Origin of the sequence: Occallatibacter sp. (assembly GCF_036502485.1) — a bacterium.
Lineage (GTDB): Bacteria > Acidobacteriota > Terriglobia > Terriglobales > Acidobacteriaceae > Telmatobacter.
Map to the genome: position 1 here is coordinate 1 of NZ_DASXYM010000012.1, position 56,648 is coordinate 56,648.

Sequence of the window (56,648 nt, forward strand, 5' to 3'; positions counted from 1 at the left end):
CGCCGTGCTGGCCCAGGTCCAGAGCCGCCCCATCGAGTACCAGGACATCCACATCGGCCTCATGGACGAATACCGCAAGCTAGGCCGCCAAACCCCGCCCGACCTGGCGCGGAGCTGACTCGTTCATGGCCTCCCTCACCCTCCTCGGGAGAAGAAAGTGGGCTGCGTCCCAGTCGCGTCGCGAGTCGCAGGATGAAGCACAGAAGCCCTCCGCCACCGCCGCGCTTGCCTGCGCAGCCGGTAAAGGCTGGCGCGGCGACGTCATCAACGTCTTCAATGACCCTGGGCCCGGCATCATCACCCCAACCTTCTGGGAAATGTACATGAACAACTCCGAATGGGTCGTAGACATCTTCGTCAATCGCCTTGTCGCTGAAGTCAGCAGGGAATGAGGCGAGCCGGCGTCGCGGCGTTACTCGGCGCCGCCATCGTGCTTTCCATCGCAGCCTGCGTGGGTTTCCATATGCACTCTCTGGGATCGCTTGGCCAGTCCGAAGATTTTCCCTCGCAAGCCGACATTCAAAGGCTCGCAGGCCTTCCTGTTCCCCGGGATGCCCTGAACGTGCGCGCCCGCATTGACCTCGTCATCACCAAGCGCACTCTCTATCTCCGCTTCTCGCTCTCGCCTGAAGACACTCAAGCCTTTCTGGACGGATTGCAAGCGGATTCCCTGACGTCCACATCCATTTCGCGTGACCTCCTCTCATCCGAACGCCCGCGGTGGTTCGCCCCGGAAACCGCCACGCGCTATCGCGCGGCCGAGCTACCGCGGCGCGCCATCCTGGTGGATGAAACCGACCCCGCCCTCTACACCGTGTACCTCAAAGCCCGCGGATAAGAAAATCACACAAGACACTCCGCACTGAGGAATCGACGAAGACATGGCAGCCTCCGCAATCGCCGAGCCCAAGGCCAAAAAAAAGGCCGAAGTGTCTCCCGAGCCGCTGTCCCCTCTCTCGGAGCTCTGCGCCGCAGCCACACCCGGCGCCCCCGCCGGCATGCCCTTATATCTCGGGTCAAACCTGCAGCGCAAACTTGCCCTCGGCTCTGTAGACGACCCCCTGGAAACCGAAGCGGATCGCATGGCCGAGCAGGTCATGCAACCCACTGCTGCTCCATCGGTCCAGAACTTCTCACCGCTGCAGGGTTCGCCTGGTCGCCAGTCGGCCCTCAGGCGCAAGTGCGCGTGCGGAGGCAAGGCATTTGGAGAATGTGAAGAATGTAAGGAGCGAGAAGAAGAACTCGCGGGCAGTCCTCTGGTTCGTCGCCGGGCCAGTCCCGGCATGCAGACCGGCGGCCGGAGTCCCGGAGAAGCCCCGCCCATCGTCCATCAGGCTCTCCGCCGTCCCGGCCGCCCCCTTGATCCCTCCGTGCGCTCCTTCATGGAGAGAGGCGTCGGGCGCGACCTTAGCCAGGTCCGCGTCCACACTGACTCTCTTGCTGGCCAGTCCGCGGCGGCGGTGAACGCCTTGGCGTACACCACTGGAAATGATGTAGTGTTCGCCGCAGGGAAATATGCGCCTGGCTCCCTGGACGGCGGGCGATTGTTAGCACACGAACTCGCGCACGTGCTGCAGCAGCGCGATGCCCAGAACGGCGTGGTACGTCGGCAACCCAAGTCCGACCAGGGCAGCGCAGTTGTGGATGGAAACCCCGAGCCGAAGATTGAAGATGTCTTCGCCGCCAAGCAATATGACATGAAGTCCAAAGAGGGAGCGCTGGCGTACGCTCAGGATTGGCACACACAGTACCTGCGCAACTACCAGCCGTACATGACGGCCGCCTACGACCAGGCGCCCGGCGACGTTGGCATTAGCTTCGCCAGGCAGCAGGTAGCCGGCAGAGCGTTCTTCATCTACACCGAGTTCTACTGGCCGCAGATTCAGAAGCTCGCGGAAACAGTGTCGCCCTTCACGTTGTTTCACGTAATCAATGATGACGTAAACGCAACCGACGAAGAAGCTCAAGACGAAGAGCAGTCCGCTAAACGCATCAACCCACGAGACTATCGCACCCTCTTCCCCGAAACCGCCGCACGCGAATACGATCGGGAGGCAAAGAACGCGCGTGCAGAGGCAATCAAGGAAACAGAGTCCGTTGAGGGATTGAAAGTCGCCGCCGCCGCGAGGCGCGACAAATCAACCTTCGTCTTGTTTGGCGACGCCGAATATCGCCCGCGCTTCTACGCTGAGCTTCTTGAAGAGGAGGCGGCGCGCATCCGCAAGGGCCAATGGTCGGTCCTGCCATTCTCCGACAAAAAACTCTTTTTCTGGATTGATGCGGACACAAAAGGGGAGAGTGTAGCCGCCTCGGAGTATGACGCCTACATCGAACGGGCCGACAATCCAGACAAAGCCTGGAGCGAGGCACTCGGCAATAAACAACAGTGGGCTGGCGACCTCGACAAGGAAAACAAGACAGACAAAGACCTGTCAGGCACAGAAAAGGACCTTGTACAACTCACCATTGTGTCCAGTTCCATGCGCAACAAAGCAGGCAGGGACGTACTTCAGCCGGAAGTTATCGACGCCTGGAACACAGCCGATCGGGCGATGATCTCCGTTGCGCCCGCGGTAGCGAAGGATGAGTTGTCCGACGACCTGAAGGAGAAAACCAGGCTGCCGGTGGAACTCTTCTTCGAGACGTTTTGGGACCGGGTAGTGGCTCCGGATGGGCCGGTGAGGGACGAAGACCTCGACAGCTTGATCCTCGACGCCAGGTCAGACCTGTCCCACGCGACGAACAAGGACGGATGGAAGGTTGTCTTCGCCGATTACAACGACGTCGTAGATGCAATGGACAACTACATCGCCGGCGAACTCAGGAAAAAAGGCCGGGATGCCGAGGCCCAGCAACTCCAGGTCATGGGCGGCCGTGTTCACGCATTGACTGATCTGCTTCAGGAACACCGCAATGCAACCAAAGTCCGGGCCGTCTACTATCCCGAAGACAAGCTGGAGAACGCCGGAACTCCCGGTCTGCCCGATTTTGCCGCCGAAGGCATACAGCTCTTCTTCTACATGTACCGTGACGATGGGAAATGGAACCTCGTCGATGTGACGACCCCACAGCAGGTAAAGGTCACCAGCGGTTCCGGAGGCAACGCGGATACGCCCGATATGGGCATCTTCCAGGACCTGAATTCGAAGCTGCGCTTCCCCAAAGGGCGCATCTACTTTTCTCTCCCCGATGGAACCAACTGGGTGCAGGCTTGTACCGAACCCCGGCGCCTATCGGAATTTCTCACCTGGATTGGCCTCGGAGTCGCAGCCGTGGGGTTGGCCATTGTTACCGCGGGAGCCTCCATTCCCGCGGAACTACTCATCCTTGGCGCCGCAGTGGGCGTCGGCGCGGGAGTTGCCGACCTGATCGAGAAAAAGAGCGCCGGCGTGCTCACGCGCAAAGACATAGCCGTCGATGGATTGCAGATCGCCGCCAGTCTCCTCACTGCCGGTTCCGCGAAACTCGGGCAGGTGGTGATTTCCGAAGCTGCCGCAGCCGGAATCAGTGTGGCGGAAGTCGGCACCCTGGCCGGGAAACTGCTGATCCCCGTAACTCTGGCGGCTGCGGGAGCAGATGTCGCCAGCTTCGCCGTCCTTGCAGCAGACTCCATTGAAGCCCTCCGGAACATTGACAGCCTGCCGGGCACCGATGAAGACAGAAAGATGGCCAAGCTCCGCATCCTCGCCCAGTTGATCGGGATGGGAGCCCTCACGTTCTTCGGCGTCAAAAGCAATCTCAAGGGATTGGCGGCTGGGGAAAACATCAAAATCGATGCGGAGCCGGGCGGCCAGCTCTCGGCTTCCGCACTATCGAAAGACGCGGAGTTGCTGAAGCTGGGGAGCGCCGCCGCGGATGAAGCCGCTGCCGTCGAAAACACAGGAACTAAAGGCTTGGAGGCCGGGGCGTCCTCAATGGATGAGGCCGCTCTCAAAAAATCTAACCTCGGCGATGCAGACTTACACGGGCCGGACGAGGGCCATAAAATCTTCACCAACTCCAGGGGAGCCTTCCGGTGCTCCGAACCGAAGTGCCCCAATATCCTGGTCCTGTTCAGCGACGTGCTCGAGAACCAGCCCGCTCTGCGAGAAGAAATCATCGCTGCGCGGAAGCTTGGACAGGCAGGAGCGGAGCAGATTGCGCGGCTCACTGAACGCATGCGGGCCATTCGCGGCATCGCGTCCATGAGCGACGCAGAACTGGAGCGTGCCATACAATCCACGGCCAAGCTGGATGCTCCCGGCGGGACGCTCTTCGGCGACGACTTGCGTTTTGCTAAGTATCGTCGTGGCGGTGGAGTGATCGAGTCTTTCGACAGATGGCAAAGCGCCAACCGTTCGGGAAGTGGCAGCACGATCTCCAATCTCGCGGAGCAAGCCGCACTCGCACTGCAACAGGAGAAGGCGTTGCCCGCGATTATCCAGAAGCTCCGCGAACAGCGTATCCCCGGAAAGCGAACCATCAATACGGATGCTCTGAAGCCCGACGAACGGGAGGTCCTGGAGCAAATCTTCGCTAAAGACAAGCGAGAGATAGAAGGACTCACGCTCGCGGAGGTGCAAGCCGCCCGCGGCCGCTCTGGAGCAGAAGCCAATCTGCTCGCCCGGCAACTGACCCAGGCCGAAGATGCTCTGGCGGAAAGTTACAACCTGAGACGTCCCAGCTTGAGGAAAGATACAAAGCAGACAATTCAGAATGCGACCAGGAAGACCCCTGACGGCAGATACATCGACCCCGACGGCGTGGTCCGGCAGCCCCCTTATCAGTACGGCCACATCTATGGGCGGGAAAATCGTCGTCTCATTGTGGAGGCCGGCGAGCATGGTATGAGTCAGGCAGAATTCAACGATTGGGTCAACAGCCACCCCGAGTGGTTCGAAATGCAGAGCGAAGAATACAACTTGAGCCACATTGGAGAAAGACCCGGTAACAACTGAAAGGAGGCAGATGCCCAGTTTCAACCAGATCCTCGGCGCCGTCTATCGGAAGGACCACGCTTTACTCAACCATCTCACGAAGGCCGAGGTGAATCTGAGCGATGGCGATGGCCGCAACCCACTGATGCACGCCATCCTTGCTGACGGTGCCGACCCTTCCGTCATCCGCCTGCTGCTCGAGCTTGGGACTGATGTTCAGGCTGCCGATCGCGGACAGCTCTGGACCGCGCTGCATTTTGCCTCAAGAGACGGAAATCTCGAAATCGTCCGTACGCTGCTGGATGCAGGTGCGGAGATAGACCCGGTCAATATCTTCGGAAACACACCCCTCTTTGAAAACATCCGGGGCCAGAAGACAAATGCTGCGGTGATCGAAGAGCTTCTGAGACATGGCGCCAACCCGCGTAAAGCAAACAACAATGGAATTTCCCCGCTCGGCTTGGCGCGCACCATCGGACGTCAAGACCTCGTCTCTCTTTTGGAGGGAAATGGCACTTCCAGGATGTGATTTAATTCCACACATTGGCTGTTCCCTGCCCAGGTGACCTGCTGTTGCAGATCGAGATCCTCTGAAACATCAGCGCCGTAGGACCACTCAACCTGATACGGAGAAGGCTTCCCTCCATGTCGACTCACCGCGATGGCGAATCCCGCAAAGCCCTCTGCATCGGCATGGCCACCTACGACGACTACGACGGCGTCTACTTCACCGTGCAGGCCCTCCGCCTCTTTCACCCTGAGATCACCGACGAATCCGAAATCATCGTCGTCGACAATCACCCCAACGGACCCTGCGCAGCCGATCTGAAAGCCCTCGGCAACTGGGTTAAAAACTATCGCTACATCCCCTTCGATCGCATCCAGGGCACCGCCGTGCGCGACGTGATCTTCCGCGAAGCCAACGCCGACTTCGTGCTCTGCGTCGATTGCCACGTCCTGTTCGCTCCCGGCTCCCTCCGCCAACTCCTCGACTACTTCAGCGCTCACCCTGACACGCGCGATCTCCTGCAGGGCCCGCTCGTCTACGACGACCTCACCTCCTTCTCCACGCACATGGACCTCACCTGGTCCACCGGCATGTACGGCGTCTGGGGCAGCGACGCCCGCGCCGCCGACTCCGCCGCGCCCCCGTTCGAGATCAACATGCAGGGTCTCGGCGCCTTCGCCTGCCGCAAGTCCGCGTGGCTCGGCCTCAATCCCCGCCTGCGCGGCTTCGGAGGAGAAGAAGGCTACCTCCAGGAGAAGTTCCGGCGCGCTGGCGGCCGCACCCTCTGCCTGCCGTTCCTTCGCTGGATTCATCGCTTCGGCCGCCCCCTGGGCGTCCCCTACCAGAACACCTGGGAAGACCGCATTCGCAATTACATGATCATCGCCGACGAATTAGGCCATGACCCCGCTCCCGTCCTGCAGCACTTTCGCACCCACCTCGGCAGCGACAATGCCAATCGCATCATCGCCGATGTGAACGCAGAACTGCAAAACCCTTTCCACTTCTTTGACGCGATCTATTGCCTCAATCTCCCTGAAGAAACCGCCCGCTGGCGCGACGCCTCGGCCCGCTTCTCGCAGCTGGGCATCGCCTCCAGAATCCGGCGCTTCGACGCCATCCGTTCTCAACCCAATCATCACGTGGGCTGCGCGCTCTCGCACCGCGCCATCCTCGCTGAAGCCCGCGCGCAGGGACTCGAAAACGTGCTCGTCTTTGAAGACGACGTGCTGTTCACCTCCGATGCCATCGCCGGCCTGCAAACTGCCCTCCATGAGGTCCGCGGCCTCGATTGGACAATGCTTTACCTGGGCGCCTGCCGCTGGCGCCAGGACTTTCCCCCTCTCCCCAATTGCCGCCGCCTCGCCCCGGCCGGCGCCGTCACCTGCACCCATGCCGTTGCCTACCACAAATCCATCTACGACCGCATCCTGACCGACGCCCCCGCCGACCCCGCTTCCATGGCAGCCTGGCTCCAGATCCACCACGGCATCGATCAGTACTTCGCCTTCACCCTTACTGACCGGAAGTATCTGCTGACACCCGTCATCGCCACCCAGCCCAACATCCTGCCCATGGAAAGCCCCGAGGTCCAGAATCTGCTGATGGAGAGTACCGCCACACCCCTCACCGCCTGAACCGCAACCCGGCGCGCCGCTATCATTTGAACTGTGATCCCGCGCAACTTCTCACGCTTCAAGACTTCATGGCGCAGACCCTCCCTTCGCTCCCTCGCTCTGGGTCTCCTCCTTGCTGTCGCGTCCGCGTGGCTCCTCCTCGTGCTCCTGCTCGTTGCCCTCCGCTGGATCGATCCACCCACCACCGCCGTGCACCTGCAGCGCCACCTGCAAGCCGCATTCCGCGGCACGCCCTATCGCGAACGCTACCGCTTCCTTCCGCTTGCGCAAATCGCGCCCAGCCTTCAGCACGCCGTGGTCGCCGCGGAAGACGGGCGCTTCTATCAGCATCACGGCTTCGACTGGCAGCAGATGCAAATCGCCGCCGATGACGCCATGGAAGGCGGCCGCACCCGCGGAGCCTCCACCATCACGCAGCAGCTCGTCAAAAATCTCTTCTTTGGAACCGGCCGCTCCGTCCTCCGCAAAGGCGCGGAGTTCACCCTCGTGCCCATTGCCGAGCTGGTGCTCGGCAAGCAGCGCATCCTCGAGCTCTATCTCAACATTGTCGAGTGGGGCCCTGCCGTCTATGGCGCGGATGCCGCCTGTCATCTCTGGTACGGAATTCCCGCGCGCAGCATCGATTCGCAGCGCGCGGCCCGCCTCGCCGCCATCCTGCCCGCGCCGCTCAAGCGCCATCCCGAGCGCATGAACAACTACAGCGCTCTCATCCTCACGCGCATGCGCCAGATGGGCTGGTAATCCTCACACCCCGGCTCCCCGCCCCGTTGGCGTGAGGTCCAAATCGGTCCGCTCACTTGTGACCGCCGGCACAGCCTCACTAACTTCCTCCAGCGCATAATCGATTGCTCGAACCCATGGGTGTGCTTTGTCCAATTCGCTCCTCAGCTCAACACCCGCGCTCGTCGTCGCACGGTGTTAACCAGAAAACTAATAGGGTTTCACCCCCATTCGCTGCAAGTTCCGCACCGCATAGTAAGAGACAAAGTTCTTATTTTAAACCGTTTGACTTCAGTTTATCTGTTACATGGCTTTTCGCCCTGAACCCGAATGAATTGCGAAAGTCCGGCGAAGAAATGCCCCGGCGCAACAGCCGTAAAACGCAAGATTGTTTATCGAATAGTAAATAGTCCCGGGGCAGCCTGCGCAAGACCTGCGGAGGTTTTCTAGTTCGCCTCCGTCGCGGCCCTCGAACCAATCCCCCGCTCCAGCTTCTTCGAAAGCACGATGCTCGACAAGCAAAACCCCAGGAACAGATAAAACCCCGGCAGAATCCTCGACGCATTCGTCGGAATCGTCACCTGCTGAATATTCGGCATCTCCCGCAAGCCGTCCCACGCGCTCCCGATCACGCCGTTGAATGCCACAAACGACATGAAGATCGCCAGCACCATCACGTCGGCCATCGACCACTTCGAAAGCTCGAACGCCAACACCTTCACCACCCGGCTGCTGCGCAGCAGCGCCGGCCGGATCACGCACGCTCCCAGCGCCAGCATCTTCAGCAACGGAAAAATTACGCTGAACAAAATCACCAGCACGCCCACCAGCGTCATCTCCGGCCGCCCCATCTCGATCAACGTTCTGCAAACCTCCAGAACCGTCTTGCTGCGGTAGTATAGCGACTGCTCCTGAAACTCCACCCGCGTGCCCAGCAGCGTCGCATCCAGTTTCGAAATCCGTACCTCGACCTCCAGCATCGGGCTCAGCACGCCGCCCGCCAGCAGCGCAATGCAGAACAGCATCAGCACCACGACGTCGCCCCGCGAGAGCTTTGCCTTTCCCACCATCAGCACCAGAAACCCCAGCGCCGCCGAGCCGAGCACCGTGAGATAAAAGCCCTTCAGCTCGCGGTCCGACTCTTCAATCCTCTTTCCAAGACTCTCCTCGCACCATGCGCCGCTCGAGCATCCGTTTCGCTTGAGGATCGAGTTATACGTGGTCATGTCCGTCGCACTGAATGTGTTCTTCACTGCATCCGCCAGCACGCTGCGAATCGAATCCTTGAAGCTCTTCTGCACATCGGGCTTGGTCAACTGCGCCATCACCACGCTGGTGTACTCCGGCACGTGCGGGCGCAGCCCCGCAACAATCATGTTCACCAGCATCGGGTTCGCGCCGCCCGGCTTGCCCGGCGTCTTCGACGCCGGAGCCGTCATCTGCGTCTTGATGTTGTCCAGCAGCGTATACAGGGATCGCTCCACCATCGGCCGCAGATTCTTGCTCTGCCCCTTGAGATCGAGCTTGTCCACCTGCGCATCCAGCATCGGGCCTATGATCTCGCGCCACCGATCGGCGCTCAGAATCCCGTAGCGCGCGTGCGTAATCTCCGCCAGGTCGGTACGCATCCCGCGGCGCGCGGCCAGCCCATCCATCGTCTTCCAGCTGAACCACACAGCCGGAAAAAGCAGAATGATGCCCACCGCCAGGCGGAGATAAGACCAGCGCGAACTGCCGGTCACAGAAGGGTTCGGTGCTGTACTCACGTGCTCCACGATCGTACCCACGAGTATAGAACCGGCTCCCACCGTAACTCGACGCGCAGCGCCGATGTCCTCTTGCCTCAAAGAGCAAAAGGAGTCGCCCTCAACGCCTTCAAAGAGGTGCTCGAGCGCTGAAACGGATGCGTAGAGCCGCGCTAGTTCATCATCGGCAGGCAGTGCGCACAGGCGGCGGGTTGGGCCGCGGCACAGATCGGGCAGCCCGCCGACTCTGAGAACTTGAATTCCAGGGGCTTGGTCTCGTGAGCCATAAGTTCCGCGATGCGCTGTTCCCTGAACTGCCACTGGGCGGGCAAGGTCTCCACAAAGTGGCGTCCGCTGCCGTCCTGAACTTCGTATTGCTCGTAGAGCGCCGGGTCTCCGAGCTGCTCCACCGCGGCGTGCAGCTTGGCCGCAATCTCTTCGGCCTTAGCCAGGTACAAACGCGGCATGCACTTGAGGTCGGGCGTCTCGAACTGCACCAGGCAGAAGGTCACCTGCTGGCCCTGCGTCTCAAGCCAGCCATCGATAGCGCGATGGTAGTCGGCGCGGGTCAGGCTCTCGGTCGTGTGGCCCACAAATGGATCGACCAGGTTCCAGAATCCGCGGAAGCTCCCGCACACCGTCACCGTCATCGCTCCGCTGGCGTTCGCCACCCCCAGATCGCAGACGTCCCGCGCCCGGAGTCCCTGCTCCAGCACGTCAAAACCGTACATTGCGAACTGCGTTGCGACGATGTTCTCGGCAGCTGCTGAAAGTTGCCGCGACGAAGGCTTCTTCTGAGGAGTAGGAGTCAATATACGCATATCGTTTCCTTTGGGGAGAAGGGCAACGAACGTCAGTTGGCTTGTAAGCCGGCTGAAACTTGCAATCGTCCGAACCCGGATTCGCTTTCGGATAGGTCGTTTATAGGCCCGATCTGTGACGGAGTATGTGAGACAAATCACTTCATTTCCATCCCCCGTCCGGGGAAGGCGCCTGAATCGTCGGTGTAAGCCCCCGTGTTACTGCCCGCACCCTGTCCGGCCGCGCGCGGCGAGGAGCGGCTTTTAAGGCGCCCAATCGCCACTCGATACGCGAAATACGCGGCGGCCCGGGATCTCGCGTAAGTGACACAAATCACGGCGCCTTAGATCGGCAGAATCGACCCATCCGTCAGCCCCGAATGCAAGTCCGAGCATTAAAAAGGTCACATTTGAGAACCAAAAGCGTAAAATGGCAGGATGGAAATTCGACGAAGGTCAGGCGCAAGTTGCCTGATTACTCCGCTCCGAATTTGGCTGTTAGCTGGTCTGACATCTCTTGTACTAGCCGTGGTGATCATCACCCTGGCCACTCGAACCGTACAAGCCGATGTCCGGGTTCCCCAGCTGATCGCTGCTGTGCCACCTTCGGTTCCGGCTACTCCCAATGCTGCGCCGGACTCGCTGACTCCTCAGGGAACTGCCGTTACCCGGCGCAAAGGCCTTCTGAAAGGCCTGGCAAGCTGGTATGGCGGGATATTTCATGGCCAGAAAACGGCCAATGGCGAAACGTTCGATGAAAATGCCATGACAGCATGTCATCCAACGCTGCCTTTCGGATCCCTGGTGAGGGTGGTGAATACAACGAACGGGCGCTCGGTGATTGTTCGCATTACCGATCGCGGTGAACTGGCGAAGGGACGCATCATCGACCTTTCCAAGGCCGCCGCCGAGAAGCTCGCGATGACCCGATCGGGACTCGCTCCAGTGGTGCTGGACGTGCTCTCCCGGGGGGACAAACCGAACGAAGGGAAACACTAAACCAGAGAGAACAAACGCGAAAGCACAACGGCCGGCTCATCTCCTGAGTCGGCCGTTGTGCTTTCGCCACGACAGGGCTAAGACCAGTGCCAGGGCCTGTGAGCAGTGCGCGGCCTCGCGGCGCCGGGAGGAGTCCGTCCAGGCCCGCCATTGCCGTCACAACAGGCAGGATTCACGAGCGGTCGGGAAAGCGTGAAAAAATCAGATGGGGCGGCAGATGAAATTCCCTTGAACGTGGATGACATACGGTGCTTCGGATATCCGTCATCCGCCCATTTTGGGGCACCCACACTGGATTCGTGCCGGAGAACGACAAATGCAGAAAGGCTTTACCAGAAGACCACGACCGGACGAGCCCGCGGCGCAAGTCAAGAACTACATAACGCCCAGCGGCTTGCAGCGCCTCAAAGAGGAGCACCAGTTTCTGCTCACCAAGGACCGCCCCGCCGTGGCGGAGGTGGTGGCGTGGGCGGCCGGCAATGGCGATCGCAGTGAAAACGCCGACTACCAGTACGGCAAGCGGCGACTACGGCAAATTGATGGGCGGATTCGCTTCCTCAGCAAACGCATCGAAGCCGCGGAAGTGGTGGATCCCGAGGCTCCGAGATCGGGGCAGAGGGAGGCGAAGGCATATTTCGGAGCGACGGTCCGCTATGCCAACGCCGCGGGAGAGGAACGAGTGGTGAGCATCGTAGGCACCGACGAGGTTGATCTCACCCGCAACCACATCAGTTGGGTGTCACCTCTGGGTCGCGCGCTGATGAAGTCGGCTGAGGGTGATACGGTGGTTCTCCACGCACCCGGCGGCACAGAAGAGCTCACGGTGCTGGAAGTGTTCTACCAGAGGATTGCTGTCGAGCCGTTCCGCGAGCCACCTGGATCGTAGCGCTCGGCCAAAGTGACTCCGAAGCCCGGCAGAAAAACTGAAGGAAGCGAGAGCGCAGAGTTCCTCAACATACGTAAATAAAAACTTAACGGCTGACGTTATGACGGATGTCATTGATGCAGCTTCCGCTCTAAATCCGGCACAAACAGCGGCTGGGCGTCGGCCTCCAGTCGATGCGCCGCCGCCAGCGCCAATTCATAGGTGGCCTGTGCACTATTGCTGTCGCCTAATGCCGTCTGGGCATCTCCCAGGGCCATCTGCGCCAGCAAATTCTGCGGCTGCAAAGAGACGGCCTTCTTTGCCGCAACCAAAGCCTCTGCGGGCCTGTTCTCTCTCAGCAGGACTGTCGACTTCTCGACTGCACCCAACGCCGCCGCTTCAGGCACATGGAAATCGCCATGGTACACAAACACACCGTGATCGATCTGCTCCGCCATCGGCATCCACCGAAATCGCTCGAAGATATTCAACTGGTCGCTGGGCCAGTCACAGGCCTCCAGATCGTCTGCGCTTAACAGGAGGTAGCCGTGGATGGTTTCTGGCACCTCGACCGGCAGGATCTCGTATGCGGTATGGGCCGTGGGCAACGGGTGGCAGGGAATGCCGTAGGCTTGCGGACGAAGAACCGGATAAGCGGAATAGGCGAACCAGCACTCTTCGCCAGGATGGGCGTCAACCCATTGCTTCACGTGTGGCAGTTGCTGCGCCCAATCCACACTGGAATCGCTCAGGTATTTGTGTGTGTTGGCCGCTCCTCCCCAAGCTTCGTTGGCGTACGCCATCTCCGCCGGAAATACAGCCAGGGCAGAAACGACATGACACGCCACCAATCCTCCGCCGATCCAGATCCAGCGTCGGCTATGCTGCGCGAGCGCTGTGAGACCCGAGGCTGCCAGTAACGCGGCCAGCGGATACAGGAACAGAACATGACGAGTGCCGATATTCATACCGCTGAGGATCGCCGCCGCCAGATAGATAGCTCCAGGCACCACCAGGTACGCTAATTCTCTTCTCTGCCTGAGCCGTCCGCTGAACAAAGCAATACCGGACAAAACCACCAGACCGATCAAGCCCAGAGAGGTCTTGATGGACAGCGCGACGGGAAAGTACCACCAAACGCCGTGAGCATAGTCGTGCCCCAGCAGGAAGATGGGATACTGCTGCGCTGCATAGTGGATGTCAGTCATGCCGATCAGCCAGGATTCCGGAAGCAAACGCCAGTCGGCGAGATGTCCTATGACCCAGCTGTTCATCCCCTTGAGCGGTGCAGCATATTCGCTCAGCGTCGGGTTCATCACCAGCCCTGCCGGTCTGGCCGCATAACGAAAACCGTAGAAAGCCCAGAGCACCACAACCGCGAGAAGCACGATGGCGGCCAGTCCCCCTAACAGCGTCCCAGTCATCCGCCTGCGCTGTCCCCGCTCAGTACAGGCGATCTCTACCAGCGTCAATCCAAGCAGCATAGGAGCCAGTAAAATCCCGCTGTGCTTGGCCGACAGCGTGAGTCCCGCGGCCAAGCCGGTCAGCAACAGACGAATCACAGATGGCTGCCTCGCGCAGCGGTAGAAACAATAGATTGTGGCCAGCAAGAAGCAAGCGACTCCCATATCGGTCGTGACCAGATCACTGTTGGCCAGCACGTTGGGCTCGAAGACGACCAACAGCAAAGCGAGCAATCCAGCCGACTCGCCAAAGAACTCGCTCCCCATCAGAAAGACCGTCACCGAGAGGCCCACCGCAAAGACACCCGCTGCCAGGCGCATGCGGAAGAGCAGGGCGTGCTCTGGGCCATCATTGCGTTCCATAAAATTACGGCCATCCAGGTACGCTTCTGCCTTGAACATTCGCTGCTTCAGCGGAGGCACCCAAAGCCTCTCCTGCAGCAGAGGCAGTGTCGCCACCAGCTTCACCAGCGGCGGATGCTCGGGATTCAGACCGTAGTCGCCGCTATGCCACATCATGTAGCCGGCGAAAATATGGTCGCCCTCATCGAAGGTGAGCGACTCGCCATGAACGATGATCGCAACCAGAATCATCTGCAAAATGATCAGTCCGCCTGCAATACACCAGACGGGCATCTTCAATCTATTCATCCACCCTCCACCCACGCATTTACGGGTGTAATCAGTAGCTGATCAAAACGTCATGCGCAATCATTCGCGCCTCCATTAATAAGGAGTTGTTCCACGAAGGACTTTTTTTTGGACGGTTTCCTGCGCACCGGGCCGCGTAGCGTGCCGGCCGTCGACATTCCCCTGGCTTGATTGTCGCGCACGATTGAAGAAACAAAAGCGCGCTTCACTTCACCGATTCTCACTCTGGACGAATGATAAATCGCCAAGTCGTAAACCGACCTGCAGCTGGGCGACCCTCCCGCTGGATGAGCGATAAGGCCACTGAAGGCACCAATTCAGCAAACATGTTGACCTTAGTTTCCATGGAAAGCATAATGACTTCCATGGAACCTGAATCCAGGTGGCCCCCCATCGCCGAGCTTGAAAGCCACCTGGGGTATTGGCTTCGTCGAGTTTCGAATTCTGTCTCAGGGGAATTTGCTCAATCGCTCCAGACGAAGCAAACATCCGTCGCCGAGTGGGTCCTGCTGCGTCATCTCTGGGACGTGACTCAGTCTACGCCGGGAGAGATGGCCAACGCACTACGGATGACCCGGGGCGCGGTCTCGAAGATCATCGACAAACTCGAGTCGAAGGGCTGGGTCAGGAGCCGGAGTAACCCCGAAGACAATCGAGGTCAACTGCTCTCGTTGACCGGTGCGGGGCGCCGCGTTGTTCCTGAACTGGCGGACATTGCCGATCATAACGATCGGAAGTTCTTCTCATGTCTCCATTCGGAGGAGAGAACTGCCCTCCATCGGCTGCTCGGCAAGCTCGCAGCACATCATCGAATGCAAGATGTTCCCCTGGAATGAACGCATCGATATCCATTCACATCATCACAAAGGAAGATCTTATGAGCACCGCAATCGACAATCTGAACGCCGCAATGAAGAGAGCAGCAGCTATCCGGCCGAAGGTGGGCGGATTTCCTTACCTCGCCGAGAGCCTTCGAAAGGCCGGGGTTACTCGCAACATTTGGTCTCTTCCAGCCTGTCAGAGCTTGTTCCTGACCGAGTACGGGCCGGTCATGATGCAGGGTACACCTCTCGTATCGGGAACTGCGGACGTACCGGCCTTTCATCGGGAAGCCCTGATTCGAGCCCTTCGAGTTGATCAAGCCGGTGAAAGCACGTTTCCAGAGTTCCTGGAGGCTAGCTGGCGCGCAGGAGTTATACGCTACGACGTAGATTTTGTTACTCGCAAGATTACGTACCAGGGCTCGAATGACGAGGAGTACATCGAAGCATATCCGTCGGTCGACCTTGATTAGGCGGCGGCAACACATTAGGCAATTGCACTCGCGAATTCTCAATCAGCCGTTTTTGCGAGCGCATCATGGCCAAATCGTTTATCGAGGTCGGATCGAATCGCGCTCAAGATACAACAACCGAACCGATTAAGGAGGCGAGATCTGAGTTGTTGGGCCACGTTCTGTGTGTAGCCAAAGGCATCCAGGTCGGAACCATGGCTTTGAACGGGCAGCGTAGCTCCCCGCATCGCTCCGCGAACCGATATGATGTCGGCATGACGAGGAAAGTGCGCTGGGGAGTTTTGAGCACCGCCGCAATCGGCGTGAAGAAAGTCATCCCGGGGATGCAACGGGGGCAGTACTCGGAGGTCGCGGCGATCGCCTCGCGCGATCTTGCCAAGGCCAAAGCGGCCGCCGGCGAACTCGGGATCGAGAAAGCCTACGGCTCCTACGAGGAGCTGCTCGCCGACCCCGAAATCGACGCCATCTACAATCCCCTGCCCAACCAGCTTCACGTCCCCTGGACCGCCAAGGCCGCCGAGGCCGGCAAGCACGTCCTCTGCGAGAAGCCGCTAAGCATGACGGTGGTGGAAGCCGAGTCGCTGCTCCAGGTGCGCAAGCGCACCGGGGTCAAGATCGGTGAAGCCTTCATGATCCGCAGCTTCACCCAGTGGCTGCGCCTGCAAGAGCTGCTGCGCGAGGGCCGCATCGGCGAGCTGCGCGCCGTCAGCGCCTTCTTCAGCTACTTCAACGTGGACCCGACGAACATTCGGAATAAGGTCGAAACCGGCGGCGGCGCTCTTTACGACATCGGCTGCTACTGCATTCAATCGGCGCGGACCGGCTTCGGCACTCAACCCACACGCGTTGCCGGGCTCATCGAGCGCGACCCTGCGCTGGGCACGGACCGCCTCACCTCCGCGCTCATGGAATTCCCCGCCGGTCACGCCACCTTCACCTGCAGCACGCAAACCATTCCCTACCAGCGCGTGCACTTCGTCGGCACCAAAGGCCGCATCGAAATCGAAATCCCCTTCAACGCACCCAAAGACCGCCCCACCCGCCTCTTCATCGATGAGACCGGCGACATCTTCGGCGGCGGGATTGTGACCGAGGAGTTCCCCACAGCGGATCAGTACACCATGCAGGGCGATGCGTTCTCGAAGGCGATTCTCGAAGGCGGAGAGGTGCCGGTGCCGCTCGAAGAGGGGATCGCCAACATGGCTGTGATTGAGGCGATCTTCCGGGCGGCCGAAGCGGGCGGGTGGGTTGACGTAAGCGCATGATGTGCAGTCGCGTGACGGACGAACGAATCGGGTCCTCAGTTCCAGGAGGCGCGGTTTGCCTTTTTGCCTGCCTTCGAGACATTCTCGATGGGGAGACGAAGCCTTCGGTCGCGGCTATGGTCGTGGCGGCAGTATTTCCCATCAGGTAGTCTGAAACACGCCCCGAATCACTGCGCCCACACTCTGCATCAGGGGCGGCGGCTTTTTCTTCTTTCCATCAAGATCCGCGCCAGCAGGTAGACCACGACGGCGATATTGATCAGCAGGATGACGATGCGCAGCGCGGTGGTGCGATGCGCGATCTCGTACACCTCGATGGGCAGTAGCGAACTGGTGATGATCACCGTGAACCACTCGGCCCAGTGCTTCAGCATCCAAAGGCCAATGCCCTCGGTGGCGAACAGCCCCGCATAGATGAAGCTTACGATTCCGAGATCCTTGATCTTTTCGGGAGGCAGCGCCGTCGCTCGTCCAATGGCCTCGCCCACCCATCGCCCGCCCGGATCGAAACCCACCATCGCCACCCAATGTTGCAGCGTGGCAGCCACATCCTTGTGCAACAGCCTTAGGATGCCGATGCCGGTGGCGACCAGTACGGCCGTCTTCAGCAGCTTGAACACGGCCACGGTTCGAAGGATCGTGCTATGCGAGAGCTGCATGTGTTCCCGTCATTCCCCGATCGAATGTGATGACCGTCATGGCCTGTATAGGCTGCGCCAGGCCTGCAAGGTCTTACGTTGAGATGCGGCGTCGCGTGGTTGCGGTCTGTCGCGTTGAACCGACTTTCAACCGGCGCCCATTCCAATTCTTTGCCTTGTGGGCTGGATCACAGGAAAGCAGTTGCCGCGGCACTTAGACTGAGCATTTAATGTTGCTGACCAACTTTATGCCTGCCCAAACGGAAATTTCAGGATTGAGTTACGCGCGTGGCCCGGCGCGGCCGCTGCTTGAACTCACCATTGGCGACCTGCTGAGACGCACGGCAGACCGCCATCCCGACCGACTGGCCGTAGCCTCGCGGCACCAGGGAAAACGCCTGACCTGGGCAGAGCTGAGCGATGCCGCGGACCGCGTGGCGCGCGGGTTGTGGGCCTTGGGTATCCGCAGGGGCGACCGCGTCGGACTCTGGTCGACCAACTGCATCGAGTGGATCATGATGCACATGGGCTGTGCGCGCGCCGGCGCCGCCCTCGTCAATGTGAATCCCGCTTACCGCTCCCATGAGCTCGCATACACGCTTACCCGGTCGCGCATGAAGGCGCTGTTCTTGTGGCAAAAAGACAAGCGCGCCGATTACAGGGAGATACTGGAACGGGCGCGGCACGCGCTCGACATCGAATTGCGCCACACCATCTTCTTCGACGGCCCGGATTGGCTTCCCTTACTCGATGCGGAGGGCAGCCTGCCGGATCACGTCGCCGTCGACGATGTCGCCAACGTCCAGTACACCAGCGGCACCACGGGAAATCCCAAAGGCGTGATGCTGACGCATCACAATGTGGTCAACAACGGGCAGTTCCTGGCGCAGGGCTTCCATTACACCGAGAGCGACAGCATTGTGGTGCCTGTGCCCCTGTTTCACTGCTACGGCTGCGTCATCGGAACCATGAGCGCGGTGAACTCGGGCGCCGCCCTGATACTGCCCAACTGGACGTTCGATGCCCGAGCCGTGCTTGAGGCGGTGCACCAGGAGCGCGCCACCAGCGTGTACGGTGTGCCGGCCATGTATGTGGCGGAGTTTGCTCTGCCGGATTTCGAGAGCTTCGACCTGTCCAGTCTGCGCACGGGGATGATGAGCGGAGCGCCTTGTCCCATCGAGCTGATGAAGCGCGTACTGAAGGAGATGCACATCGGGGAACTGGTGATCGCCTACGGGCAGACCGAGACCTCACCCGTGGTGACGATGAGCGATGCCGGCGATTCGCTCGAGATCCGCGTAAACACGGTGGGACGCGCCATGCCGCAGACGGAGATCAAGGTGATGTCTGCCGAGACCGGCGAGACGCTCAGCCGCGGCCAGCAGGGCGAGATCTGCGTGCGCGGATACGCGCTGATGAAGGGCTACGACGGCGATCCCGAGGGAACCGCAACCGTGATCCAGCCGGATGGGTGGCTGCGCACAGGAGACCTGGGCGTGATGCGCGAAGATGGTCCTCTGCGCATCACAGGCCGCTCGCGGGACGTGATCATCCGCGGTGGCGAGAACATCTATCCGCGCGAGGTTGAGGAGTTCCTGTACACCCATCCCCGCGTCGCCGAGGTGCAGGTGATCGGTATCCCGCACGCGCGGTTGGGCGAGATCGTGGTGGCGTGGATCCGGCTGCGCCCCGGTCTGCAGGCTACGGAAGAAGAGATTCGCGTCTGGTGCCAGGGACAGATTGCCTATTACAAGATTCCCGAGCACATCCGGTTTGTGGATCAGTTCCCCGCGACCCTGTCAGGGAAGATCCAGAAGTACAAGATGCGCGAGTTTGAGATCGAAGCGCGCAACTTGGAGGACGTAGCCAGAACCGCCACTGCGTGAGCCCGCCATACGGGGCCGGCTCTGGTTTATAGTTCAGTCTCGATGAAGAATCTGAGCCGCGTAGTCATTCTGTTCCTGGCGTGGGCCGGCATGGCTATCGCCTCTGCCGGGGCCTCGCCGCAGCGCAATGTGCGCCTCGCAATCTGCGAGATACTGGCAATCGACAGTGATCGCGAGGGGAACTTCCGGCGCATCGAATACGCACTGGACGACGCCGAGGCGAAGCACGCCGACATTGCCATCTTTCCCGAGTCCTCGATTCTCGGCTGGGAAAATCCCGACGCCCATCGCATCGCCGAGCCGATTCCCGGCAAGGACAGCAACCGCATCGCGGCGCTGGCGCAGAAACATCACCTGATGATTGCCATCGGCCTCGACGAGAAAGACGGCGACAAGCTCTACGACTCGGCCATCCTCGTCGACAAGACCGGCAAGCTCCTCTGGAAGCATCGCAAAATCAACGTACTCCCGGAGTTGATGACCCCACCGTACTCGCAAGGGAAGCGGGAAGACATAGGCATAGTGGATACGGAGTTCGGGCGCATCGCCGTGCTCATCTGTGCGGACACCTTCAGCGACGCGTTTGTAAATCGCATGAAGGAGCTGAAGCCCGATCTCATGCTGGTTCCCTACGGCTGGGCCGCGCCCAACGATCAGTGGCCGCAGCACTCCAAGGTGCTCGAAGACCTGGTCAAGCGCCGCGCCGCCATGGTGCGCTGTCCCATGGCAGGCGTTGACCTGGTGGGGGAAATGACCCACGGCCCCTGGGCCGGGCAGACCTACGGAGGCTCCAGCTTTGTAGCCGATGGCACCGGAAAAATCCTGCTCACCCTGAAAGATCGCGACACGGATCTTCAGGTGATCGATGTACCGGCCGGTTCTCTTCTCAAGTGATTGCCGTATCGCCCATTCGCCATTGAGACACCTGCAATTGGCTGCGCAAACTCACGGGAAGTGCGATGCTCCCCCCGCGTCAAACCCGATGGTTGAGGCGGGAGGAGAGCCCCAGGGAATTACCCTATTCGTCGCGGATGGCCGCCCTTACCTTGTCGGCCACTTCAGGCGGGATGTCCTGCATGCCATGATCTGTTCGAGCATGCACGGCCGCCTGCGCCATGATCTCTTCTTCACTGTTGCCGTGAGCCACAAAATCGCAATCCATCCCGACCTCGCGACACGAAAGCACCTTCGCCATGGGTCCTCCTTGCACTTGCTGACTTACAACTGCGCAGATGCTAGCACCAGCCTGGAGGAACGGGATACAGCGAAGTTCAGTATCTGCAGGCAAGCACGGATGGGCCCTAATCCATCCGGTCTGCACGCTCAACTTCGGTGATCTCTTTACCGTAGCGGCCCGTGAGCGCGTTCCAGCGAACGATGGCGAGTTCCTTCAGCATCTGCAGGCCGTCGCGGAGGTAGCTGATGCGCGAGCGTGCGTCGTGCGCCCAGCTCACCGGAACTTCCTTCACTTTGTAGCGGCGCTTGCGGGCGATGAAGAGGATTTCCGGATCGAAGCCCCAGCGCTCGATAGTCTGCAGTTGGAAGACAGTCTGCGCAGCCTCGCGCGTAAAGGCCTTAAATCCGCACTGGGTATCGGCATAGGGCAGGCGCATGATCATGCGCGTGAGCGCGTTGAAGCAGCGGCCAAATATCTGCCTGTAGAGCGGCTGGCGATGCGTCTGGCGGCTGGTCTCGAGCCAGCGCGAGCCAATGGCAATGTCGGCCCCTTCCTGCTCGATGGCGGCGAAGAGCAGCTCCGCCTCGTCGATGGGCGCGGAAAGGTCGGCGTCGGTGAACATGACAATTTCGCCATTTGCGTGAATCAGGCCGTTACGCACGCTGAAGCCCTTGCCGCGATTGGAGGGGTTCTCCATGAGACGCACTTCCGGGGCCTGGCAGGCGAAATCGCGGACCAGATCGGCGGTCTCGTCGGTGGAGCCGTCGTTGACCACAATGACTTCAGCATCCCACTGCTTCTGGCGCACTACGGCCACTACGGAATCGAGGGTGGCAATGATGCGCAGACGCTCGTTGTAGGCCGGAATGACGATGCTGTACTTGGGATACTCGGTCACCTGACAAACACTCCTCGACTGCGCCCCAGTGGCATGATCGCCCATCCTTGAAGGCTCTGGATAGGATAAATGGGACAGCAGGGACACCCGCCGGAGGCCATTTGGTTGCCTGGGCACTTGACGCCAAACTACTGATGCAGAAAGGGAAATAGCGTTTTTATGCTCTCTTTTTTCATGCGGAACCGTCCGAAGTTGGGTATGCTGAGAGCGGAGGTCGAGAGGCAGAAATGACCAAGGCAGACCTGGTGGAAAAAGTGACCCGCCTGGGCGATCTGACGCGCCGGGATGGTGAGGTTATTGTGGAGACCATCTTTGAGTCCGTGATTGGGGCGCTGCAAAGCGGCGACAAGATCGAGATTCGCGGCTTCGGATCTTTCCGGATCCGGCAGCGAAATCCCCGCATTGGGCGCAATCCAAAGACCGGCGAGCGCGTGGAAGTCCCCGCCAAGCGCGTGCCTTACTTCAAGCCTTCCAAAGAATTGCGGGATCTGGTAAATCCCGAAGAAGCGGCCAGCGCTTCACAGTAGGCGCCCGGTTCCCTTCCCCGGAACCGGAGAGTTCACCTGAAAGACGGCGCGACGCAAGTCGCGCCGTCTGCGCTTTCGCGAGTCAGTGCTGCCAGCTCGGCACCGCCCGGGTTGAGGGCTGTGCATAGAGGCTGCCGGAGTTCGGCTGGCTGAGGGCCTGCACATCGGCGGAGAGACGCGCCACTGCCCGATCGAAGTTGCGGTCGTGAGTCCTCTGCAACACCGCCCACTCGATCGGCTCGGTGATGGTCCACAGAGCGAAGCGGGTCTTGCCATCGTAGATAACCAGCTTCAAAAACGGCACCGGATCGGCAGCGCCGAGTTGCTTCCCGCCCTTGGCCGGTCCGCTGGGTGCCACGAGCTGGATCTCCATCACAAGATCGGCCTGAGCCGGGTCGGCAACCATCTCGTATTCCCCGACCGACTTCAGCTCATTCCACAGCGCGATATAGCTCCGGTTGGGATCGCCCGAGAATGGCTCCGGAAACATGCCTCCGTCGGCGCCGCCGTTGGAGACAAACACCGTTCTGGCTTTGAGGATGGGTGCGGGAACCATCACGGATGATGCCCCAGGCGTCGAGTGAACGGCGGATTCGCGGGCCGCCCCGGAAAGAACCCCGGCGAACAGAGTTACGGCGAACAAGAGAAGCAGGCAACGAGACCGGGAAATGACAAAACGTAACATGGTGAGCCCCCTTACAGTGAATGGACGGCAGTGAATGGACTGGCTGAACTCCAGGATGGTTATGTGCACCGAATTGCACGACAACCGGCTGATAACGGATCGAGCCGCATCTATTCGGAAGCAGCCCTGCTTTTTCAGAGACGCCCGCGGAGCAGAGGCTGGGAGATGCCAACCCTATGCGTTCCCCTTTTCGTCGCAAGAACAATGAGAAATCCGGACCGCAGCCCGTAGAGTCGCACCAGAAGAGCCTGGCGCGGCCCTCTGCCGAGGACATCTACAAGCAGGTTGCCAACAACGCCCGCCAGGAGCTGAAGCGGTCGAACGTGTCGCTCGCCATCTCCGGCTTTGCCGGGGGAGCCTTCATGGGCTTGTCGGCGCTGGGCCTGGCAATCGGGATGGCCCTGCTGGGCTCCTCGCCCACGGCACACCTGCTGGCCAGCATGCTGTATCCGCTGGGGTTCATCGTGGTGATTCTGGGCCGCTCCCAGTTGTTTACCGAGAACACTCTGTACCCGGTTGCCCTGGTGCTGGCGGAGAAGCGCGAGTTCTGGAACACCCTGCGGCTGTGGTCCATTGTGCTTCCGGCCAATATTGTGGGCGCGCTGGCCTTCTCGGCAATGGCGGCGCGGACGCCGGCCCTGGAGCCTCGCTATGTGGAGGCGCTCACGCACCTGGGCGTGCAGGGTCTCGCGCATCCGCCCGGCGCGCTGTTCTGGTCGGGCGTCATCGGCGGCTGGATGATCGCGCTGGCGGCATGGCTGGTGTCAGGTTCGCACTCCATCACCGGCTCGGTCGTTCTCATCTGGATGCTGACCTTCGTGGTGGGCGCGGGAAGCTTCGCCCACTGCATCGCAAGCTCGTGCGAAATCCTGGTAGCCGTACTCACGGGCCACGCCTCGTGGAGCGCGTATGCGCAGTGGCTGGGCCCGGCCGTGGCCGGAAACATCTGCGGCGGCGTAGGACTTGTCACTGTCCTCGAATATGGGCAGGCTATTTACGGCAAGGAGACCGAAGACATCCTGAAGGTGGCTGCGCAGGAGGAGAGACGGCTCAAGGCTGAGGAAGAGGCGCAGAAAGCGTCGTAGGCCGCTGCGATGTTACGGCTGGAGTGAATCCCGACAGCGAGGTTATCCACCAGGTTCGATCAGGATGAAAAGGCCCGCGCCGAAGCGCGGGCCTTTTCAGTTGAGGCTGATCTGACTGCTACTCGCCGCCCTGCTGCTGCGGGCTGGTGGCTTTGGCGTTGTAGGCGATGAGGTTGTGCTTCTTGTACTTGTCGGCAACGTTGGAAGCGAAGACTGAGAACGCCTCGTTGCGGCGCTGATCGAGCATCTGCTCCCGGGTCTGGTCGAACGCCTTCTGGATGTCCTGCGGCGTGGGCTCCTGCTTGTCATCGATCTTGGCCACGACACCGGTGCGCCCCGCGTTGATGGGTCCGCTGATGTCGCCGGGCTTCATGTCGAAGAGCTGAGGAGCGAGCTGGCCCACTGCGCCGAAGTCAGGAACCTGCGCCGTCTGGCCGACCAGGTCGCTCGTCTTGACCGTGGCGCCCACTTCCTTGGCAGCCTTGGCCAGGTCGCCGGAGGCCTTCGCCTTGTTGGCGAGGTCCTGCGTCTTGGCGTTGAGCAGGCTGGGGAGCTGCTGGCCGCGGAAGTCCTCCAGGATGTGATCCTTCCAGTCAGCAAAGCTGGGCGCGTGAGCCTTTGTGATGCCGGTGACCTGGAAGACCGCGAAGCCTTCGCCGGTGGGAGCGATCTGCGGCTTGTCACCTTTGCCGGCCTGAAACGCCTTGGAGATGAGATCGGCGCTGTCGGGCAGCGAGGAGACGGTTCCACCCGCAGCCACCGGCGGGGTGGTGACAACCTCAAAGTGGTGCGCATCGGCCGTAGCTTTCAGCCCCTTTGAAGCGGCTTCCTGCTGGAGCTGCTTGGCATAGTTGTCTTCCTGCTGGGAGACAAGCTGGCGGCTGAGGGTCGCCTTGATGGTGTCCTGCACTTCGCCCAGCGATTGCGCGTGCGCGGTCTGGCGCTCTTCCACCTGGATCACGTGATAACCGAACTGCGACTTCACGACCGCAATGTCGTTGATCTTGTTATTGAAGATGGCCTTGTCGAACTCGGGGACCATACGGCCGCGCTGGGCAAAGCCAAGCTCGCCGCCGGAGTCCTTGGAGCCGGGGTCGTCCGAATTTTTCCTGGCGAGTTCATTCCAGTTGCCGCCGTTGCGGAGCTGTTTGGCGATGTCCTCGGCTTTGGCCTTGGCGGCAGCGTCGGTTTTGGCATCCGCGTTGGGGTCGGCCTTGATGAGGATGTGGCGCGAGCGCGCCTGCTCCGGCACCTGGTACTCGGACTGGTGCTGGCTGTAGTAGCTCTGAATCTCCTGCTGCGAGGGCTGCGGAATGCCGCCGGGAAGCTGTGAAGGAGTAAAGGCGAAGTACTGAATGGTGCGCTGCTCAGGCACCGCACTTGCATAGCGGGCCTGGTTCTTCTGGTAGTAGGACTGCAACTCAGCGTCAGAGGGGTTGATGGACTTGCGCAAGTCCTCGCCATTGATCACCGCATAGTCAAACTTGATTTTGACGTTCTCTTTGCGGTAGCTGTCGCGCACTTCCTGATCGCTGACGGAAACGCTGGCGGTGATGAGCTTCTGCAGGCGATCAACGATGATCTGCTTGCGCAGGCTCTCCTCAAAGTCGTCTACCGAGGTGTTGAGGCGGGTGTTGATGAGGCTGGTGTATGCCGGCTCGCCGATAAACTTGCCGTTGGGAAACAGCGTGGCGCCGTAGCCGCCGGTGTGCAGCAGCCTGGCGACATCGTCGCGCGTCGCGGTGATGCCGAGGTTCTGCGCTTCAGTGAGCAGGATCTGCTGCTGCACCAGCCGCTGGCCGGCCTGCTGCGTCATGAAGTTCAGGATCATCGGATTATCCGCATACTGCGGATACTGCTGCAGTTGCTGACGAGCGGCCTGCTGCACCTTCTGCATGCTGACCACGTCGCCCGAGCGGAGAATCTTGCTGTACCAGTGCGGGTACACTTCCGCGTAGGTGTCAGGGGCGGCCGCGGCTGTATTCATCAGCCCGGGGATCAGGTAGACGACCATGCCGACCGAGGCGGCGGCAATGATAACGACGTAGATTGCCTTGGCAATCTTTGTGTCTTTCTGCAGGAAACGGATCATGGGTGGGTATTCAGACCTTCAACTCTCTACGCGCGCACGCGTCTCCGGCTTCAAGGCGGCAGACGGCGTGCAATACTCGCTCGGCGCGGTTGGGTTTCATTATACAGTGGGGCGGGATTGCGCCTTGGCCTGGGACAAAGAGGCCCCTGACCATGCGCGTGGAAGGCAACTGAGCAGCTTCGTGTCAGGGCAATTATGGGAATGGCGTGAGGGGCGCCTTGTAACCAGGGCACGGCTTTAGCCGGGCCACAAAGCTGCCTCGAAAGTACCGGGCTTTAGCTCCTGGTATCTCAAACTTTCCTCGATTGTTCGTTTCTTCAGCATGGCCGCGGGGGGGGGGGGGGGGTAGGGTTACTTCATAGTTAACATGGATGCAGGTTCGGGCGGAGATTTCGGCGAAGTTTGCGTACGGGAAACCGACCCAAAACGTGAGATAGGTCACCTGGGGAATCGCTGCATTGAATTGAAAGGTAAGAAGTTGACTTTCCGCAAAAATAAAAAATAGAAAAAGACCCTATTAATTTTCTGGTAAACAAATCGCGGATCTGGAGAATGGTGCCCAGAATGTTTTCGCCGCCGCGATGTCTTGTTTCAGGCACAAACTTCCTCGGGCCGCTCGTGGAGCGGGAGGAGGTTAGTATGCGCGATTTCGTGCGTTGCGGCTGTGAGGGCTGTCACACAGGTCAGGATGCCAGCGCTGCCCGGATCCTTCCGGCATCCCCGCCGCGCTCGCGCAGCAGTTGCGAGGCGAAGCTGTCTGGTTCGCGAAGAATTCCGAGGAGCAGGCGCCCAGGTTCGATAAAAAAACGGGCACCCCGCCCTCGGATGCCCGCTTCTCTTTGTTCCTGCGTTTTACCGCCAGTAGTAATAGCCGCCGCTGAAGTAGTAGGGGCGATAGTAGACGGGACCGTAGGGGTAGCCGGCGTAGTAGCCGGGCGGCGGTGGCGGGTAGCCGGGGCCGTAGTAGGCGCGGCGGCGATAGAGCTGCGGGCCGCCGGGGTAAAGGCCCTGAGCCAGGCGCATGGCTTCCTGCTGGCTTACGGGATCAACCGTGACGGGGGCGTTGAGGTGGAACGTGACCAGCGCCTCGGCTGGGATCCAGGCGTGCGGGCCGCCCGCGGCTGACACCGCCGTGCCTGCGCCGCCTCCGGCCACAGCTCCTACCGCTGCCCCGCTCCCGCCGCCCACCGCGCCGCCGATGATGGCGCCCATCAGGGCTCCGCCAATCGCATTCCCTACCGTCCGGCCGGTCTTGCTTGGGCCTTTGACACGGAATTCGTCCGATTGCAGCGGATAGGTGCGGCCGTCGATATCGAGCGCGGTGACGGTCAGGGCCAGTTCGGGCGAGCCGGTGAGCTGGCCGGCGTGCTTGCTGTCGGAAACGACGCCGTGCACCGTGGCGCCGCGCGGGATCGCCATATAGCCGTTCACAGTGACGTCCTGGATGACGACGAAGTCGACGGGCTCGCCGGGCCTGGCGTGTTTCTCATCGAGAGCGGCGTTGGTGCGCAGGCTCAGTTGCGTTCCCGCAGGAACCAGGATGGGACCGGGCGCCGCATAGTACGGAGCGCGCTGATAAGGCTGGCTGTAGCCCGGAGGAGGCTGCTGGGAATAGTAAGGGCCATTCCCGCCGGGACGGGCGTAGCCGGGCTGCTGCGGAGGTACGCGCTGGCCGGGCGTGGTGGGAGGAGGCATATCGGGCGATGGGGTCTGGACCTGCGGCTGCTGGTCGGGATCATTCCGGGCCTGCTGATCAGGATAGGGTTGGCCCTGGGGGGCTTGCTGGGGGTAGTTCTGCGCCTGATCGGGCGAAGGCGAGTAGCTGGGCGGGTTGGGATTGCCCTGCTGGTTGTCCTCAGCAATCGGGGCGCTGTCTTCCGGGGGCGCCACGTTGTTCGGATCGTCCGCGGGATTGCCCACCTGGAGCTTGTTATTGACTTTGGTGACACCGGCCACCTTGGCGGCGATGGACTCAGCCAGTTGGCGGTCGGCATCGCTGGCCACGGTTCCGGAGAGGGTGACCTCCGCCTGAATGGTGGCGGCGGTGATCAGGTCGTTCTTGAGGGCAGCGGAGGCGTCGAGGGCGTGGACGACATCCATTTCGATCTGGCCGTCGGTGCGGGCGCCGGAGGCAGCCGGATTGTCGCGGCTACTGTCCGGGCTGGGGTTCTGGGCAAGCAAAACAGATCCGGAGAGCGCCAGGGCCGCAGCGGCGGCCAGGGCCCGGAATTTCAATTGAATCAGCCATGGGTTTGTCATGATCTTGTGCTCCTCGTTCCGAGCTGAGGTGAACTGCTTGTGTCAGACGCCTTTAGCTTAGACGCGCCGGAGACGTCTGCTGACGATGTTTCAAACCCCGGTCGCGGGGAAAAGTTACGGTACCGCTTTCATGGCGGCGACTGCTATTCAGTAGACGCAGGAAGATGGCATGAGGTTTAGACCTCGGGGCATAGACACACGCCGCACGCCGGGTGGCTCAGGCGCCGGATGTGAATCGCTTGCGGTTGACCAGACTTTCGTCGTCAGGGAGGAAGATGTTGAACACCGTGCCGGAGAAGGCCGCAGTCGGCGAAGGGGGACCAAATGCCGGGTTGGACTCCCCGTCGGCAGGGACGGTTTGTGGCTGAACAGCAGCGGCGGCGCGGCTGCGGACGTGGACCAGGCCGCGGTGCTTCTCGATAATCTCCTGGCTCACCCAAAGTCCGAGGCCCGTACCGGTGGCATCCTTCGTGGTGAAGAAGGCCTCGAAGATGCGGCTGCGCACTTCAGGCGTCATGCCGGTTCCGGTATCCGCCACGGTGATCCGGACGCCGACAGCGAGGCTGTCATCCCAGCGGCGGGAGCGGCAGGCGCGGACGTAAAGTTGACCGCCGGAAGGCATGGCATCCACGGCGTTTCCGACGAAGTTGGCCAGCACCTGGCGAATTTCACCCTCGTAGCAGAAGAGCGTCAGCTCGGGGTCGCAATCGCGCTCGAGATGAACGTTGAGGGTGTGCATCCGGGCCTTGTAAAGGTCGATGATGGAGTCAATAAGCTCGACCACCGGCGCCCGCACCGGCAGGGTGGACTGGCGGTAAAAGCGCAGGGTCTTCTGGGCGATTTCGGCGATGCGGCGGGTCTGGTGCTCGGCCATCTGCACATACTCGAACGCCGGACCGGTGAGGCCGCAGAAGCTCTTGAGCAGATAAAGCAGATTGGTCAGGCCTTCGAGGGGATTGTTGATTTCGTGGGCGATGGATGCAGCGAGGCGGCCGGTGGCGGCGAGCTTCTCGGTCTTGCGCAGCGCCTCCTCGTCGCGGACACGCTCGCTGACATCGCGGATGATGATGCCCGCCCAACGCACCTGGGTGGGCGCGGTGCGGACCGGATAGGCACTGACCAGCCAGGTCCACGGTCCACCGTCCTGCGCGCCGTGGAACTCGATGTCGTTGACGGGCTGCTCGGTACTGAAGACCCGGCGCAGTGCGGACTCGAACTGGGATGCGACTTCCGGCGCATAGAGCTCCCCGGGCGTGCGGCCAAGCTGCCGTCCGATGGAGAGTCCCGTAAGGTCCGCGAAGATCTGGTTGACGCGCACCGTGCGGGCGTAGCGGTCAAAGAAGGCAAAGCCCACAGGGGCATTGGCCAGCATGGAATCGAGCAGCGAAAGGGTATCTCTCAAGCCCGCCCGCTGCTCCTCGATGGCGGCCACCATCCGATTGAACGCAGAGATGAGGTCCCCGATTTCATTACCGACGGGAACGGGAAGCGGGAAGCTGCCGCTGGTCTCGGGCGTCAAGGTCAGTTCGCGGGTGCCCCGGTGCAGCAGGGCAAGGGGCCGGGAGATGCCCCGGGTGATGAGCAGAACCAGCACCGCGGAGGCGCCGATCCAGATGAGCGCAAAGAGGATGGTGCCGCGCACCACGCCGGCCAGCTCCTGGGTGTCCCAGGAGCGGTCGGACTCAATCCAGGCGTACCCATAGAGTGTGGTCCCCGCGTAGATGGGCTTTACCGATTCCCAGCGATAGTTCTGCACGGTGAGGATGCGCGCGTGGGTGCCGGCGGCGGTGCCGATCTGGGCGCGCTCCTCGGGCTCAAGCGGCCGGCCAAAGCCGTCCTTGCCGTCTTCAAGGAGCGTGCGGCCGGCCGGGTCACTAATCCGGACGCGGGCCACGGAGGGCCCCTGGCTCATCATTCGAACCGAGAGCCGGATCAACTCAGGGTGGTTCTGTCCCAGCGCCTCCTCCGCCTGTTCGACGACGGAGTCCGCCTGGTGCGACAGGCGCTGCTCGGCGCGGCGGTGGATGTCTTTGCGCTGCAGGTTGACGAGCAGGATGGCGAACAGACCGATGGAGAAGGCCTCGAGTAACGCGAGACCGACAAGCATCTGCCATCGGATAGTACGGGGCCACCAGCGCATTCGCTGACCTCGGGGGAGAAATCAGTGAGGGTGTTTGTGCCTCAGTTTACAGGAAAGCGAGATTCTGCCCTCGAATTACGTGGGTGCAAGCGCCTGGGCGATCTGTTTGCCGTGGAAGCGCCCATTCTCAATGAAGATCTCATTGGTGCGCGATCCGGCGACGATAACGCCTGCGAGGAAGATTCCGGGGACGTTGCTTTCCAGAGATTCGGGATTGCAGACGGGGAGGCGATCAGGGCCTTCGAGACGCACGCCAAGACTTTCAAGGAAGCTGAAGTCCGGCCGGTAACCGGTGAGGGCGAAGACGAAGTCGTTGGGCAGGGTCTCAGGTCCGGACAGGGTCTGGATGACGACCGTATCGGGAGTGACTTCCACAACGGACGAGTTGAAAAGTCCGCGGATCTCGCCGTTTTTGATGCGGTTTTCGATATCGGGCTTGATCCAGTATTTGACGTGGCGGTGGATGTCGGGGCCGCGATGGACGAGGGTGACGCGGGCGCCGTGGCGCCAAAGCTCCAGGGCGGCGATGGCGGCGGAGTTTTTGCCGCCGATGACGGCCACGTCGGTCCCAAAGTAGGGATGGGGGTCGTTGTAGTAGTGATGGACTTTGCTGAGGGCTTCGCCGGGGATGTTGAGCAGGTTGGGAATGTCGTAGTAGCCGGTGGAGATGATGAGCTTGCGGGCGTGCAGAACACCGGGGCGCCCGAAGCGGTCGGCCAGGTGGGCCGTGAAGTTGCCGTCGGCGCCGTCAATCCGGGTGACGCGCTGGTACTGGCGTACGTCGAGTTTGTAATGCGCAGCAACTTGACGGTAATACTCCAGGGCCTCATTGCGGTTGGGCTTGGCGTTGGGGCTCGGGAAAGGGATGTCGCCGATCTCGAGCAGCTCGGACGTGGTGAAGAACGTCATGTGCGACGGGTAATGGAACAGCGAATTGCAGACGCAACCCTTGTCGACCAGGACCACGCGGAGGCCGGCCCGCTGCGCTTCAATGGCGCACGAGAGGCCGGTGGGTCCGGCGCCAATCACCAGAACGTCAAAGAGGGTTTCGGGCTTGGGTTTGTCGCCCGGAGCCGGCATCGTGAGGGGTTTTGCGTCCGGCACAGAATCGAGCGGGTATTCGGCCATACGTACCTAGGTTAAAGTACGGGGCGGGCTCGACCAAAGCGGGTGAGATGAAAGCAAGCGCAGCGGGCATGCGGCGCGGCTCAACTTCGGCCATTGCTTAGACCATGCTCCGGCTATGGCCGTCACCGGGACCAGCGCGACGGTTTTCTGTTCAGCGGTGAGACGTTCAGCCATACGGATGGCGCCCCGCACTGGAAGAACCGGGCTGAATTTGCGGGCTTGTGAAAGCCTGTTTTCTCATGCGCGGCGGGTCTGCGAGCGCGGTCGCGCATCGGATGGGAGCATGGCACATACCGCGCGGAAATCATCCTCCCATTCCACTCGCAGGCGCAGTTCTTCCGGATCGCATGGCACGGCGCAGGCGCCATCGAGTCATCGCACAGGTGCAAAGAAGAAACCGTCGTCGGCGCAGACATGCTGGCCGGGGTTTGAGCCCACGCCGGGAAAGGCTGCCGGAGAGAAAGGCAGTTGCCGGCCCAAAAAGGGCAAGCAGCCAAAGCGGGTGCGTGTCGCGGATGAGAAGCGGGCAGCGGCGAACAAGCTGGAAAAGACAAGGCGGCGGTGAATTGGGCGGGGAACGGTTAGCGGACCGGGGTGGACTTCGTGGTATCCCAGATCTCAGAATCGAGACCTGGGCTACCCGGTTTGGTGGTGAAACGGGCTACGCCAGTTTGTAGGGCTGGCGGTAAGTGCGTGACATCAATTCGGTTGCGCCGGGATCGTTGAGGATCTGCTCCTTGACGGGGTCCCAGTGGAGCTTGCGCCCGACCCACATGGAGATCAGGCCGAGGTGGCCGGGCAGCGTGGAGTGATGTGCCGTCTCCACCGGAGTGATGGTGGGCTGGCGCGAACGGACGCAGTCGAGGAAGTTGCGGCGGTGCTCTGCGGACTCGTAAAGCTTGGTCTTGCGCAGGTCGTCAGGAAGTGAATCGCCCTTGAGCCAATCGGGGTTGGACGCGTCGAAGCCGTCGCGATCGACCCAGACCCAGCCGTCAGTGCCGATCCACTTGGTGCCCATGGCGATGGCGGGCGAGCCGCCGGCGATGGTCATTTTTACGTCGTTGGCGTAACCGGTCACCTGCTTCTTGTAGGTGAGTTCGATGGTGTACTTCGTCGCGGTGTTCCAGACGGCGTCTCGCGCCGGGAAATCGCCAAAGCCGGAGATCTCGGAGGGGCCGGTCGAGTCGAAGCCGAGGCCCCAGTGGGCGATGTCGCCGTGATGTCCGATCCAGTCGAGAAGCTGGCCGCCGCCGGTGTTGTAGTTCCAGCGCCAGTTCTGGTAGACGCGCACGTCGATGTACGGCTCCATCTTTGATGGGCCAATCCAGGTGTTGTAGTCGAGGTCCGCGGGCGGATCGCTCAGGGCCAGGTCCCATGCCGGCGAGCCGGGTGTGATGTCGGCGGGGCTCTTGACTTTGTCGCCCTGCTCGGCAAGCTTCTTCATGAGCGGCGGCGTGGTGTTGGGGAAGTCGTGATGACCGCCGGGCAGGCCGACTTCCACACGCACCACATTGCCAATGAGGCCATTGCGCACAATCTCCGCGGCTTTGTGGAAGGGAGCGACGGAGCGCTGCCAGGAGCCAGTCTGCCAGATGACCTTGTTCTGCTGCACGGCGCGCACAATAGCCTGTTGCTCGGCGATGGTCTTGGCAAGGGGCTTTTCACCGTAGATGTCTTTTTTGTGCCCGGCCGCCTCCGTGGCGACGATGGCATGCCAGTGGTCGGGGACGGCGATCATGATCGCGTCGATGTCGTCGCGGGCGATGATTTCGCGGTAGTCGTGATAGGCCTTGCAGTCCTGATTGCCGTATTTCTGGTTGATGGTGTCGACGGCCTTCTGGAGATGAGCCTTGTGGATGTCGCAGGCTGCCACCACGCGGCAGTCGTCAAAGCCGAGGAACGAATGAGTGTTGGCGGGGCCCATCATGCCCCAGCCGATGACACCGATGTTGATGCGGTCGTTCGCGCCGATAGCGCGCGCAGCGCGAGCCAGGGGCGATGAGGTGAGAGCGGCTGCAGCGCCGGCCGCCTGAAGGAATCGGCGCCGGCTCAGTGAGGAATCAGGACCCGAGGAATGCATGTTGTCTCCGCACTAGCCACGACTGAACGAGCCGCGCGGAAGCGTGCCGGTCCAGACGTGAATTGAATTCCGCGCAAGTCTAGCACGCAGGCGGTATGCGGGTCAGGATGGGGCGCGGCAGAACCAAAGCGCCAGGCTGCGCGGCCCGGCGCTGTGGGGTGAGTCGATTCAAGTGCCTCTTACTTCTCCCCGATCACCACGATCATGAACGTATCGGGCTTTGCCCTGGGCCGCGCGTTCGGCGCTGCGGCGGGCTCGAACTCGGAAGTCGGCAGGTAGATCCTGTGCGACGCGTGATCCACTCCCAGCGTGCGCGCGCCCTTGGGAGTCATCACGGTCTGCTCGACCGCAAACTTGCCGCCCTTTTCCGAGGCCACCGTGAATGAACCGTCACCGCAGCTGGCAAAAGCCTGACCGCCATGGAAGGCCGTGGCGTCAACCCCCGCGCCGATGGGAACCGATCCCACCACCTTGCCGTCCTCCGTACTCATCACCACCAGTTGCTGGGGCTTGCGGCAGCCAATGAACAGGCGGTGCGTCTTCTTGTCCAGAGCCAGTCCCACCGGCTTGCCACCCGGAGCCACAGGCCAGCGGGCCAGCACCTTGCGCGCATTCAGATCGACCTCCGCCACCACGTCCTTATCTTCGAGGTTGACGAAGACCTTGCCCGCGCCGTCGGCTGCCAGAAACTCCGGCGCGCCGCCCAGGTCAAGAGTTTCAACTTTGCCATTCTTTGGGTCGATGTCGGGCTTGAACATCATCAGCATGCCCTTGTCGCCGGACACGGCCATGACCGTGTTGGTGCCCTTGTCGTAGATGATGCCGTCAGAGTCGGGCATGGTGGGAATGCTCCCCAGCACCGCATACGATTTGAGGTCGAACACCAGGATGGCGCCCTCGCCGCCCCCATCCGTGATGAATCCGCGGTTGAGCTCGGGGACAATGGCCACGCCATGCGAACGCTTCTGTCCCGGAATATCGCCAAGCACCTTGCCCGAATCGGCATCGATGACCTGCGTGTGCGTAGAGCGGGTCACAAACAGCCGGTGCGTGGTCGAATCCGCGGTGACGTAATCCCATCCACCCTCGCCGCCGATGTGCATCGTCCTGGTTACATTCCATTGGGCCTGGGCAAACGCCGGCAAAGTGCCTGCCAGTGCGAGCACGGCCAGCGACAGTACAGAAGCACGCGTACGCATCATGTCTCTCCTTGAATTTTCATCAACGTTGTAGAAAAAGCAGATCAACGGAACGCCCATTGTGTACGCCCGGTTGCAGACGACCCTGGCCGTCTCACTCCTCGTGATCGAGCCGCTGCCCGTCAGGCCCTACCTGAACCTCCAGGCGCTTGCCGTCCCGCGCAACCTTCGCCTCGTACGCCACAATTGCGCCCTTCTTTGTCAGGGACTCGACGCCGAGGATCTTGCCGCTGCCGGCCCTTTGCCGCAGGGCGGAGCGGACCGCAGGCGAAAGCGAATCCAATTCCACACTCTGTTCGATCTCGATGATGTTGCCATCGGCCGCGAAGGTCACGTCGCGGGTATGCCCGTTCACCATCATTTCCATCTCATACTCGCGGCGACCGTTCTCCACTTCTGTGCTGTAGCCGCGCGCGGTTGCACCCTGCGCTTCCGCATCGGCGGCCTTCTGCACCGCGGGCGGCAGCTCAGTTCGGGTTATCTTCTTTTCTGCCGCTTGAGCCATCCCTCCGGCCACACAGATCCACACACAGGCCGAAATCACGTTTGACCGCATTTTCACCTCCGGATCGGGGTTCGCGCCGTGCGGAAGTGCCGATGGAAGCCGGTTCTCCTCAGAAGCCCTGGCGCAGTACCCAACCGCCGAGTTGATCCTGCCACACGGATGCTGAAGGGATCATGAAGGCGCGCATCGCGCCCCCCTCAAGGTCATGAGACTGGCGCGGCTTCAGGGAACCCGTCCAGCCACAGGTCGCATCGGCGCGCGGTGCGCACGGGCTTGGCGATTCTTGGTGTCAGCGATAGAGTTCCGGAACGAAATTCTGCTCCTGGATGGGCGGGCGGACGTATTTGGATTTGCCGATCGGCGGCAGAGGCATGGGCTTGGGCGTGAGGTCCTTGTAATGAAACTGCGAGAGCAGGTGGCGAATGACGTTGAGGCGCGCGGCCTCCTTGTTGTCAGAGTTCACGACGTACCAGGGGGCCTGCCTGGTATCGGTGATGGCGAACATCTCGTCTTTGGCGCGCGAGTAGTCGGCCCAGTGCTTGCGTGATTCCATGTCCATGGGGCTGAGCTTCCAGCGCTTGGTCACGTTGTTCATGCGCTCCTGGAAGCGGCGTTCCTGCTCTTCGTCGCTGACGGAGAACCAGTATTTGACGAGCATGATGCCGGACCGGACCAGCATGCGCTCGAACTCGGGGCAGCTCTGCATGAACTCCCGGTATTGCGCCTCCGTGCAGAAGCCCATCACCCGCTCCACGCCTGCGCGGTTATACCAGCTGCGATCGAAAAGGACCATCTCGCCGGCCGCGGGCAGGTGCGGTACGTAGCGCTGGAAGTACCACTGCGACTTTTCGCGTTCCGTGGGGGTGCCCAGCGCGACCACGCGGCAGATGCGCGGGTTGAGCGGCTCGGTGATGCGCTTGATGGCGCCTCCCTTCCCGGCGGCGTCGCGGCCTTCAAAGATGGCAACAACGCGCAGGCCCTCGTGGCGCACCCACTCCTGCAGCTTGCAGAGCTCGATCTGGAGCCGGCGGAGTTCCCTGGTGTATTTGCAGTCTTCGCCGATGTGCAGGCATTTTACTGAGCCGTTTATCTTCTCGGTCACGGGGATGGTTGCGGTCTTGCCGTTTTGCCTGTTGCGGCCGGAATGCTTGTTCTTCATGATGCCTCCTCGCGGCGCGCAGAGAGCCGCGAACGCATTGCCTTTCGTGGAGGGTTTCTGATTTCGTGCGTGATTGTACCCCCGTTCCGGTGCGGCGACTACTGTCATTCGTGCTGCTGACGGCCGTAGCATGAAGGGGTGGCGAGCCCTGCACTATTCACTATCGGCCATTCGACGCATTCCATTGAGGAGTTTGTCGCGCTACTGAAGGCGCATGGCGTGGAGCATCTGGTCGACGTACGTTCCATTCCAAGATCGCGCCACTGTCCGCAATTCAATAGCGATGTGCTCGAGGCGTCCCTGGAGAGCGCAGGAATCGGCTACACCGCGCTGAAAGCCCTGGGCGGGCGGCGGCATGCGCGGAAAGACTCCGTGAATGCAGCCTGGCGGAATGCGTCGTTTCGCGGCTACGCGGATTACATGGGGACAGAGGCGTTCGCCGAAGGATTGGAAGAGTTGATTGCGATTGCTCTCCGCCGCAGGACCGCGATCATGTGCGCGGAGGCGGTGCCGTGGCGGTGTCATCGGTCGTTGATCGCCGATGCCATGGTGCTGCGCGGCTGGGAGGTGCTGGAAATTGTGAGCGCGCAGCCCGCGAAGCTACACAAGATCACTTCTTTTTTGAAGGTTGTAAACGGGGAAATCACATATCCCCTGGAAGAGCCGGAGCAGGGAACGCTGCCACTCTAGGCGGCAGCATCCAGCTTGCGTTGCAAGTCGTCGCGTTTGGCTTCGAACTCCGCGGCTTTCTTATCTTCGTTCTCAATGACCCAGTTGACTTCGCCGCCGACGAGGATGGCGAACCCGGTGATGTAAAGCCAGAGCATCAAGATCACGACTGCGCCCAGCGACCCATAGGTGGCGCTGTAGCTGTTGAAGAAGTGCAGATAGACGCGGAGGCCCAGAGACGCGATCAGCCACATGGCTACGCCGGCCGAGGCGCCCGGAGTTACCCAATGCCATTTGCGTTCCTCAAGGTTGGGGCCCCAATAGTAGACCAGCGAGTAAGACAGCAGCATCGCCCCGAACATTACCGGCCACTGCAGGATCTTCCACGCGATCCGGAAGACCATGCCGAGGCCTACGTGGTTGGCGATGAACTGGCCGATCTGGCCGCCGAAGATGGCCAGAACCAGGGCGAGAATCATGAGCAAAGCCAGGCCAAGCGTGAGGCCGAGCACGGTGAATTTCTGCTTGACGATGGAGCGCGTCTCGGGCGTTCTGTAGATCACGTTGAGCGAGGTGATGATGGCCCCCATGCCGCCGGAGGCCGCCCACAGCGCGCCCAGAACGCCGCCAGCCAGCTTGAGGCCGGTGCTGTGCAGCAAAGTCTGGCTGACCACCTGGTGCACCAGGTCAGAGGCCGATCCGGGAGCGAGTTGCGACAGCGTGACCATGATGCGGTCGCGCAGTTGCGAGCCGGCCTGGGCAAGGAGCCCCACAATCGACAGCAGGAAGACAAACATGGGAAACAGGGCGAGCAGGAAGTAGTAAGAGAGCGACGACGCGCGGGTGCTGAGTTCGTCCTCTCCCATCTTCTTTACGCCCATCCGGGTGAGTCGAAGGGGCGTAAGGCCGCCGAATTTCCAGAGGGATTGCGATTTCATATCACGCTGCTCTGGTGTGCGAACCGCTCTTTTCGGCCGACTGGGGGCGCTCAGGGAAGTGCGTCACTTCGGCCAGGCCGGTCATGATGGCCCCCTGTAGCAGGAAGAAGCCCTTCTCCTTCTCGTCAGCGAAGGCGAGGAACTGCGGCATGGTCGCGAACATGGCTGCCAGGCCGGCATCGATCTCCCGACGCGTGCGGAAGTTGATCACCCGGTTTACGCCGGCAGGCGTATCGGTGAGCAATGTGACGGCAAGCTCCGTCACTCCGCAGATCAGGGAGGCCACGGCGGCGCGCTTGTTCCTGCGCCAGAACATGCCGGCCCCGGCAAAGAACGTTCCCGCCACGATGTAGTTGACGATGGAGTGTCCCTGGGGCGAGACGGTCCGCGGAAATGGCTTGGCGGCGACTTTGGCCACCGCATTCAGCATTGACATGTAAGTTCCCCTCGCAACCTTGCGGCGGCGCGTTGTGACCGGGCCAGGGTTGCGGCTCCGGAGTACCGGCAGCCATCAACCATGGTTCCGCCTTATCGTTCCGTGAAGACTCCCGCGAAGAGAAATCCGGAGAGCATGCTCACGCCGGCGGCCAGCACCGCGGCCGGACCAAAGTGCCGGCGCGTCTGCCGTTCCACGCTCAGTGTTTCGCGTGTTTCAGTGATTTTGCTCTTCAGCTCCGCGGCACGCTCGTGCAGATGATGCCGCTGTTCCAGCGCGCGGAGTTCCAGGTTCTCGATCTGCATATGCGGCATGCTGGTGCTCATATTTGATTCCTCACTTCATGTTGGATCCAGTCCGAGTCTTCTTTTAGAACCCGCATGGTCTTTTTGGGCATAATCTGGCGGGATTCAAACTCACGCTTGGCAAAGTACGCCATCACGCCGCCCAGGATGGCCCAGAGCGCCGCAACGCCCGCGAAGGCAATGGCCCAGCGGTAGGGATTGGTGGGCAGGAACGCCACCACGAGTCCCACCAAAGCCAGCGTGAACAGCACGTAAGCGGTGAGCAGCATGGTGATGCCCACAACTGCCAGCGGCGCGGCCATCTTGAGCATCTTCATGTTTTCGCTCAGCTCGGTTTTGAGCATGGCGATGCGTGTCTCAACAAACTGCTTCAGCTCTTCTTTGGTGTCAAAGAGAATCGACCCAAAGCTGCGCCCGTTGTGTACTTCAAACTTATGCACGTTGTTGCTGCGTACGTCCTCGGCACGTGCTTCCTGAGTGCGAACCGTCTGATTTGCCTGATTCATGACTGACGCGACCTCCACACGCGAAGACCGATTCCCACAACGAAGGCGCTGGCGGCGATGACGCCCAACACCCGCACCGGATAGTTTTGCTGCGCATAGCGCGCTACATGCCGCGCCTGGCGGCCCAGTTCGGAGGTGCGCTCCGACAGGCGCGAGTAGCCGTCAACGGCGCGGCGGCGGGCCTGCGTGTACATCCGGCTGGCTGAGTCTTTGGTTGTCTGCAGCACGTCCCTCGCCTGGTCCAATGCGAGACCTGAAAAACTGCGCAGGCCGCGGCGTTTGCGCCAGCTTCGCTCGGTGGGGTTGATGGGCATCCGCGTGGGCCGCGGGGGCGGCGCCGGCAGTTCCATCCGTCCGCTGAGTGTCTCGACGTAGTTGTTGTCTTCCCTGCCTGGTAAATCCATATCTATGTTCTCGCTAAGTTAGAGTTACCGTGAGTTACTTTCTCTACTTGCATGACGCTTGTTTGCCCGGGGTTGAGCTGCCGGGGAGCTTCGCCGTCTCGCTCAGCGGATGGCGTCCCCGGCATTTTCCCCGCTCCAGATCCCGGAAAGTCCTGCTCCAGTGATCTAACTGTGCGATGCCCCTGAATTCAAGTGTGTTGTAAGGCGATTCAATTGCGCAGGCGCAACACATGACCAAGAGCGGGAGGCGGAAAGTTTGCACGGTCGGAGAAAGGGATAGCGAAGCTTCCTGTTCTCGGATCAGAGATTCGCCATGTTGAGCTGGAAGTCCAATGTCCGTGGTCAGAAATGGCTTTAGAAATGAACTGCGGTGAGTGTACTCTGCCGGACACTCCAAGTGCGGGCCTGTCGCGAGCGCGCATAAGTCGCCACGACGACCGTATGATAAACAGGTTGCCGTTGATTCTGGAGTCTTCAAAATGACCGTCATCCGCCAGCAGGACTTGATCGACAGCGTCGCCGGGGCGCTGCAGTACATCAGCTACTACCATCCCGAGGACTACATCACCAGTCTGGCCAAGGCCTACGAGAGGGAAGAGTCGGCCGCCGCGAAGGACGCCATGGCGCAGATCCTTATCAACAGCCGCATGTGCGCCGAGGGACACAGGCCGATCTGCCAGGACACCGGCGTGGTGAACGTCTTCCTGAAGGTTGGCATGGACGTGCGCTTTGCCGGGCCCAATGGCGGCAGCCCCACCATGAGCCTGCAGGAGATTGTGGACGAGGGCGTACGCAAGGCCTATCTCGACCCCGATAACAAGCTGCGCGCCAGCATGCTGGCCGATCCGGCGGGGGCGCGGAAGAATACCCGCGACAACACCCCCAGCGTGGTGACAGTGGAGCTGGTGCCGGGCGATACGGTGGACATCACCGTGGCGGCCAAGGGCGGCGGATCAGAGGCGAAGTCGAAATTTGCCATGCTGAATCCATCAGACTCCGTTGTTGAGTGGGTACTGAAGACGGTGCCCACCATGGGGGCCGGTTGGTGCCCGCCGGGAATGCTGGGCATCGGCATTGGCGGTACTGCGGAGAAGGCCATGCTGCTTGCCAAGCAGTCGCTGATGGACCCCATCGACATACAGGACCTGGCCGCGCGAGGTCCGCAAACCACGGCCGAGAAGCTGCGCCTGGAGATCTATGACAAGGTGAACAAGCTCGGCATCGGCGCACAGGGGTTGGGCGGGCTGACCACCGTTTTGGACGTGAAGGTGCTGGATGCGCCCTGCCACGCGGCCAACCTGCCCATTGCGATGATTCCCAACTGCGCGGCGACGCGCCATGCACACCTGGAGCTGCATGGATCGGGACCGGTGTATCTCGATCCGCCCAGCCTCGAAAAGTGGCCGAAGCTCAGCTATAACCCGGTGAACGCGCGGCGCGTGAACCTTGACACTGCGACCCGCGAAGAAGCGGCCGCCTGGAAGCCCGGCGAAGTCCTTCTGCTCAACGGCAAGCTGCTCACCGGCCGCGATGCCGCCCACAAGCGCATGACCGATATGCTGAGCCGCGGCGAGAAGCTGCCGGTGGATTTTCGCAACCGGTTCATCTACTACGTGGGCCCGGTCGATCCGGTGCGCGAAGAGGTAATCGGGCCGGCGGGTCCGACGACCGCCACGCGCATGGACAAGTTCACCCGCCAGATGCTGTCCGAGACTGGCCTGCTGGGCATGGTGGGCAAAGCCGAGCGCGGTCCGTCAGCCATCGAGGCGATCAGGGAGTTTGGCGCCGTGTACCTCATGGCAGTGGGGGGCGCGGCCTACCTGGTCTCAAAGGCAATCAAAGGCGCGCGGCGGCTGGCCTTTGACGATCTCGGGATGGAAGGGATTTACGAGTTCGATGTGGTCGACATGCCGGTGACGGTGGCTGTCGACTCCAAGGGCACGAGCGTCCATCTGACCGGGCCGGCGGAATGGCAGCAAAGGATTGCGGGAGTGCCGATACTGCAGTGAAGCAGGAAATAAGGAAGCAGGGAGTAGAAGACCAGAGTCGGTGTGCGTCTCCGAGCCTGTACAGATTATCCAAGGAGAGAGAAGAGCAACGGCGCAATTCGCATTCGCGCCTTGTTTCTACTCCCCAGTCCCTACTTCCCTGTTCCCTGCCTTTATTGTTTTCCGAAGCGGAACACGAAGCCGGTAGTAAACCCGGCGCTGTACTGCACGGAAGAGCCGAAGCCGCTGAAGTTATATTCGGGGGCAAGGCGCAGAGCCAGCGACGGGCTCACGTTGTACTCGCCCATCACCGCCGCATTGATTCCAAAGGTGTTGCCATCAGGCCACATGCCCAGCGTGGTGCTGCCGAAGCCGTTGGTGTCGCCAGAGAAGTTGCCACGCGCCCAGCCGCCCAGCACCCGTCCGGAAACCGCGTATTTGGGATGAATGTAGAACCGGTACTGCGGTCCGAGCATGACCGAGTACATGCTGATGGAGGGCTTGGTGACGTTATACGGGTTCACTCCGACAAAGGTGGTTCCGTAGTTTCCCCGGCCGTTGAGGTCCACGCCCAGCCGCTCACCGTAAAAGCGGGTGAAGTCTACATTCCACGAATAGAAAGTGGTGCGCTGCAGGTCCTTGCCCGGAGTGAAACGCATATAGCCCATGCCTAATTGCATTTCGTAAAGATGCGAGTACGTGTCGCGAATGGCGGCGGCACGGCGCTGGTCGCGGCGAGCCCTGATGCGTCCCTGCACGTTTACGGCGGGCTGATTGGTGGTCTGCTGCCCCTGGTCCGGCTGAGACTGATCCTGCGACTGGGCGGGCTGCTGCGCGCTGGAACTGCTGCTCGTCGAATCCTGGGAAAGTGCAAAGTGCGCGGCGGGCAGACCCAGCGCGAGCAAAAGGGCAACGCGGCGAAATGAAAACATCGGAATCGGAAGTCCTCCACGGGATTATGGACACAGGGCTCAGGCACATTTCCATTACTCCGCGCCAGGCCGAAACAAGCGATGCGGCCATTCCGGGCGCGAACCTCTACAACTGGCGCTGAGCGGCTATCCCTCTAGGTATTAAATCACCTGACAGGGACGGTTGTGTTGATCCGGCTCCCCTTTGGACGTTGGGAAGGCTGATTCGCTTCCTCCGCCGGCGCGCGCGTGAAGCGCCGTCACGGGAAATTCAGGCAAGCAGCGTGCGTTAGGATGAAAAATGATTCAGGAGGTCTTTTTCGATGGGTCGTTTCCTGATCGGCGTGATCATCGGCATCATTCTGGTTCCGCTGTGCGTGTTTGCCTATTTCAAGTGGGGCAATGTTCCCGTGGCCGTGAACGATCCTCCGTTTCCGCAGGAGCGGCTTGTAACCGCCGCTCCCCTCAATGCCCGCATTGACCGCGAGATGGTGAAGAACCCGCCGATCCAACCCTCGGAGGAGAACTTCGTGGCAGGGGCGCACATCTACGCGGACCAGTGCGCGGTGTGCCACGGACTCCACGGCAAGCCCTCCGTGGTGGGCACGCACGAGTTTCCCACCGCGCCGGGCCTGTGGGAGAAGCATCGGAGCGGAGATGTGGTGGGGGTGAGCGACGACCCGCCGGGTGAGACCTACTGGAAAGTGGCCAATGGCATCCGTTTAACCGGCATGCCGGCGTACAAAGACGTGCTGAACGAGACGCAGATGTGGCAGGTGAGTCTGCTGCTGGCCAACGCCGACAAGCCGCTGCCGCCGTCGGTCGTGTCCATCCTGAACGGCGAATCCACGGTGCAGAGTCCGATGGGCCCGGTACCGGCGCCCACCTCGGAACAGAAAGCCGCTCCGACGCCGCAAAAGTAAGAGGAGAAAACCATGGGACTGGGCGCCACGTTGAGGAAGGTGCTGAAGATCGCGCTGATGAGCCTGGGCGCGTCCAGCCCTCAGAAGAAACCATCTCCACCCGCGCCCGGAACAAAGCCGGGGCCGCCATCGTAAATGGTGTCAGATGGAGCTGATCGAACTCATCGCCGGCTTGATTCTCGAAGTGTTGGGAATCGCCTCGGACTTTCGCGAAGACCTGAAGAATCGCAACAACCGCGGACTGCTGAAACGGGCCTCCAGCAAATACGTGGTTTGATTCGAAACCGGTATGGACGATCTATTCCAGATGTTCGGGGAGTTGCTGGGGGAAGTGGCCTTTGGAGCCGCTGGAGAGATCGCCTCCGGCTGCGCGTACCGACCCGCCACCTGGCTGGCCCCAGGCCCGGAGATCCACTGCGTTGTTCCGCACCCTTTGGCTCACGGCGAACAACTGGACGAATCCCTCCAGGTCCTTGAAGAATCAAAACATCCAGGGCAATGGCCATGACAGACAAAAAAGGCTTCTGGCGCGCATTCCTCGACTGGTTTGTCCTTTTCAGCGGCATCTCCACCGCCTCCAACCTGTCGCGCACCCGCAAAGCCCCTGTCGTCGGCCGTGGCCTGTTCCTCTTCCGCAAGCCCGAAAAACGCCGACCCCCCAACGGGCGCGTCTAGTCGCGTTTTTTGGCCCTAGACGCCGGCCTGCCGTAATCCACGATCCGCGAGCGATCGAAGCCGCGTCCCCTTCTCAATTGCAACCTCTGTGAATCTATTGCGCCTGTTCACGCGATCAGGCGCGCCGGCGCGCTGGTCTCTTCCTCTGTAACCACAAAGAAATGAGTGAGGTTCGCCTGTCCGAACGATGTGCTAAGAGCCACATCCGATGCGTCGCGCCCCACCGCCATCAGGATCCGCCCCAGCCGCGGCTCGTTGTTGCGGGCGTCAAACGTCCACCACGCGCCATCAAGGAAGGCCTCAAACCAGGCACTGAAATCCATAGGCAGCCGTACCGGCACACCGATATCGCCTAGATAGCCAGTGGCGTAGCGCGCCGGGATATTGAGCGCGCGGCAAAAGGTGATGGCAAGGTGCTGAAAGTCGCGGCACACGCCCACCCGCTCCGTGAAGACGTCGAGAGCGGTTTTTGTCGAACGGGCCTGTTTGTAATCGAACGTTATCTTGGCGTTGACCCAGTCGCAGATCGCCTGAACGCGGCTCCATCCCGGCGTCCGGCCGCCAAACAGATCGGCCGCAATGTTGATGAAGCGATCTACCTCGCAGTAGCGGCTGTTCAGCAGGTAGATCAAGGACTCGTCCGGCAGGTCCTCCACCGGCACTTCGCGCGCGGTAAGGTTCACCTCGTCCGGAGTATCGGGGCACTGCACCAGGGTCGAACCACTCAGCCGCAGCAACCCCTGCGGCGCCAGGAAACGCGCGCAGCGATTTCCGAAACCGTCAATATAAGTCGAGACCCGCAGGCGCGGTTCGGTCTGCATCTCATCCGGCTCCAGCAAGTCCCCGGACCGCGAAGGGTGGATATGCAACATTGCCGCCATCGCGACCTGGGCAGGAATTTCGTATCGAATGTCGTAACCCACGCGGATCAGCATGGAGGCAAGCCTTTCGTTTACCTGAATCGTAACCTCCAGTTAGATGCAGAACTGCTCTACCCCGCGTTCCATTGGCCGCCGCAATACCGCACCCTGGCTTTCGCGTTGACTGCCGCCGGGATAAAATCGATGCATGTCGCTGACTCGCCAGCAGGCCCTTGAACATTTCCAATCCCCTGACCTGATTGGGCTGGGCATGGAGGCGGACGCCGTTCGCCGCCGCCTGCACCCCCAGGGCGTGGTCACCTACATCATTGACCGCAACATCAATTACACCAATTTCTGCACCGAATACTGCACCTTCTGCGCCTTTTACCGCCCTCTGAAAGGGCCCAAGGCCAGCGAAGGGTACATTCTCGACTTCGCAAAGATTTACGAGAAGATAGCCGAAACGGTGGAGATGGGCGGCACCGGCGTGCTCATGCAGGGGGGCATCCACCCCGACCTGAAGATCGATTGGTTTGAGAGCCTCTTCACCGGCATCAAGCAGCGTTTCCCGCAGATCTGGCTGCACTGCCTGTCAGCCTCTGAAGTCCTGGCCATCGCCGAATACTCCAATCTCGACCTGCGCACCACCATTGCCCGCCTCCGCGATGCCGGCCTCGATTCCATTCCCGGCGGCGGAGCGGAGATCCTCGACGACGACGTGCGCAAGCGGATCGCGCGACTGAAGTGCCGCACCGAGGACTGGGTCAGCGTGCATCGCACCGCCCACCAGCTTGGCATGCGCACCACCGCCACCATGATGTTCGGCGTCGGCGAGACCTTCGACCAGCGCATCAACCACTTTGAAGTGGTACGCCGGCTGCAGGAAGAAACCGGCGGATTCACGGCGTTCATCCCATGGAGCTTTCAGCCCGGCCACACCGCTCTGGGCGGGCGCGGCTGGGACGAAGCCACCTCTGTCGAGTACCTCAAAGTCCTCGCCATCTCCCGCCTCTATCTCGATAACATCCTCAACGTGCAGGCGAGCTGGGTCACGCAGGGGCTCAAGGTGCTGGAGCTCGGCCTCCACTTCGGCGGCAACGACGTGGGCAGCGTGATGCTCGAAGAGAACGTGGTGAAGGCCGCGGGCACCTCGAACTGCACGACGGAAGAAGAACTGCGGCGGATCATTCGCGATGCCGGCTTCAAACCCGTCCAGCGCGACACCCTTTACCGGACGATGTTCCTGAACTAGCTTCAGTTCGCAGCCCGTCAGACATTCGCCATGCACAATCGCGGTATCCTGGCACGCATTCGATGGATCTTCGGCATTTACTGGGTTCGTGGGCGGCCCTGACTGTATCGGCGTGGCGGCCTCGCTGCCGTGGCGGCACAGGCCGGCATCAGCCGCGAATCTCTCTACCGCGCTCTCTCCCCAAAAGCCGCATGAACATTAGCCGAGGGCTGACGGCTGATAGCTGACAGCCTCGTCACTCAACTCCCCGCACCACGCCGTTTTCTTAGAACCCAAGTGGTCATGCAGCGATAATCCTGCACGATCGTGGTCTTCAGCGGGTCCACCAGCACTGCGTCCATCTCGTCCGTCAGGTCAAGCAGCATTTCCTCATCCACAAGGAACCACTCCGAGCCGTCGCCCACCACGAAGATGCCGTCTCTTACCCTTTCGAAGTCCATACCAATGCGCGATCCCAGGCGGCAGAACAGCATCCCTCCGGGCCGCAGCACGCGCCAGAGTTCGCTCAGCATGGCGCGAAAATGCTCATCATCGCGGGCAAAGTGGAGAACCGCGGAACAGATCACCACATCCGCAAAATCATCCGGGAAGGGCATCTGCTCGATCGTTCCCGCCTGGAAATTTTGCGCCGGCAGCCCTGTGTTGAGCGACGCTGACAGACGTCGAACGTGCTCGATGCCAGCCGGGTCCGCATCGATCGCAAAGACTTCGCAACCCTCGCGCAGCAGATAAACCAAGTTGCGGCCATAGCCACAGCCAGCCTCAAGCACGCGCATCTCAGACGTAATGTTTCCGCGCAGAAGCTGATCGAAAACGTAAATATCGATCTGTCCGAACTGCTCGCGCAGGCTAATCGAGACTGATTCGCTCACGGGTGTCCCTGGCCCCCTGCCGCTACATCAATGCCATGCTTCAGCAACTTGAGGATGGATGCCAGGCTCTCCGTCGCGCCGCGCTTGCTGCCCGGCAGATTCACGATCAGCGTTGACCCCTTCAACCCGCACACGCCGCGCGAAAGCCACGCAAATTGATTCTGCGCGGCTCCCATTGCCCGCATCGCCTCGGCCAGGCCCGGTGCTTCGCGGTCAATGACGCGCCGTGTGGCCTCCGGTGTACGATCACGCGGCCCCAGCCCCGTTCCGCCGACTGTCACCGCCAACGCGGCGCCGTCGCTCGCGAACTGATCCAGCAGCATGGCAATTGCGTCTTCCTCGTCTGGCAGCAGCGCCGTCTCAATCCGTGCCTCTGCCCACTGTCGGCGAAGCAGCTCGGCCACGGCAGGACCGGCGGTGTCGGTCATCTCGCCGCGCGAGCAGCGATCGGAAATCGTGATGACCGCAAAGAACATGAAGCCATTGTAGCCGCGCATCGGCCTCCGCCCTGCGGATTCCGCACCCCGCGTGAGGCTCTGCTGTGGGCCGTGCTTTGCCTGCAGATCAGGGATTTGCATTCGGCGGCATCAGCAGCGTGAGCTTTTCGCCGGTCATCTCCATGCGCACGGGCCCCTGGCCCAGCACTTCCCCGTCGGCTTCCACAAAGATGGGCAGCTTTGCATCAGGGCCTGCGATACACTCGACGGCCCTGCCCGTGATGAGTTCCACGCCGCTGGAGAAGGTGTGGCGGCTAGCCATGACAGCCAGAAGAAACCGAAGATAGCTCCAGCGGCTTCGAGTTTTGAATGCCACCAGCGAGAGGTCGGGGCTGTGCAGAGAAGCCCCGGGCGCCAGGTTCCCCAGCACTCCGCCGAAGGATCGAATACGGACTGCGAGGATTTGCGAGGCGCTCAGGGTCGACCGTCCGCCGTTGCCGTCTTCCAGGCGCACCTCGAACAGCGGAAATGGATGGCTCGCCCAGATGCGAAACGCCTCGATGACATAGAGCACGTAACCCAGGCGTCGCTTCAGGACAGGGTCCATGCGCGCCATCAGCAGTGCATCCGGCCCCACACCCGCGGCCACGGTGAAATAACGGCACTGATGGGAGCCGTCCATGGCGCGATAGTGAATGCGCCCTACGGGCACGTCAACCGCCCGGGCCTGCAACAGTGCGCGAATTGCCTTATCAGGCGAACCTGCAAGCCCGAGGTTCGCGGCCAGGGCATTGGCCGTTCCAAGGGGAAGCACGCCCAACGCTACGCCAGTTCCCACCAGCGGCTGCAAAACCTCGTGCACCGTTCCATCGCCGCCGCAGACGATGACCGTGTCGCAGCCGCGTTCCATCGCGTCGCGAGCAAGGGCCCTGCCGCTACCCGGACCCTTGATGGTGAGATGATCCACCGGAATTCCTGCGCCCTGGAGCGCAGACGCAAGATTACGCACCACCGCGCGACGCCGCCGCGACACCGATCCCGACGCTGGATTTTCAATCAGCGCAACGCGCCGCATGGATTGCTCTGCAGTCATTCTGCCAGATCGTACGGCCAGTCCCACACCCGTTTCCTGCATCCTTCGATGCGTCCTGCCGCAATCGGAGCTGAAATGGCGTGAACTTCACCGACTGTCGCCGCGTAGTTGGACTAAGATGATTCGCTGGAAACCCGGAAAGGAAGTCGGAAGTTCCGAACCATGGCCATGTCTGCTCGTGTGCGTACCCTCTCTCTGCGCCTTTGTCCTGCTCTGCTGCTCATCGTCTTCGCGTCTGTGAATGCCCTTCTCGCCCAGGAGAAGCCAGCAGCCACCCCGCCCTATAAAGATGCCGCTCTTCCCATTTCCGACCGCGTGGCCGACCTGCTCACGCGCATGACCCTCGAGGAAAAAATTGAACAGCTCAACTGGGGCTGGCAGCAGAAGGTGGACGTGGTCGACCCCACGAAAACCTACACGGCTGAAACTGCGCGCCAGGCGCTGGGCGCCGAGTGGGCCGGCGACATCCAACTCACGCCGCGCAAAGCTGCCATCCTGCGCAACGCCGTGCAGCGCTATCAAATCGAGAAGACCCGCCTCGGCATTCCGGTGATGTTTCCCGGCGAAGCGCTTCATGGCTACATGGAATACGGCAGTACCAGCTTTCCGCAGGCGCTGGGGCTGGCCAGCACCTGGGATCCTGCGCTCGTAAAGCGCATCTTCACCGCCATTGGCGAGGAAGCCGGCTCGCGCGGCTCCAGCCAGGTGTTTTCGCCCGTGCTCGACATCGCGCGCGACCCGCGCTGGGGCCGCACTGAAGAGACGCTGGGCGAAGATCCCTACCTCGTCTCGCGCATGGGCGTGGCTGCCATCGAAGGCCTGCAGGGCGACTCGTTCCTCATCGACCGCCATCACGTGCTGGCCACCGCCAAGCATTTCGCGGTGCACGGCATGCCGGAAGGGGGCACCAACACAGCTCCCGGCAACTACTCCGAGCGCGTCATCCGTGAAAACTTTTTTCCGCCTTTTCAAGCAGCCGTACAGGAAGCGCATGTGGGCAGCGTCATGGCCTCGTACAACGAGATTGACGGCGTGCCCTCGCATGCCAATCGCTGGCTCCTCGACAGAGTGCTGCGACAGGAGTGGGGCTTCGACGGATACATCTCGTCCGATGACGATGGCATTCAGATGCTCGTAGCCACGCATCATGTAGCGCGCGACATGAACGATGCCACCCGCCTGGCGCTGGATGCGGGCGTGGATTTTGACGTCTCTGAGGTGCCTGTCTACACCAATCTCGTGCAGCAGGTGAAGGCCGGTGCGGTAGCCATCGCGCAGGTAGATCGTGCCGTGGCGCGGGTTCTTGCCACCAAATTCCTCCTTGGGCTTTTCGATCATCCGTACGTCGATCCTGACTATGCCGAGCGCATCAACAACGGCCCGGAGCATCGCCAACTCGCGCTGGAGGCGGCGCGCAAGTCAATCGTGTTGCTAACGAATAACAAGAATCTGCTGCCGCTCGATCTCGCCAAACTCAAGACCATCGCCGTAATCGGGCCCAACGCCGCAGATCTGCACATCGGCGGTTACAGCCGCGATCCAGGGTTCGGCATCAGCGTGCTCGACGGCATCAAGGCGCGTGTGGGGGATAAGGCGAAACTCCTTTACGAGAAAGGCTGCAAGATCACCACCGCGCCTGAGGGCTATCGCGGCTGGTGGGCCGACAACGTCGAGCTCGTCGACACAAAATCGCAGGTCGATTCCATCAAGGCTGCTGCGGATGCGGCGCGCAAAGCGGATGTAGCCATTGTGGTGGTGGGCGAAAACGAAAGCACCAACCGCGAAGCATGGGCAGAGACACATCGCGGCGATCGCGACTCGCTCGACCTGCTGGGCGCGCAGAACGACCTGGTGAAGGCCGTTATCGACACCGGTAAACCTGTGATCGTGCTGCTGATCAACGGCCGGCCGCTCTCTGTGAATTACATTGCCGAGAATGCCGCGGCAGTTTTCGAAGGCTGGTACATGGGCGAGATGGGCGGGCAGGCATTCGCCGAGGTGCTGTTTGGCGACGCCAATCCCGGTGGCAAGCTGCCCATCACCTTTCCGCACACAGTGGGCGCTCTACCTGATTTCTACAATCACAAGCCGAGCGACCACCGCAGTTACGAGTTCAGCACCCGCAAGCCGCTGTTCGCCTTCGGTTCCGGCCTCAGCTACACCACGTTCAAGTTCGACAACCTCCGCGTGGAGCCGCAGCAGATTCTGCCCGGCGCAACTGCGAAGGTGAGCGTAGAGATCACCAACACAGGATCGCGCGAAGGCGATGAGGTGGCGCAGCTTTACCTTCACCAGCGCGTGGCATCGGTCACGCAACCGGTCATGAAGCTCACAGGGTTCGAGCGTGTAACGCTGAAACCCGGCGAAAAGCGAAACGTGGAATTCGCCGTCACACCGGAGATGCTGAAGATCTGGGACATCAACATGCAGCACGCCATCGAGCCAGGCGTCTTCGAATTCATGGTTGGCCCCAATTCCGATGACACGAAAACCGTCAAGCTCACGGTCGCGGGCCTGAATGGCGATACGGGTAAGCCCGCCGCCACCGCGCCAGTTCCGGCCGGCTCGGAATCAGGCGTGGTGAGCACATTTGATGACGACAAAGTTGCCGCGAACTACGGCATGTGGATCGCCGCCGGCGACAGCATGAGCGGCGGCAAGTCGAAATCGTCGATCGCGATTGTTGAGCCCGGAGCGCAAGGCAGCAAAGGTGCGCTCGCGGTTAGCGGTGAAAACATTGCCGGAGGCCCCTTTGTGTTCGCTGGAGCGCTCTTCTCGCCGGGCCCTGCGCCCATGCAGCCAGTGAACCTCTCCGGGAAAAAGGGAATCAGCTTCTGGGCCAAAGGCGATGGCGCCACTTACACTCTGCTGGTTCTCACTGAAGCGCGCAGCGGCCAGTCCGGTGAGCCGCCAGCCATGACCACCTTCGTCGCGGGCCCTGAATGGAAGCAGTACACGTTCCCCTTTTCGACCTTTGAGACGGACGGCGGCGACCTGAGCGGCATCGGCTTCATCCGCGTTGGCAATCTGGGCAAATTCCAGTTCGCAATCGACCAGGTTGAGATCAAATAACGATAATTGCTCGGTTGCGGCGCGCGAAAAGTGCCCCGCAACCGGCTGGGAACAACTCCGGCAGCCTGCGCCTGCATCTTGTTCTATAGGCGGGGAAGTCAATACCCCGCGGCACAAGCGGAGCGCATAATGGTTGTCCTGTTCTTTATCCCTATCTTGATTCTCGCCATCGTAGCGGTCGTTCCAGCTTGGCCTTATAACCGCAACTGGAGCTACTATCCAAGCGGTGGATTGGGCGCCATCCTTGCCATTACGATCATGCTTCTGTTTCTGAACCGCATATAAACCCCTATAAACGCTAAATTACAGAGTGGTCGTGAGGGCGAAGCGATCGGTGTGCGGCTTCGCCTGAACGAACCTCCTGCATCAACTTCCCGCCACCAGCCCTGAACAGACTCCGAAGCCGATTCTCGGCAGCCCCTCGCACTGAGCAAACGCGCGAAACGTCACCTCATCGCCATCTTCAAGAAACGCGCGCACCTCGCCGGTGGGGAGGCGCAGAGGCTCTCTTCGATGCTTCATCTCCAGCAGGCACCCTTCAGATCCCTCCTCCGGACCTGAGATGGTGCCCGTGGCAAGCAGATCCCCGGCGCGCAGATTGCAGCCGTTGCTGGCATGATGGGTCACCAGTTGCCTTATCGACCAATAGAGATCGCGCAGATTGCCGCCGCTCACGCGCTCTGCCTGCATCTTCTGCTCACGCATCTGCGTCGATTGCAGGTACACCTCCAACGTGAGATCGATGGCATCCCGGTCTGCCGTTGCCGAGGTGAGATACGCAAGCGCCACCGGGTCCCCCTCCTCGCGCGGACTCATGGCAACCCGGTAGGGCGCGAGCGCCTCCATCGATACGATCCACGGAGAAATCGAGGTGGCAAAGTTCTTCGCCAGAAATGGCCCCAGCGGTTGATACTCCCACGACTGTACATCCCGCGCAGACCAGTCGTTCATCAGGCACAGGCCGAAGATGTGCCGCTCCGCCTCGGCGATTGGTATGCTCTCGCCCATTACATTGCCGGGGCCAATGAAGATGCCCGCTTCCAGTTCGTAATCGAACGATTTCGACGGGCCGAAGGTTGGCTCCGTAGCCTGCTGCGGCTTGGTCTGACCGCTCGGCCTGCGGATTTCGGTCCCGCTCACCACAATGGACGACGCGCGACCGTGATAGCCGATGGGCGCGTATTTGTAATTCGGCAACAGCGGATTGTCAGGCCGGAACAGCTTTCCCACCCGCGTGGCGTGATGAATGGATGCGTAGAAATCCGTGTAATCGCCGATGTACGCAGGCAGTCGCATCATTGCGTCTCTCTGCGGCACCAGCATTGCCGCCGCACTGCGCTGTATCTCCGGACCCGCGCTCTCGTGCAGCAACTCCGTGACGCGACCGCGCAGGGCCGACCAGAATTCCGCGCCCAGCGCCATCAATGGATTCAGCGCTGTTGCAGTGCATGCGTCCACCACGGCGGCAGGAAGCGAAGCGAGAAGGCCCTCGCCGGCACACGATTGCAGATCGAGAATCTGATCGCCGATTGCGACGCCGATGCGTGTGGTGTTGGCGTGTGTGAACACCCCATAGGGCAGATTCGCGAGCGGAAAATCGGTGCCGCGATCATTCGCTGACGCGATCCAGCTCTTTAGGTTCGTGCTGGCAGCCATCCGAGTGCCTCCAGGTCTTGAACGGGTTCAGTGAAGGAGCACGATCCCACACTCAGGAAGTATTCTCGCACCCCCCGAATCTGTTCCGTCGTCCACTGCAGTCCGTGGATGCCGATGGCTTGATCGGAGACGCGAAACGCCGCCGGATCCCGCTCTTCGAGAATGCCCTCGGCCTGCTCTGCTGGCGCTCCGAAGCGTATGGCTGCGGCGGCGCACAGCATATTCATAAAGCCGTGCATCATCGCAGTGGGGCTGTCCTCCGCGTACCACAGCTTGTGCTCCGACCGGACTGCATGATGCAGGCCCGCGGTCGCCTTGAAGCTCACGCCGCGATCGTGCAGCAAATGAAGACGCTCGGCGACCTGCCGCGCCGCTGGAAACCCATCAGCCGTCATCCCGCCCGTGCGCAGCTTGGCGCGCATCCCCACCGCGGCAATCGCATCCACCGCGCTGGTACAACCCTGCGTCGGGGGAACCTCAAAGTAGCACTTCACCTTGTCCGGCACGCCCTCGCAGATGCGCGCAATCCTCAGCGGCTCTGCGCACTTGATCTCAAGGGAATCGATGCGAAACCCCTCAGCACGACGCTCCGACACCGCACGCATGTCTGCGTCCGCCAGCGCGATAACGCTCAGCGGAATCTCAGCAAGCGCATCGCCCGCAGCTTCACGCAGGTTGTCCAATTGATTCAGGTCCAGGATGAAGCGCCCTGGCATCCACGCGTGCTGCTGTGCCCGGTACGCAAGAAAATTACGCACCGCGCTCTGCATATCAAGCGCGGCTGGCGGAAAGAGGCCCGCGTAATCGATCAGTCCTGTAAGCGCGGCTTCGATTGCGGTCATTTGCCGTTCGATGCACCACCCGGATTGAAATGCTTTTTCAAGCCCTGCCAGCACTCGAAATACTCATGCTGCAGAATGCGCGTGTTCATCGCAAACTCCGTGGGCCGCACTGCCAGCTGCGTTTCAAACATGAAGGCCAGCGTGTTGCCCAGGTACTGCGGCTTCAGCTCCGCACGGCTCGCGCGCTCAAAAGTCTCCGCATCCGGTCCGTGCCCCGCCATGCAGTTGTGCAGGCTGGCGCCCCCCGGCACAAAGCCCTCCGCCTTGGCGTCGTAAGCGCCAAACACCAGGCCCATGAACTCGTTCATCAGGTTGCGATGGAACCACGGCGGACGAAAGGTATGCTCGGCCACCATCCACCGGGGCGGGAAAATAGCAAAGTCGCAATTCGCCGTGCCGGGAGTGTTCGATGGCGCTGTCAACACCGTATAGATCGACGGATCCGGGTGATCGAACGAGACCGTGTTGATGCAGTTGAACAGCGACAGATCGTACTTGTACGGCGCATAATTCCCGTGCCACGCCACCACGTCGAGCGGCGAATGATCAATGGCTGCCGACCACAACTTGCCCAGGAATTTCGCCGTGATGTGGAACTCGCCATCGCGATCTTCATACCCCGCAACCGGCGCCTTGAAGTCGCGCGGATTCGCAAGTCCATTCGCGCCGATCGGCCCCAGCTCCGGCAGCCGGAACGCCAGCCCGTAGTTCTCGCAGATGTACCCACGCGCCTGCGGTTCCTGCAGCACCACGCGGAACTTCACGCCCCGCGGAATTACGCAGATCTCGCCCGGCGCGACTTCAAGAATCCCCAGCTCCGTGTGGAAGCGGACCGTCCCCATCTGCGGCACAATCAGCAACTCGCCGTCGGCGGTGTAGAAGAACCGGTCTTCCATCGAGCGGTTGCATGCGTAGAGATGAATGGCAAGGCCCACCTGCATGGCAGGATCGCCGTTGCCGCCCAGCGTAACGATGCCGTCAACAAAATCCGTCGGCTCCTCAGGCACCGGCAGCGGATCCCATCGCAACTGATTCGGCGACGTAGGCACTTCCGTGAAAGGGCCGCTGCGCATCCGTTTCGATTCAAGCGGCTCATAGGGCCGGTGCGTCACCGACGGCCGAATGCGATACGTCCACGTGCGACGGTTCAGCGCGCGAGGCGCCGTGAACGGAGTGCCGCTGAACTGCTCGGTGTAAAGGCCCAGCGGGTGCTTCTGCGGCGCGTTCTGCCCTTGCGGCAGCGCTCCCGCCACAGCCTCGGTTGCAAACTCGTTGCCGAATCCCGACTGGTACGCAAAGCCGGCCGCCGCCGGCTCCGCGTCAAAGAGTACCGCGCCCGACTCGCTGCTCTGCTTCATGCATCGCCTCGTAGATCTGATCGAAACTGTTGACTGCGAACAACACCTTCTGCAGTTCGTCCACCTTGACCGGCGTGCGGATGACCTCTTCCAGTGAGAAGTCGTGGATCGCGCAGCCGCCCTTGAACACGTTCTGGCACTCGCCGGCGGAGCTGATCACACCGCTGCCGTACGCCTTGATCTCGCCATCCTGCCGGATAAGCCCGAACTCCACCGTATACCAGAACAGGCGTCCCAGCTTCTCCAGAATTTGCTCGTCGCTCACTCCCGCGCACACCCGGCCGTAGTGTTCCAGAAAGTCACCGAAGACGCGATGCGCGTGCATCGGCACGTGACCGAAGACGTCGTGAAAAATGTCCGGCTCCGGCGTGTACTCAAGCGACTCGCGGCTGCGCAGCCACGTCGTCGTAGGAAACAGCCGGTTCGCCAGCATCTCAAAAAACGCCGGCGCGGGCAAAAATCCGCTGACCGGCGTAGAGCTCCAACCGGTACGCGGCCCCAACCGCTTCGTGATCTCGGCCAGATTCGGCAGCCGGTCAGGCTGGAGTCCAATAATCTCAAACCCTTCCAGGTATTCGCGTGCCGCATGCTTCTGCACGTTGGGCAGAACGCGGCCCACAAGTTCCGCCCACACCGCGTGCTGCTCGTCGGTATACGCCGCGTAGTTCTGTTGAATTAAATAAGGAGCAGCAGCGGTCAGTGTTGCGGTTGCCATTATTTTGTGTCTCCGCTTTTGATCAGGCGGTAAAGCCTCAATTGGCGCTACCGCAGGTGGTTACAAATTGCCGCGCAGTTGCTGTTCGCGCTCAATGGCCTCAAACAGCGCCTTGAAGTTTCCCTTGCCAAAGCTGCGGCTGCCCTTGCGCTGGATAATCTCGTAAAACAGCGTCGGCCGATCCTCCGCCGGCTTGGTGAAGATCTGCAGCATATAACCCTCGTCGTCGCGGTCCACAAGAATGCCAAGGCGCTCGAGCTCGTCAATCGGCTCGTCGATCTTGCCCACGCGGTCCTGCAACTCGGTGTAATACGTATGCGGCACGCGCAGAAATTCAATGCCCTGCTCCGTCAGCTTGGTAACCGTGTGCAAAATGTCGTTGGTGGCCAGCGCGATGTGCTGCACGCCCGGG

At 61.2% G+C, this 56,648-nt stretch carries 54 protein-coding genes (1 of these 54 running past the window's edge); 24 read left to right on the forward strand and 30 right to left on the reverse strand.

The genetic code is table 11. The annotated features are described in order from the left end of the window. Positions 1–125: 125 nt before the first annotated feature. The 6 genes from VGL22_RS01940 to mtgA all read left to right on the forward strand — a co-directional run bounded on the left by VGL22_RS01940 (position 126) and on the right by mtgA (position 7,802). A complete protein-coding gene (locus tag VGL22_RS01940; protein ID WP_465265187.1) occupies positions 126–392 on the forward strand; it encodes a hypothetical protein in 267 nt (88 codons plus the stop codon). Beyond that, positions 389–838, forward strand: coding sequence for a hypothetical protein (locus tag VGL22_RS01945; protein ID WP_465265188.1), 450 nt, complete (start codon positions 389–391; stop codon positions 836–838). The genes VGL22_RS01940 and VGL22_RS01945 overlap by 4 nt, the downstream gene beginning before the upstream one ends. 43 nt (positions 839–881) lie before the next feature. Next, entirely contained in the window at positions 882–4,937 is a 4,056-nt protein-coding gene (locus VGL22_RS01950) for an eCIS core domain-containing protein (RefSeq protein WP_465265189.1), read from the forward strand. Between the two features lie 10 nt (positions 4,938–4,947). Beyond that, positions 4,948–5,445 carry an ankyrin repeat domain-containing protein gene (locus VGL22_RS01955; protein WP_465265190.1) on the forward strand — a complete coding sequence of 166 codons (498 nt, stop codon included), beginning with the start codon at positions 4,948–4,950 and terminating at the stop codon, positions 5,443–5,445. Positions 5,446–5,561: 116 nt separating this feature from the next. Beyond that, the gene (locus VGL22_RS01960; protein WP_465265191.1) at positions 5,562–7,061 is read left to right on the forward strand and encodes a glycosyltransferase family 25 protein; all 1,500 of its coding nucleotides are present in this window, start codon (positions 5,562–5,564) and stop codon (positions 7,059–7,061) included. 33 nt (positions 7,062–7,094) lie between these two features. Continuing rightward, positions 7,095–7,802, forward strand: coding sequence for a monofunctional biosynthetic peptidoglycan transglycosylase (gene mtgA / locus VGL22_RS01965; protein WP_465265192.1), 708 nt, complete (start codon positions 7,095–7,097; stop codon positions 7,800–7,802). Between the two features lie 425 nt (positions 7,803–8,227). On the opposite strand, the gene VGL22_RS01970 is transcribed toward mtgA, so the two are convergent. Both VGL22_RS01970 and VGL22_RS01975 read right to left on the reverse strand, forming a co-directional pair. After that, on the reverse strand, positions 8,228–9,547 hold the full coding sequence (locus VGL22_RS01970; RefSeq protein WP_465265193.1) for a paraquat-inducible protein A: 1,320 nt from the start codon (positions 9,545–9,547) through the stop codon (positions 8,228–8,230). A 152-nt stretch (positions 9,548–9,699) separates the two neighbouring features. Further along, the gene (locus VGL22_RS01975; RefSeq protein ID WP_465265194.1) at positions 9,700–10,347 is read right to left on the reverse strand and encodes a hypothetical protein; all 648 of its coding nucleotides are present in this window, start codon (positions 10,345–10,347) and stop codon (positions 9,700–9,702) included. A 510-nt stretch (positions 10,348–10,857) separates the two neighbouring features. Here VGL22_RS01975 and VGL22_RS01980 point away from each other — a divergent pair. Continuing rightward, a complete protein-coding gene (locus VGL22_RS01980; protein WP_465265195.1) occupies positions 10,858–11,325 on the forward strand; it encodes a septal ring lytic transglycosylase RlpA family protein in 468 nt (155 codons plus the stop codon). 316 nt (positions 11,326–11,641) lie between these two features. Next, positions 11,642–12,211: a transcription elongation factor GreB gene (greB, locus tag VGL22_RS01985; protein WP_465265196.1), complete on the forward strand. Its 570-nt coding sequence runs from the start codon at positions 11,642–11,644 to the stop codon at positions 12,209–12,211. Between the two features lie 110 nt (positions 12,212–12,321). On the opposite strand, the gene VGL22_RS01990 is transcribed toward greB, so the two are convergent. Further along, complete coding sequence (locus VGL22_RS01990) at positions 12,322–14,304, reverse strand: phospholipid carrier-dependent glycosyltransferase (RefSeq protein WP_465265197.1); 1,983 nt, start codon at positions 14,302–14,304, stop codon at positions 12,322–12,324. A 287-nt stretch (positions 14,305–14,591) separates the two neighbouring features. On the opposite strand from VGL22_RS01990, the gene VGL22_RS01995 reads away from it, so the two are divergent. The 3 genes from VGL22_RS01995 (at position 14,592) to VGL22_RS02005 (ending at position 16,863) form a co-directional block, all read left to right on the forward strand. Then, positions 14,592–15,140, forward strand: coding sequence for a MarR family winged helix-turn-helix transcriptional regulator (locus VGL22_RS01995; protein WP_465265198.1), 549 nt, complete (start codon positions 14,592–14,594; stop codon positions 15,138–15,140). Positions 15,141–15,181: 41 nt separating this feature from the next. Next, positions 15,182–15,598, forward strand: a complete 417-nt coding sequence (locus tag VGL22_RS02000) for a DUF1398 domain-containing protein (protein ID WP_465265199.1) — start codon at positions 15,182–15,184, stop codon at positions 15,596–15,598. Positions 15,599–15,852: 254 nt separating this feature from the next. Next, on the forward strand, positions 15,853–16,863 hold the full coding sequence (locus VGL22_RS02005) for a Gfo/Idh/MocA family protein (protein WP_465265200.1): 1,011 nt from the start codon (positions 15,853–15,855) through the stop codon (positions 16,861–16,863). A 188-nt stretch (positions 16,864–17,051) separates the two neighbouring features. On the opposite strand, the gene VGL22_RS02010 is transcribed toward VGL22_RS02005, so the two are convergent. Continuing rightward, positions 17,052–17,522, reverse strand: a complete 471-nt coding sequence (locus VGL22_RS02010; protein ID WP_465265201.1) for a DUF2127 domain-containing protein — start codon at positions 17,520–17,522, stop codon at positions 17,052–17,054. Between the two features lie 254 nt (positions 17,523–17,776). On the opposite strand from VGL22_RS02010, the gene VGL22_RS02015 reads away from it, so the two are divergent. Both VGL22_RS02015 and VGL22_RS02020 read left to right on the forward strand, forming a co-directional pair. Further along, positions 17,777–19,387, forward strand: a complete 1,611-nt coding sequence (locus VGL22_RS02015; protein ID WP_465265202.1) for an AMP-binding protein — start codon at positions 17,777–17,779, stop codon at positions 19,385–19,387. A gap of 42 nt (positions 19,388–19,429) precedes the next feature. Further along, positions 19,430–20,281 carry a carbon-nitrogen hydrolase family protein gene (locus VGL22_RS02020; RefSeq protein ID WP_465265203.1) on the forward strand — a complete coding sequence of 284 codons (852 nt, stop codon included), beginning with the start codon at positions 19,430–19,432 and terminating at the stop codon, positions 20,279–20,281. A 124-nt stretch (positions 20,282–20,405) separates the two neighbouring features. On the opposite strand, the gene VGL22_RS02025 is transcribed toward VGL22_RS02020, so the two are convergent. Both VGL22_RS02025 and VGL22_RS02030 read right to left on the reverse strand, forming a co-directional pair. Further along, on the reverse strand, positions 20,406–20,582 hold the full coding sequence (locus tag VGL22_RS02025) for a DUF1059 domain-containing protein (RefSeq protein WP_465265204.1): 177 nt from the start codon (positions 20,580–20,582) through the stop codon (positions 20,406–20,408). Positions 20,583–20,688: 106 nt separating this feature from the next. Beyond that, positions 20,689–21,462, reverse strand: a complete 774-nt coding sequence (locus VGL22_RS02030; RefSeq protein ID WP_465265205.1) for a dolichyl-phosphate beta-glucosyltransferase — start codon at positions 21,460–21,462, stop codon at positions 20,689–20,691. A gap of 227 nt (positions 21,463–21,689) precedes the next feature. On the opposite strand from VGL22_RS02030, the gene VGL22_RS02035 reads away from it, so the two are divergent. After that, positions 21,690–21,989: an integration host factor subunit beta gene (locus VGL22_RS02035; protein ID WP_465265206.1), complete on the forward strand. Its 300-nt coding sequence runs from the start codon at positions 21,690–21,692 to the stop codon at positions 21,987–21,989. Between the two features lie 82 nt (positions 21,990–22,071). On the opposite strand, the gene VGL22_RS02040 is transcribed toward VGL22_RS02035, so the two are convergent. Continuing rightward, a complete protein-coding gene (locus VGL22_RS02040; protein ID WP_465265207.1) occupies positions 22,072–22,548 on the reverse strand; it encodes a hypothetical protein in 477 nt (158 codons plus the stop codon). Between the two features lie 302 nt (positions 22,549–22,850). On the opposite strand from VGL22_RS02040, the gene VGL22_RS02045 reads away from it, so the two are divergent. Further along, the gene (locus tag VGL22_RS02045; protein ID WP_465265208.1) at positions 22,851–23,759 is read left to right on the forward strand and encodes a formate/nitrite transporter family protein; all 909 of its coding nucleotides are present in this window, start codon (positions 22,851–22,853) and stop codon (positions 23,757–23,759) included. Between the two features lie 118 nt (positions 23,760–23,877). Here the strand turns inward: VGL22_RS02045 and VGL22_RS02050 are convergent, their stop codons facing one another. The 8 genes from VGL22_RS02050 to ppk2 form a co-directional block, all read right to left on the reverse strand. Continuing rightward, the gene (locus VGL22_RS02050) at positions 23,878–25,851 is read right to left on the reverse strand and encodes a peptidylprolyl isomerase (RefSeq protein ID WP_465265209.1); all 1,974 of its coding nucleotides are present in this window, start codon (positions 25,849–25,851) and stop codon (positions 23,878–23,880) included. An 852-nt stretch (positions 25,852–26,703) separates the two neighbouring features. Continuing rightward, a complete protein-coding gene (locus VGL22_RS02055; RefSeq protein ID WP_465265210.1) occupies positions 26,704–28,110 on the reverse strand; it encodes a BON domain-containing protein in 1,407 nt (468 codons plus the stop codon). Positions 28,111–28,327: 217 nt separating this feature from the next. Next, the gene (locus VGL22_RS02060; RefSeq protein WP_465265211.1) at positions 28,328–30,217 is read right to left on the reverse strand and encodes an ATP-binding protein; all 1,890 of its coding nucleotides are present in this window, start codon (positions 30,215–30,217) and stop codon (positions 28,328–28,330) included. A 108-nt stretch (positions 30,218–30,325) separates the two neighbouring features. Next, complete coding sequence (locus VGL22_RS02065) at positions 30,326–31,330, reverse strand: YpdA family putative bacillithiol disulfide reductase (RefSeq protein WP_465265272.1); 1,005 nt, start codon at positions 31,328–31,330, stop codon at positions 30,326–30,328. A 709-nt stretch (positions 31,331–32,039) separates the two neighbouring features. Beyond that, positions 32,040–33,458: a Gfo/Idh/MocA family protein gene (locus VGL22_RS02070; protein ID WP_465265212.1), complete on the reverse strand. Its 1,419-nt coding sequence runs from the start codon at positions 33,456–33,458 to the stop codon at positions 32,040–32,042. 179 nt (positions 33,459–33,637) lie between these two features. Further along, a complete protein-coding gene (locus VGL22_RS02075) occupies positions 33,638–34,660 on the reverse strand; it encodes a YncE family protein (protein WP_465265213.1) in 1,023 nt (340 codons plus the stop codon). Between the two features lie 91 nt (positions 34,661–34,751). Next, positions 34,752–35,162, reverse strand: a complete 411-nt coding sequence (locus VGL22_RS02080; RefSeq protein WP_465265214.1) for a hypothetical protein — start codon at positions 35,160–35,162, stop codon at positions 34,752–34,754. Between the two features lie 289 nt (positions 35,163–35,451). Then, positions 35,452–36,321 (reverse strand): polyphosphate kinase 2, encoded by an 870-nt coding sequence (ppk2, locus tag VGL22_RS02085; RefSeq protein ID WP_465265215.1) that lies wholly within the window; start codon positions 36,319–36,321, stop codon positions 35,452–35,454. 138 nt (positions 36,322–36,459) lie between these two features. Between ppk2 and VGL22_RS02090 the strand changes: the two genes are divergently transcribed. Continuing rightward, positions 36,460–37,011, forward strand: a complete 552-nt coding sequence (locus tag VGL22_RS02090) for a DUF488 domain-containing protein (RefSeq protein WP_465265216.1) — start codon at positions 36,460–36,462, stop codon at positions 37,009–37,011. Here VGL22_RS02090 and VGL22_RS02095 read toward each other — a convergent pair. The 5 genes from VGL22_RS02095 to VGL22_RS02115 form a co-directional block, all read right to left on the reverse strand. Beyond that, entirely contained in the window at positions 37,008–37,928 is a 921-nt protein-coding gene (locus tag VGL22_RS02095; RefSeq protein WP_465265217.1) for a YihY/virulence factor BrkB family protein, read from the reverse strand. The genes VGL22_RS02090 and VGL22_RS02095 overlap by 4 nt on opposite strands. Before the next feature lies 1 nt (position 37,929). Then, complete coding sequence (locus VGL22_RS02100; RefSeq protein WP_465265218.1) at positions 37,930–38,364, reverse strand: hypothetical protein; 435 nt, start codon at positions 38,362–38,364, stop codon at positions 37,930–37,932. Positions 38,365–38,456: 92 nt separating this feature from the next. Further along, positions 38,457–38,690 carry a hypothetical protein gene (locus tag VGL22_RS02105; protein ID WP_465265219.1) on the reverse strand — a complete coding sequence of 78 codons (234 nt, stop codon included), beginning with the start codon at positions 38,688–38,690 and terminating at the stop codon, positions 38,457–38,459. Next, positions 38,687–39,175, reverse strand: coding sequence for a phage holin family protein (locus VGL22_RS02110; RefSeq protein ID WP_465265220.1), 489 nt, complete (start codon positions 39,173–39,175; stop codon positions 38,687–38,689). Before VGL22_RS02110 ends, VGL22_RS02105 begins: the two co-directional genes overlap by 4 nt. Continuing rightward, on the reverse strand, positions 39,172–39,579 hold the full coding sequence (locus tag VGL22_RS02115; RefSeq protein WP_465265221.1) for a hypothetical protein: 408 nt from the start codon (positions 39,577–39,579) through the stop codon (positions 39,172–39,174). The genes VGL22_RS02110 and VGL22_RS02115 overlap by 4 nt, the downstream gene beginning before the upstream one ends. A gap of 479 nt (positions 39,580–40,058) precedes the next feature. On the opposite strand from VGL22_RS02115, the gene VGL22_RS02120 reads away from it, so the two are divergent. Then, positions 40,059–41,588 (forward strand): fumarate hydratase, encoded by a 1,530-nt coding sequence (locus VGL22_RS02120; protein ID WP_465265222.1) that lies wholly within the window; start codon positions 40,059–40,061, stop codon positions 41,586–41,588. Between the two features lie 152 nt (positions 41,589–41,740). Here VGL22_RS02120 and VGL22_RS02125 read toward each other — a convergent pair whose 3' ends face one another. Further along, positions 41,741–42,499 (reverse strand): hypothetical protein, encoded by a 759-nt coding sequence (locus VGL22_RS02125; protein ID WP_465265223.1) that lies wholly within the window; start codon positions 42,497–42,499, stop codon positions 41,741–41,743. A 302-nt stretch (positions 42,500–42,801) separates the two neighbouring features. Between VGL22_RS02125 and VGL22_RS02130 the strand changes: the two genes are divergently transcribed. From VGL22_RS02130 to VGL22_RS02140, 3 genes are all read left to right on the forward strand, one after another. Further along, positions 42,802–43,401 carry a c-type cytochrome gene (locus tag VGL22_RS02130; protein WP_465265224.1) on the forward strand — a complete coding sequence of 200 codons (600 nt, stop codon included), beginning with the start codon at positions 42,802–42,804 and terminating at the stop codon, positions 43,399–43,401. 145 nt (positions 43,402–43,546) lie between these two features. Continuing rightward, positions 43,547–43,678, forward strand: a complete 132-nt coding sequence (locus VGL22_RS02135; protein ID WP_465265225.1) for a hypothetical protein — start codon at positions 43,547–43,549, stop codon at positions 43,676–43,678. Between the two features lie 227 nt (positions 43,679–43,905). After that, the gene (locus VGL22_RS02140; protein ID WP_465265226.1) at positions 43,906–44,076 is read left to right on the forward strand and encodes a hypothetical protein; all 171 of its coding nucleotides are present in this window, start codon (positions 43,906–43,908) and stop codon (positions 44,074–44,076) included. A 107-nt stretch (positions 44,077–44,183) separates the two neighbouring features. Here the strand turns inward: VGL22_RS02140 and VGL22_RS02145 are convergent, their stop codons facing one another. Further along, positions 44,184–45,011: a transglutaminase-like domain-containing protein gene (locus VGL22_RS02145; protein WP_465265227.1), complete on the reverse strand. Its 828-nt coding sequence runs from the start codon at positions 45,009–45,011 to the stop codon at positions 44,184–44,186. Positions 45,012–45,144: 133 nt separating this feature from the next. Between VGL22_RS02145 and mqnC the strand changes: the two genes are divergently transcribed. Then, complete coding sequence (mqnC, locus tag VGL22_RS02150; RefSeq protein WP_465265228.1) at positions 45,145–46,191, forward strand: cyclic dehypoxanthinyl futalosine synthase; 1,047 nt, start codon at positions 45,145–45,147, stop codon at positions 46,189–46,191. A gap of 102 nt (positions 46,192–46,293) precedes the next feature. Further along, the gene (locus tag VGL22_RS02155; protein WP_465265273.1) at positions 46,294–46,386 is read left to right on the forward strand and encodes a hypothetical protein; all 93 of its coding nucleotides are present in this window, start codon (positions 46,294–46,296) and stop codon (positions 46,384–46,386) included. A gap of 44 nt (positions 46,387–46,430) precedes the next feature. Here the strand turns inward: VGL22_RS02155 and VGL22_RS02160 are convergent, their stop codons facing one another. From VGL22_RS02160 to VGL22_RS02170, 3 genes are all read right to left on the reverse strand, one after another. Continuing rightward, entirely contained in the window at positions 46,431–47,063 is a 633-nt protein-coding gene (locus VGL22_RS02160) for a class I SAM-dependent methyltransferase (protein ID WP_465265229.1), read from the reverse strand. Continuing rightward, positions 47,060–47,560 carry a MogA/MoaB family molybdenum cofactor biosynthesis protein gene (locus VGL22_RS02165; protein WP_465265230.1) on the reverse strand — a complete coding sequence of 167 codons (501 nt, stop codon included), beginning with the start codon at positions 47,558–47,560 and terminating at the stop codon, positions 47,060–47,062. The genes VGL22_RS02160 and VGL22_RS02165 overlap by 4 nt, the downstream gene beginning before the upstream one ends. A gap of 67 nt (positions 47,561–47,627) precedes the next feature. Beyond that, on the reverse strand, positions 47,628–48,593 hold the full coding sequence (locus VGL22_RS02170) for a diacylglycerol/lipid kinase family protein (RefSeq protein ID WP_465265231.1): 966 nt from the start codon (positions 48,591–48,593) through the stop codon (positions 47,628–47,630). A 162-nt stretch (positions 48,594–48,755) separates the two neighbouring features. On the opposite strand from VGL22_RS02170, the gene VGL22_RS02175 reads away from it, so the two are divergent. Continuing rightward, positions 48,756–51,665: a glycoside hydrolase family 3 N-terminal domain-containing protein gene (locus tag VGL22_RS02175; protein WP_465265232.1), complete on the forward strand. Its 2,910-nt coding sequence runs from the start codon at positions 48,756–48,758 to the stop codon at positions 51,663–51,665. Between the two features lie 129 nt (positions 51,666–51,794). After that, positions 51,795–51,950: a DUF3309 domain-containing protein gene (locus VGL22_RS02180; RefSeq protein ID WP_465265233.1), complete on the forward strand. Its 156-nt coding sequence runs from the start codon at positions 51,795–51,797 to the stop codon at positions 51,948–51,950. 81 nt (positions 51,951–52,031) lie between these two features. Here VGL22_RS02180 and fahA read toward each other — a convergent pair whose 3' ends face one another. The 5 genes in view from fahA to hppD are tightly spaced (at most 60 nt apart) and all read right to left on the reverse strand, a layout consistent with a single transcriptional unit that may run on beyond the window. Then, positions 52,032–53,321 carry a fumarylacetoacetase gene (gene fahA, locus VGL22_RS02185; RefSeq protein WP_465265234.1) on the reverse strand — a complete coding sequence of 430 codons (1,290 nt, stop codon included), beginning with the start codon at positions 53,319–53,321 and terminating at the stop codon, positions 52,032–52,034. Beyond that, entirely contained in the window at positions 53,300–54,163 is an 864-nt protein-coding gene (locus VGL22_RS02190) for a hypothetical protein (protein WP_465265235.1), read from the reverse strand. The genes fahA and VGL22_RS02190 overlap by 22 nt, the downstream gene beginning before the upstream one ends. Next, positions 54,160–55,521, reverse strand: a complete 1,362-nt coding sequence (gene hmgA, locus VGL22_RS02195; protein WP_465265236.1) for a homogentisate 1,2-dioxygenase — start codon at positions 55,519–55,521, stop codon at positions 54,160–54,162. The genes VGL22_RS02190 and hmgA overlap by 4 nt, the downstream gene beginning before the upstream one ends. Continuing rightward, positions 55,484–56,236, reverse strand: coding sequence for a phenylalanine 4-monooxygenase (locus tag VGL22_RS02200; RefSeq protein ID WP_465265237.1), 753 nt, complete (start codon positions 56,234–56,236; stop codon positions 55,484–55,486). The genes hmgA and VGL22_RS02200 overlap by 38 nt, the downstream gene beginning before the upstream one ends. Positions 56,237–56,296: 60 nt before the next feature. Then, positions 56,297–56,648 carry the 3' portion of a 4-hydroxyphenylpyruvate dioxygenase gene (gene hppD / locus VGL22_RS02205; protein WP_465265238.1) on the reverse strand. The gene runs 800 nt beyond the window's last position, so 352 of the gene's 1,152 nt are visible here — the last part of the coding sequence; the start codon falls outside the window, past its right edge — the gene reads right to left on this strand; the stop codon is at positions 56,297–56,299.

Excerpts from the sequence above, each read along its gene's own strand:
- VGL22_RS01940 (WP_465265187.1), top strand. The coding sequence starts at position 126 with ATGGCCTCCCTCACCCTCCTCGGGAGAAGAAAGTGGGCTGCGTCCCAG.
- VGL22_RS01945 (WP_465265188.1), top strand. The coding sequence starts at position 389 with ATGAGGCGAGCCGGCGTCGCGGCGTTACTCGGCGCCGCCATCGTGCTT.
- VGL22_RS01950 (WP_465265189.1), top strand. The coding sequence starts at position 882 with ATGGCAGCCTCCGCAATCGCCGAGCCCAAGGCCAAAAAAAAGGCCGAA.
- VGL22_RS01955 (WP_465265190.1), top strand. The coding sequence starts at position 4,948 with ATGCCCAGTTTCAACCAGATCCTCGGCGCCGTCTATCGGAAGGACCAC.
- VGL22_RS01960 (WP_465265191.1), top strand. The coding sequence starts at position 5,562 with ATGTCGACTCACCGCGATGGCGAATCCCGCAAAGCCCTCTGCATCGGC.
- VGL22_RS01975 (WP_465265194.1), bottom strand. The coding sequence starts at position 10,347 with ATGCGTATATTGACTCCTACTCCTCAGAAGAAGCCTTCGTCGCGGCAA.
- greB (WP_465265196.1), top strand. The coding sequence starts at position 11,642 with ATGCAGAAAGGCTTTACCAGAAGACCACGACCGGACGAGCCCGCGGCG.
- VGL22_RS01990 (WP_465265197.1), bottom strand. The coding sequence starts at position 14,304 with ATGAATAGATTGAAGATGCCCGTCTGGTGTATTGCAGGCGGACTGATC.
- VGL22_RS01995 (WP_465265198.1), top strand. The coding sequence starts at position 14,592 with ATGAGCGATAAGGCCACTGAAGGCACCAATTCAGCAAACATGTTGACC.
- VGL22_RS02000 (WP_465265199.1), top strand. The coding sequence starts at position 15,182 with ATGAGCACCGCAATCGACAATCTGAACGCCGCAATGAAGAGAGCAGCA.
- VGL22_RS02005 (WP_465265200.1), top strand. The coding sequence starts at position 15,853 with ATGACGAGGAAAGTGCGCTGGGGAGTTTTGAGCACCGCCGCAATCGGC.
- VGL22_RS02010 (WP_465265201.1), bottom strand. The coding sequence starts at position 17,522 with ATGCAGCTCTCGCATAGCACGATCCTTCGAACCGTGGCCGTGTTCAAG.
- VGL22_RS02020 (WP_465265203.1), top strand. The coding sequence starts at position 19,430 with ATGAAGAATCTGAGCCGCGTAGTCATTCTGTTCCTGGCGTGGGCCGGC.
- VGL22_RS02025 (WP_465265204.1), bottom strand. The coding sequence starts at position 20,582 with ATGGCGAAGGTGCTTTCGTGTCGCGAGGTCGGGATGGATTGCGATTTT.
- VGL22_RS02035 (WP_465265206.1), top strand. The coding sequence starts at position 21,690 with ATGACCAAGGCAGACCTGGTGGAAAAAGTGACCCGCCTGGGCGATCTG.
- VGL22_RS02045 (WP_465265208.1), top strand. The coding sequence starts at position 22,851 with ATGCGTTCCCCTTTTCGTCGCAAGAACAATGAGAAATCCGGACCGCAG.
- VGL22_RS02050 (WP_465265209.1), bottom strand. The coding sequence starts at position 25,851 with ATGATCCGTTTCCTGCAGAAAGACACAAAGATTGCCAAGGCAATCTAC.
- VGL22_RS02055 (WP_465265210.1), bottom strand. The coding sequence starts at position 28,110 with ATGACAAACCCATGGCTGATTCAATTGAAATTCCGGGCCCTGGCCGCC.
- VGL22_RS02060 (WP_465265211.1), bottom strand. The coding sequence starts at position 30,217 with ATGCTTGTCGGTCTCGCGTTACTCGAGGCCTTCTCCATCGGTCTGTTC.
- VGL22_RS02065 (WP_465265272.1), bottom strand. The coding sequence starts at position 31,330 with ATGCCGGCTCCGGGCGACAAACCCAAGCCCGAAACCCTCTTTGACGTT.
- VGL22_RS02070 (WP_465265212.1), bottom strand. The coding sequence starts at position 33,458 with ATGCATTCCTCGGGTCCTGATTCCTCACTGAGCCGGCGCCGATTCCTT.
- VGL22_RS02075 (WP_465265213.1), bottom strand. The coding sequence starts at position 34,660 with ATGATGCGTACGCGTGCTTCTGTACTGTCGCTGGCCGTGCTCGCACTG.
- VGL22_RS02080 (WP_465265214.1), bottom strand. The coding sequence starts at position 35,162 with ATGGCTCAAGCGGCAGAAAAGAAGATAACCCGAACTGAGCTGCCGCCC.
- ppk2 (WP_465265215.1), bottom strand. The coding sequence starts at position 36,321 with ATGAAGAACAAGCATTCCGGCCGCAACAGGCAAAACGGCAAGACCGCA.
- VGL22_RS02095 (WP_465265217.1), bottom strand. The coding sequence starts at position 37,928 with ATGAAATCGCAATCCCTCTGGAAATTCGGCGGCCTTACGCCCCTTCGA.
- VGL22_RS02100 (WP_465265218.1), bottom strand. The coding sequence starts at position 38,364 with ATGTCAATGCTGAATGCGGTGGCCAAAGTCGCCGCCAAGCCATTTCCG.
- VGL22_RS02105 (WP_465265219.1), bottom strand. The coding sequence starts at position 38,690 with ATGAGCACCAGCATGCCGCATATGCAGATCGAGAACCTGGAACTCCGC.
- VGL22_RS02110 (WP_465265220.1), bottom strand. The coding sequence starts at position 39,175 with ATGAATCAGGCAAATCAGACGGTTCGCACTCAGGAAGCACGTGCCGAG.
- VGL22_RS02115 (WP_465265221.1), bottom strand. The coding sequence starts at position 39,579 with ATGGATTTACCAGGCAGGGAAGACAACAACTACGTCGAGACACTCAGC.
- VGL22_RS02120 (WP_465265222.1), top strand. The coding sequence starts at position 40,059 with ATGACCGTCATCCGCCAGCAGGACTTGATCGACAGCGTCGCCGGGGCG.
- VGL22_RS02125 (WP_465265223.1), bottom strand. The coding sequence starts at position 42,499 with ATGTTTTCATTTCGCCGCGTTGCCCTTTTGCTCGCGCTGGGTCTGCCC.
- VGL22_RS02130 (WP_465265224.1), top strand. The coding sequence starts at position 42,802 with ATGGGTCGTTTCCTGATCGGCGTGATCATCGGCATCATTCTGGTTCCG.
- VGL22_RS02135 (WP_465265225.1), top strand. The coding sequence starts at position 43,547 with ATGGAGCTGATCGAACTCATCGCCGGCTTGATTCTCGAAGTGTTGGGA.
- VGL22_RS02140 (WP_465265226.1), top strand. The coding sequence starts at position 43,906 with ATGACAGACAAAAAAGGCTTCTGGCGCGCATTCCTCGACTGGTTTGTC.
- VGL22_RS02145 (WP_465265227.1), bottom strand. The coding sequence starts at position 45,011 with ATGCTGATCCGCGTGGGTTACGACATTCGATACGAAATTCCTGCCCAG.
- mqnC (WP_465265228.1), top strand. The coding sequence starts at position 45,145 with ATGTCGCTGACTCGCCAGCAGGCCCTTGAACATTTCCAATCCCCTGAC.
- VGL22_RS02165 (WP_465265230.1), bottom strand. The coding sequence starts at position 47,560 with ATGCGCGGCTACAATGGCTTCATGTTCTTTGCGGTCATCACGATTTCC.
- VGL22_RS02170 (WP_465265231.1), bottom strand. The coding sequence starts at position 48,593 with ATGACTGCAGAGCAATCCATGCGGCGCGTTGCGCTGATTGAAAATCCA.
- VGL22_RS02175 (WP_465265232.1), top strand. The coding sequence starts at position 48,756 with ATGGCCATGTCTGCTCGTGTGCGTACCCTCTCTCTGCGCCTTTGTCCT.
- VGL22_RS02180 (WP_465265233.1), top strand. The coding sequence starts at position 51,795 with ATGGTTGTCCTGTTCTTTATCCCTATCTTGATTCTCGCCATCGTAGCG.
- fahA (WP_465265234.1), bottom strand. The coding sequence starts at position 53,321 with ATGGCTGCCAGCACGAACCTAAAGAGCTGGATCGCGTCAGCGAATGAT.
- VGL22_RS02190 (WP_465265235.1), bottom strand. The coding sequence starts at position 54,163 with ATGACCGCAATCGAAGCCGCGCTTACAGGACTGATCGATTACGCGGGC.
- hmgA (WP_465265236.1), bottom strand. The coding sequence starts at position 55,521 with ATGAAGCAGAGCAGCGAGTCGGGCGCGGTACTCTTTGACGCGGAGCCG.
- VGL22_RS02200 (WP_465265237.1), bottom strand. The coding sequence starts at position 56,236 with ATGGCAACCGCAACACTGACCGCTGCTGCTCCTTATTTAATTCAACAG.